This is a genomic window from Candidatus Alistipes pullistercoris, assembly GCF_027665465.1.
In the GTDB taxonomy this organism is placed as follows: Bacteria; Bacteroidota; Bacteroidia; order Bacteroidales; family Rikenellaceae; genus Alistipes_A; species Alistipes_A hominis.
Genome location: NZ_JAQDED010000003.1, coordinates 230,685 through 288,355 on the forward strand (window position 1 = coordinate 230,685; position 57,671 = coordinate 288,355).

At 55.0% G+C, this 57,671-nt stretch carries 51 protein-coding genes and 1 tRNA gene (2 of these 52 cut by a window edge); 26 read left to right on the forward strand and 26 right to left on the reverse strand.

The window, feature by feature from the left end; genetic code table 11:
• A protein-coding gene (locus tag PGR91_RS06595) for a hypothetical protein (protein WP_118656608.1) crosses the window boundary here: on the forward strand, positions 1–259 show its end. The gene continues 1,307 nt to the left of window position 1, outside the view; 259 of the gene's 1,566 nt are visible here — the last part of the coding sequence; its start codon lies beyond the left edge, outside the window; its stop codon occupies positions 257–259.
• A gap of 126 nt (positions 260–385) precedes the next feature.
• Here PGR91_RS06595 and PGR91_RS06600 read toward each other — a convergent pair whose 3' ends face one another.
• Together PGR91_RS06600 and PGR91_RS06605 are read right to left on the reverse strand one after the other, a co-directional pair.
• Positions 386–799 (reverse strand): acyl-CoA thioesterase, encoded by a 414-nt coding sequence (locus PGR91_RS06600; protein WP_118656610.1) that lies wholly within the window; start codon positions 797–799, stop codon positions 386–388.
• A gap of 5 nt (positions 800–804) precedes the next feature.
• Positions 805–1,371: an L-threonylcarbamoyladenylate synthase gene (locus tag PGR91_RS06605; RefSeq protein WP_118656612.1), complete on the reverse strand. Its 567-nt coding sequence runs from the start codon at positions 1,369–1,371 to the stop codon at positions 805–807.
• A gap of 105 nt (positions 1,372–1,476) precedes the next feature.
• Here PGR91_RS06605 and PGR91_RS06610 point away from each other — a divergent pair, with 105 nt between their 5' ends.
• Both PGR91_RS06610 and PGR91_RS06615 read left to right on the forward strand, forming a co-directional pair.
• The gene (locus PGR91_RS06610; protein ID WP_055204200.1) at positions 1,477–2,211 is read left to right on the forward strand and encodes a YebC/PmpR family DNA-binding transcriptional regulator; all 735 of its coding nucleotides are present in this window, start codon (positions 1,477–1,479) and stop codon (positions 2,209–2,211) included.
• A 174-nt stretch (positions 2,212–2,385) separates the two neighbouring features.
• Positions 2,386–4,407: an FAD-dependent oxidoreductase gene (locus tag PGR91_RS06615; RefSeq protein WP_118656614.1), complete on the forward strand. Its 2,022-nt coding sequence runs from the start codon at positions 2,386–2,388 to the stop codon at positions 4,405–4,407.
• A gap of 71 nt (positions 4,408–4,478) precedes the next feature.
• Here the strand turns inward: PGR91_RS06615 and PGR91_RS06620 are convergent, their stop codons facing one another.
• The 3 genes from PGR91_RS06620 to PGR91_RS06630 all read right to left on the reverse strand — a co-directional run bounded on the left by PGR91_RS06620 (position 4,479) and on the right by PGR91_RS06630 (position 8,011).
• Positions 4,479–5,780, reverse strand: coding sequence for an NAD(P)/FAD-dependent oxidoreductase (locus tag PGR91_RS06620; RefSeq protein ID WP_118656616.1), 1,302 nt, complete (start codon positions 5,778–5,780; stop codon positions 4,479–4,481).
• A 111-nt stretch (positions 5,781–5,891) separates the two neighbouring features.
• A complete protein-coding gene (locus tag PGR91_RS06625; protein ID WP_055204207.1) occupies positions 5,892–7,295 on the reverse strand; it encodes a CCA tRNA nucleotidyltransferase in 1,404 nt (467 codons plus the stop codon).
• A 2-nt stretch (positions 7,296–7,297) separates the two neighbouring features.
• Positions 7,298–8,011 carry a pyridoxine 5'-phosphate synthase gene (locus PGR91_RS06630; protein ID WP_118656618.1) on the reverse strand — a complete coding sequence of 238 codons (714 nt, stop codon included), beginning with the start codon at positions 8,009–8,011 and terminating at the stop codon, positions 7,298–7,300.
• Between the two features lie 60 nt (positions 8,012–8,071).
• On the opposite strand from PGR91_RS06630, the gene PGR91_RS06635 reads away from it, so the two are divergent.
• The 5 genes from PGR91_RS06635 to PGR91_RS06655 all read left to right on the forward strand — a co-directional run bounded on the left by PGR91_RS06635 (position 8,072) and on the right by PGR91_RS06655 (position 13,470).
• The gene (locus PGR91_RS06635) at positions 8,072–8,959 is read left to right on the forward strand and encodes an NAD(+)/NADH kinase (protein ID WP_055204211.1); all 888 of its coding nucleotides are present in this window, start codon (positions 8,072–8,074) and stop codon (positions 8,957–8,959) included.
• A gap of 87 nt (positions 8,960–9,046) precedes the next feature.
• Entirely contained in the window at positions 9,047–9,772 is a 726-nt protein-coding gene (locus PGR91_RS06640; protein ID WP_055204213.1) for an isoprenyl transferase, read from the forward strand.
• A gap of 134 nt (positions 9,773–9,906) precedes the next feature.
• Entirely contained in the window at positions 9,907–12,345 is a 2,439-nt protein-coding gene (locus tag PGR91_RS06645; RefSeq protein WP_101570596.1) for a BamA/OMP85 family outer membrane protein, read from the forward strand.
• Between the two features lie 16 nt (positions 12,346–12,361).
• The gene (locus tag PGR91_RS06650) at positions 12,362–12,874 is read left to right on the forward strand and encodes an OmpH family outer membrane protein (protein ID WP_101570594.1); all 513 of its coding nucleotides are present in this window, start codon (positions 12,362–12,364) and stop codon (positions 12,872–12,874) included.
• A gap of 17 nt (positions 12,875–12,891) precedes the next feature.
• Positions 12,892–13,470 carry an OmpH family outer membrane protein gene (locus PGR91_RS06655; RefSeq protein WP_070103301.1) on the forward strand — a complete coding sequence of 193 codons (579 nt, stop codon included), beginning with the start codon at positions 12,892–12,894 and terminating at the stop codon, positions 13,468–13,470.
• A gap of 70 nt (positions 13,471–13,540) precedes the next feature.
• Here PGR91_RS06655 and PGR91_RS06660 read toward each other — a convergent pair whose 3' ends face one another.
• The 4 genes from PGR91_RS06660 to PGR91_RS06675 form a co-directional block, all read right to left on the reverse strand.
• The gene (locus PGR91_RS06660) at positions 13,541–14,704 is read right to left on the reverse strand and encodes a Gfo/Idh/MocA family protein (protein WP_118457427.1); all 1,164 of its coding nucleotides are present in this window, start codon (positions 14,702–14,704) and stop codon (positions 13,541–13,543) included.
• 165 nt (positions 14,705–14,869) lie between these two features.
• A complete protein-coding gene (gene yidC, locus PGR91_RS06665; protein WP_101570588.1) occupies positions 14,870–16,762 on the reverse strand; it encodes a membrane protein insertase YidC in 1,893 nt (630 codons plus the stop codon).
• Between the two features lie 18 nt (positions 16,763–16,780).
• The gene (locus tag PGR91_RS06670) at positions 16,781–18,418 is read right to left on the reverse strand and encodes a CTP synthase (RefSeq protein ID WP_055204223.1); all 1,638 of its coding nucleotides are present in this window, start codon (positions 18,416–18,418) and stop codon (positions 16,781–16,783) included.
• Between the two features lie 4 nt (positions 18,419–18,422).
• Entirely contained in the window at positions 18,423–20,429 is a 2,007-nt protein-coding gene (locus PGR91_RS06675) for a DUF349 domain-containing protein (RefSeq protein ID WP_055204224.1), read from the reverse strand.
• 212 nt (positions 20,430–20,641) lie between these two features.
• Between PGR91_RS06675 and PGR91_RS06680 the strand changes: the two genes are divergently transcribed.
• From PGR91_RS06680 to buk, 5 genes are all read left to right on the forward strand, one after another.
• Positions 20,642–21,289, forward strand: coding sequence for a DedA family protein (locus PGR91_RS06680; RefSeq protein WP_101570586.1), 648 nt, complete (start codon positions 20,642–20,644; stop codon positions 21,287–21,289).
• Positions 21,290–21,472: 183 nt separating this feature from the next.
• On the forward strand, positions 21,473–22,477 hold the full coding sequence (pta, locus tag PGR91_RS06685) for a phosphate acetyltransferase (protein ID WP_055204228.1): 1,005 nt from the start codon (positions 21,473–21,475) through the stop codon (positions 22,475–22,477).
• A gap of 31 nt (positions 22,478–22,508) precedes the next feature.
• Entirely contained in the window at positions 22,509–23,726 is a 1,218-nt protein-coding gene (locus PGR91_RS06690; protein WP_055204229.1) for an acetate/propionate family kinase, read from the forward strand.
• Positions 23,727–23,829: 103 nt separating this feature from the next.
• Complete coding sequence (locus tag PGR91_RS06695; RefSeq protein WP_101571571.1) at positions 23,830–24,735, forward strand: phosphate acyltransferase; 906 nt, start codon at positions 23,830–23,832, stop codon at positions 24,733–24,735.
• 6 nt (positions 24,736–24,741) lie between these two features.
• Positions 24,742–25,818, forward strand: coding sequence for a butyrate kinase (buk, locus tag PGR91_RS06700; RefSeq protein WP_101570582.1), 1,077 nt, complete (start codon positions 24,742–24,744; stop codon positions 25,816–25,818).
• Between the two features lie 58 nt (positions 25,819–25,876).
• Here the strand turns inward: buk and PGR91_RS06705 are convergent, their stop codons facing one another.
• Together PGR91_RS06705 and ccsA are read right to left on the reverse strand one after the other, a co-directional pair.
• On the reverse strand, positions 25,877–27,211 hold the full coding sequence (locus PGR91_RS06705) for a serine hydrolase domain-containing protein (RefSeq protein WP_228385775.1): 1,335 nt from the start codon (positions 27,209–27,211) through the stop codon (positions 25,877–25,879).
• Positions 27,212–27,216: 5 nt separating this feature from the next.
• Positions 27,217–29,559, reverse strand: coding sequence for a cytochrome c biogenesis protein CcsA (ccsA, locus tag PGR91_RS06710; protein WP_101570578.1), 2,343 nt, complete (start codon positions 29,557–29,559; stop codon positions 27,217–27,219).
• Between the two features lie 438 nt (positions 29,560–29,997).
• Here ccsA and PGR91_RS06715 point away from each other — a divergent pair, with 438 nt between their 5' ends.
• Together PGR91_RS06715 and PGR91_RS06720 are read left to right on the forward strand one after the other, a co-directional pair.
• Positions 29,998–31,131 carry an aldose epimerase family protein gene (locus tag PGR91_RS06715; RefSeq protein ID WP_118656620.1) on the forward strand — a complete coding sequence of 378 codons (1,134 nt, stop codon included), beginning with the start codon at positions 29,998–30,000 and terminating at the stop codon, positions 31,129–31,131.
• A gap of 239 nt (positions 31,132–31,370) precedes the next feature.
• A complete protein-coding gene (locus PGR91_RS06720; protein WP_101570574.1) occupies positions 31,371–32,819 on the forward strand; it encodes a tryptophanase in 1,449 nt (482 codons plus the stop codon).
• Positions 32,820–32,980: 161 nt separating this feature from the next.
• On the opposite strand, the gene pyk is transcribed toward PGR91_RS06720, so the two are convergent.
• Both pyk and aroQ read right to left on the reverse strand, forming a co-directional pair.
• Positions 32,981–34,438 (reverse strand): pyruvate kinase, encoded by a 1,458-nt coding sequence (gene pyk, locus PGR91_RS06725; RefSeq protein WP_101570572.1) that lies wholly within the window; start codon positions 34,436–34,438, stop codon positions 32,981–32,983.
• 55 nt (positions 34,439–34,493) lie between these two features.
• The gene (gene aroQ / locus PGR91_RS06730) at positions 34,494–34,910 is read right to left on the reverse strand and encodes a type II 3-dehydroquinate dehydratase (protein ID WP_118656622.1); all 417 of its coding nucleotides are present in this window, start codon (positions 34,908–34,910) and stop codon (positions 34,494–34,496) included.
• Between the two features lie 126 nt (positions 34,911–35,036).
• Between aroQ and thiL the strand changes: the two genes are divergently transcribed.
• The 3 genes from thiL (at position 35,037) to PGR91_RS06745 (ending at position 37,281) form a co-directional block, all read left to right on the forward strand.
• Positions 35,037–35,987 carry a thiamine-phosphate kinase gene (thiL, locus tag PGR91_RS06735; protein WP_182424241.1) on the forward strand — a complete coding sequence of 317 codons (951 nt, stop codon included), beginning with the start codon at positions 35,037–35,039 and terminating at the stop codon, positions 35,985–35,987.
• 165 nt (positions 35,988–36,152) lie between these two features.
• Entirely contained in the window at positions 36,153–36,956 is an 804-nt protein-coding gene (thiD, locus tag PGR91_RS06740) for a bifunctional hydroxymethylpyrimidine kinase/phosphomethylpyrimidine kinase (protein ID WP_118656624.1), read from the forward strand.
• Between the two features lie 40 nt (positions 36,957–36,996).
• Positions 36,997–37,281 (forward strand): FtsB family cell division protein, encoded by a 285-nt coding sequence (locus PGR91_RS06745; RefSeq protein ID WP_055204248.1) that lies wholly within the window; start codon positions 36,997–36,999, stop codon positions 37,279–37,281.
• A gap of 102 nt (positions 37,282–37,383) precedes the next feature.
• Here PGR91_RS06745 and PGR91_RS06750 read toward each other — a convergent pair whose 3' ends face one another.
• Both PGR91_RS06750 and hpt read right to left on the reverse strand, forming a co-directional pair.
• Positions 37,384–38,013 carry a 7-carboxy-7-deazaguanine synthase QueE gene (locus PGR91_RS06750; RefSeq protein WP_055204250.1) on the reverse strand — a complete coding sequence of 210 codons (630 nt, stop codon included), beginning with the start codon at positions 38,011–38,013 and terminating at the stop codon, positions 37,384–37,386.
• The gene (gene hpt / locus PGR91_RS06755; protein ID WP_118656626.1) at positions 38,006–38,554 is read right to left on the reverse strand and encodes a hypoxanthine phosphoribosyltransferase; all 549 of its coding nucleotides are present in this window, start codon (positions 38,552–38,554) and stop codon (positions 38,006–38,008) included. Before hpt ends, PGR91_RS06750 begins: the two co-directional genes overlap by 8 nt.
• A gap of 121 nt (positions 38,555–38,675) precedes the next feature.
• On the opposite strand from hpt, the gene purE reads away from it, so the two are divergent.
• Positions 38,676–39,188: a 5-(carboxyamino)imidazole ribonucleotide mutase gene (gene purE / locus PGR91_RS06760; protein ID WP_055204254.1), complete on the forward strand. Its 513-nt coding sequence runs from the start codon at positions 38,676–38,678 to the stop codon at positions 39,186–39,188.
• Between the two features lie 113 nt (positions 39,189–39,301).
• Here the strand turns inward: purE and PGR91_RS06765 are convergent, their stop codons facing one another.
• The 9 genes from PGR91_RS06765 to PGR91_RS06805 form a co-directional block, all read right to left on the reverse strand.
• Positions 39,302–41,095 carry a hypothetical protein gene (locus PGR91_RS06765; protein WP_118457413.1) on the reverse strand — a complete coding sequence of 598 codons (1,794 nt, stop codon included), beginning with the start codon at positions 41,093–41,095 and terminating at the stop codon, positions 39,302–39,304.
• Between the two features lie 106 nt (positions 41,096–41,201).
• Positions 41,202–41,777 (reverse strand): electron transport complex subunit RsxA, encoded by a 576-nt coding sequence (gene rsxA / locus PGR91_RS06770; RefSeq protein WP_055204258.1) that lies wholly within the window; start codon positions 41,775–41,777, stop codon positions 41,202–41,204.
• Between the two features lie 2 nt (positions 41,778–41,779).
• Positions 41,780–42,367 carry an RnfABCDGE type electron transport complex subunit E gene (locus PGR91_RS06775; RefSeq protein WP_118457412.1) on the reverse strand — a complete coding sequence of 196 codons (588 nt, stop codon included), beginning with the start codon at positions 42,365–42,367 and terminating at the stop codon, positions 41,780–41,782.
• On the reverse strand, positions 42,360–42,941 hold the full coding sequence (locus tag PGR91_RS06780; protein WP_055204262.1) for an RnfABCDGE type electron transport complex subunit G: 582 nt from the start codon (positions 42,939–42,941) through the stop codon (positions 42,360–42,362). Before PGR91_RS06780 ends, PGR91_RS06775 begins: the two co-directional genes overlap by 8 nt.
• Before the next feature lie 6 nt (positions 42,942–42,947).
• Positions 42,948–43,991, reverse strand: coding sequence for an RnfABCDGE type electron transport complex subunit D (locus PGR91_RS06785; protein WP_055204264.1), 1,044 nt, complete (start codon positions 43,989–43,991; stop codon positions 42,948–42,950).
• 17 nt (positions 43,992–44,008) lie between these two features.
• Entirely contained in the window at positions 44,009–45,352 is a 1,344-nt protein-coding gene (gene rsxC / locus PGR91_RS06790) for an electron transport complex subunit RsxC (protein WP_101570560.1), read from the reverse strand.
• A 14-nt stretch (positions 45,353–45,366) separates the two neighbouring features.
• Positions 45,367–46,227 (reverse strand): Fe-S cluster domain-containing protein, encoded by an 861-nt coding sequence (locus tag PGR91_RS06795; RefSeq protein ID WP_101570558.1) that lies wholly within the window; start codon positions 46,225–46,227, stop codon positions 45,367–45,369.
• Positions 46,228–46,309: 82 nt separating this feature from the next.
• Positions 46,310–46,732 (reverse strand): SoxR reducing system RseC family protein, encoded by a 423-nt coding sequence (locus PGR91_RS06800; protein WP_182424242.1) that lies wholly within the window; start codon positions 46,730–46,732, stop codon positions 46,310–46,312.
• Between the two features lie 21 nt (positions 46,733–46,753).
• A complete protein-coding gene (locus PGR91_RS06805) occupies positions 46,754–48,325 on the reverse strand; it encodes an NAD+ synthase (RefSeq protein WP_118656630.1) in 1,572 nt (523 codons plus the stop codon).
• 127 nt (positions 48,326–48,452) lie between these two features.
• Here PGR91_RS06805 and PGR91_RS06810 point away from each other — a divergent pair.
• Positions 48,453–48,525 (forward strand) — tRNA-Phe (locus PGR91_RS06810).
• A 344-nt stretch (positions 48,526–48,869) separates the two neighbouring features.
• Here the strand turns inward: PGR91_RS06810 and PGR91_RS06815 are convergent.
• Both PGR91_RS06815 and PGR91_RS06820 read right to left on the reverse strand, forming a co-directional pair.
• Positions 48,870–50,378, reverse strand: a complete 1,509-nt coding sequence (locus tag PGR91_RS06815; protein ID WP_182424243.1) for an ArnT family glycosyltransferase — start codon at positions 50,376–50,378, stop codon at positions 48,870–48,872.
• A gap of 197 nt (positions 50,379–50,575) precedes the next feature.
• Positions 50,576–51,157 (reverse strand): DKNYY domain-containing protein, encoded by a 582-nt coding sequence (locus PGR91_RS06820; RefSeq protein ID WP_118656634.1) that lies wholly within the window; start codon positions 51,155–51,157, stop codon positions 50,576–50,578.
• Between the two features lie 811 nt (positions 51,158–51,968).
• Here PGR91_RS06820 and PGR91_RS06825 point away from each other — a divergent pair.
• The 6 genes in view from PGR91_RS06825 to PGR91_RS06850 are tightly spaced (at most 35 nt apart) and all read left to right on the forward strand, a layout consistent with a single transcriptional unit that may run on beyond the window.
• A complete protein-coding gene (locus PGR91_RS06825; RefSeq protein WP_118656636.1) occupies positions 51,969–52,526 on the forward strand; it encodes a 4Fe-4S dicluster domain-containing protein in 558 nt (185 codons plus the stop codon).
• Between the two features lie 13 nt (positions 52,527–52,539).
• Positions 52,540–53,382 carry a CoB--CoM heterodisulfide reductase iron-sulfur subunit B family protein gene (locus PGR91_RS06830; RefSeq protein ID WP_101571567.1) on the forward strand — a complete coding sequence of 281 codons (843 nt, stop codon included), beginning with the start codon at positions 52,540–52,542 and terminating at the stop codon, positions 53,380–53,382.
• An 18-nt stretch (positions 53,383–53,400) separates the two neighbouring features.
• Entirely contained in the window at positions 53,401–55,410 is a 2,010-nt protein-coding gene (locus PGR91_RS06835) for a CoB--CoM heterodisulfide reductase iron-sulfur subunit A family protein (RefSeq protein ID WP_118656638.1), read from the forward strand.
• A gap of 35 nt (positions 55,411–55,445) precedes the next feature.
• A complete protein-coding gene (locus PGR91_RS06840) occupies positions 55,446–55,907 on the forward strand; it encodes a hydrogenase iron-sulfur subunit (protein WP_101570542.1) in 462 nt (153 codons plus the stop codon).
• The gene (locus PGR91_RS06845) at positions 55,900–56,700 is read left to right on the forward strand and encodes a 4Fe-4S dicluster domain-containing protein (RefSeq protein WP_118656640.1); all 801 of its coding nucleotides are present in this window, start codon (positions 55,900–55,902) and stop codon (positions 56,698–56,700) included. The genes PGR91_RS06840 and PGR91_RS06845 overlap by 8 nt, the downstream gene beginning before the upstream one ends.
• Positions 56,701–56,709: 9 nt before the next feature.
• Positions 56,710–57,671, forward strand: partial view of a 4Fe-4S dicluster domain-containing protein gene (locus tag PGR91_RS06850; protein ID WP_118656642.1) — the 5' portion only. 40 nt of this gene lie beyond the right edge of the window; 962 of the gene's 1,002 nt are visible here — the first part of the coding sequence; the start codon lies at positions 56,710–56,712; its stop codon lies beyond the right edge, outside the window.

Below are 57,671 nucleotides of genomic sequence, written 5' to 3' on the forward strand. Positions count from 1 at the left end.
GACGCAGGTCGAATTGCGCCAGCGGGTTTACCGTCGCCACGGGGTGGCCGCGTGGATCGGTGCGGGTAACGTTTGGGGCGTCGATTCTTTTGCCTGGAATCATACGCTTTGCAGTTTCGGCGTCGGTTACCGTTTCGAATTTAAAAAGCGGATGAACATCCGGTTGGATTACGGTTGGGGCGCGCACGGCAATCCGAATTTCCACTGGGACAAAAAAAGGTGTACGGCTTTCCTGTTTACCGCATCGGAAGCATTCTGATCCGGCGGAATATGCGCGGGCGAGATTCGTAAATACGATCCCCGGGAAACGGAATCCTGTTTCCCGGGGATCGTCGGTATTGCGGCGCGCCCGGCGGGACGACCGGTTTCCGTCTACGGAACGGAGTTATCGGTCCGCGTCTTTTTCCATTTCGGCAGTCAGCTTGGCTTTCCATTCGTCCGGCATTTCGAAAGAGTGCTGCTCGTCGAAATTGTAAGCCACCATGACGGCCGTGCATTCGGTCTTGATCTGTTCAGTCTCGGAGTTGATGAGCTGGTGGTGCAGCGTGAAGCTTTTGTTACCCACCCGGATGATTCGGGTGCGTACGGCGATCGGCTCGTCGCGGCGGGTCTGGACGAGGTAGTTCGTCTGGCTTGCAACGATGATCAGTCCGGCCGTTTTCCAGTACGGAGTCAGGCCGAGCACCTGCTTGTAAAAGTCGCACTTCCCGAGGTCGAAATAGTGCTGTTGATTGACGTTGTTGACGTGCCCCAGTACGTCGATGTCGGCGAAGCGCATTTGTATTTGTGTCTCTATCATAGGCTTTATGGTCTGATGATTTCAATTTCTCCGTTCGCGCCGACCTTGACGATCGACGATGCTTTTCCGGTGGGACGACCTTCCCACGCGCGGTCGATCACCAGATCGACGCCGTCGACGATCTCCTTTGCGATTTCGCTGAACGACATTGGGGACGGTTTGCCCGAAATATTGGCCGAAGTGGAAACGAGCGGTCGATTCAGTTTATGAATCAGTTTGTTGCAAAATTCGTGATCCGGAATACGGATTCCCAGCGTCCCTTCGTCCGGAATCAGATTCGGGGCGACGGCGCAGGCTCCGGGCAGGATCAGCGTCAGCGGTTTGTCGGCTACTTCGTACAACTGCCACGCCACTTCGGGCACTTTTTGGATGTATAGCGATACTTTGTCGATCTGGTCGAGCAGTACGAGCATACTCTTTTTGTTGACGCTCTGTTTGAGGTCGTAGATGCGCGCGACTGCCTGTTCGTTGGTCGCGTCGCATCCGATCCCCCAGACCGTATCGGTCGGATAGAGGATGACCCCCCCCCTTCGGAGGACTTCCAGCGCCTGATAAATCGAATCTTCAGCCATGTTTTACATAATTTGGAATCGCACAAAAGTACGCTTTTTTTTGTCTATTTTTAAAAAAGAGTATAGCTTTGTACCTCTAAAAAATGAAAACGAACAAAACATATTATGGGAAGAGCATTTGAGTATCGAAAAGCACGCAAACTGAAAAGATGGGGCAACATGGCCCGTACTTTTACCAAACTGGGAAAGGAAATCGCGATTGCCGTGAAGGCCGGAGGGCCTGATCCGGCGGGTAATACCCACCTCAGAGTGCTGATTCAGAATGCAAAAGCCGCCAATATGCCGAAAGAGAACGTCGAACGCGCGATCAAACGGGCCACGTCGAAAGAGATGGGCGACTACAAAGAGATGGTGTACGAAGGATACGCTCCGTTCGGGATCGCGATGATTGTCGAGACGGCGACCGACAATACGACGCGTACCGTAGCTAACGTTCGCAGCTATTTCAACAAGCTCGGCGGTTCGCTCGGGACTTCGGGATCGGTGTCGTTTATGTTCGATCACAAGTGCGTTTTCAAAACTCCGGTGAAAGAAGGGATGGATATCGAAGAGCTGGAACTCGAACTGATCGATTGCGGCGTGGACGAGGTGTTCGTCGATGGTGAGGAAGTGGTGATCTACGGGGCGTTCGAATCGTACGGAGCCATTCAGAAGTACCTGGAGGATAACGGTTACGAGATTATCAGCGGGGAGTTCGAGCGAATCCCGACCGACACGAAGGAGGTGACCGAGGAGCAGCGCGCTACGGTCGAGAAACTGATCGAGAAACTGGAAGAGGACGAAGATGTGGCAAACGTTTACCACAATATGAAAGAGGCCGAAGGCGGCGAGGAGGAGTAGCTTTCCGGTTTTGGCGAAAGAGACGACGAAAAACGGTTGCGGATTTCGATCCGCGACCGTTTTTTGTTGTGATTTTCAGTTTTTATGACCAACTTGCGGCAACCGGAGGATTTTCGCTTTTACGGATTTTTTGGAAGAAGCGGTACTTCGGTATTAACGGATCATACGATGAGGATGTCGAAAATAATTTCTTGTCTGGCGATGCTTTCGGTGACGGCATGCGCTTGCAGCCCTTTACAGGGAGAGAATGTGAAAAAGGTGGATATTTGCGTTTACGGCGGAACCTCGGCCGGCGTCATAGCCGCCTATACGGCCCGGCAGGCCGGGAAGAGCGTTCTGCTGATCGAGCCGGGGCGCCATCTGGGCGGAATGAGTTCCGGAGGGCTGGGATATACCGATATCGGGAACAAATACGTCATCCGGGGCCTGGCGCTCGATTTCTACCGTCGGCTGGGCCGGCATTACGGCAAGCTCGAACAATGGATTTTCGAACCGAAAGAAGCGGAAGCCGTTTTCAACGAGTACATCCGCCGGGCGGAGGTGGAGGTGTGGTACGACAGCCGGATCGTCCGGGCGGCCAACCGGGGCGGAGTGATCCGGAATATCACGCTCGAAAACTCCGTTTCGCCGCGGTCGTCGCCCCGTAGAACGGTACGCGCAAAGGTATTTATCGATTGCAGTTACGAAGGGGATCTGATGGCGCGCGCCGGGGTTTCCTACACCGTCGGTCGGGAAGGTAATGAACGGTACGGCGAAACCTACAACGGGGCGCAGCGGATGAACGGACATCAGTTTCCCGACGGGATCGACCCGTATATCGTCAGAGGGGATAGCGCCAGCGGATTGCTGTACGGCATCAATCCCGATCCGATCCTGCCCGACGGGACGGGGAACAAAAAAGTGCAGGCCTATAATTTCCGCATCGCGCTTACCGATCGTCCGGAGAACCGGGTTGAAATCACCCGCCCGGACAACTACGATCCGCAGCGGTACGAGTTGCTGGTACGGTTGAAGGAGAAGCTTCCGTGGAAAACGCCTTACGATGTTTTTATCTGGAGCAGAATGCCGAACGGCAAGACGGATATCAATAATTCCGGCGGTTTTTCGACCGACGTGATCGGTGAAAACTGGAACTATCCGGAAGCGGATTACCCGGAGCGCGAACGGATTCGAAAATTCCACGAGGACTACACGAAAGGGCTTCTCTATTTTATCGGACACGATCCGCGCGTCCCCGACTCCATCCGCCGGGAGATGCTGCGGTGGGGATACCCGAAGGACGAATATACGGATAACGGGCACTGGACGCACCAGATGTACGTACGCGAAGCGCGGCGTATGATCGGCCCCGTCGTGATGACCCAGCACCATTGCCTGGGCGAGGAGACGGTGACCGACGGCATCGGCTGGGCCGCCTATACGATGGATTCGCACAATTGCGACCGCCACGTCGTGAACGGCATGGTCAAGAACGAGGGTAATGTCGAGATCGGAGGGTTCGGCCCCTACCCCGTTTCGTACCGGGCCGTTACGCCGCGGGCCGAAGAAGCCCGGAACCTACTGGTTCCGGTATGCCTGTCCGCATCGCACATCGCTTACGGTTCGATCCGCATGGAGCCGGTATTCATGGTGTTGGCGCAGTCGTCGGCCATAGCGGCCTGTCAGGCGATCGACCGGTGCGGAGGCTGCGTGCAGCGTGTCGACGTTGCGGCCGTGATGGATGAATTTGCGGGCAATCCGCTGGCGGATGGTAGCCAGCCCGAACTGTTCGTCGATAACAGCGATGCCGAAAACGTCGTCGTCAGCGGCGATTGGAAAACGGAGAAAAACGCCTGGTCGGCCTACGGGCCGGATTTCCTGTCGGACGATTCGAAGGGGACATTTCCCAAATCGTTGCGATACGTGCCGCGGCTTCCGGCCGGAAACGAATACGACATTTATGTCTACTTCCCGAAAGTGGGCGGAGCGACTACGCATACTTTGATCCGGGTTTTCGACGGGGCGCGGCGGTACGACCGGAGGATCCGGTCGTCGGACGTGGTCGTCGAAGGACAGACCGGCGGCGAATGGGTGCGTATCGGCCGCTATCGGCTGCCCGAAGGCCGGAAAGGGTATGTGGAGATTTCGAACGAAGAGGCGGACGGCATAGTCGTCGCGGATGCCGTATTGTTCATTCCGGCCCGGTCGGAGAACTGATCCCTTGCTTCCAAATAAAAACCGCGGCGCATCTGAAAATAGATGCGCCGCGGTTTTGTTCGCCGGTAAGTTTACGCCAGGCCGTCCTCTTTTTTCTGGCGTTCGTAGGAGCCGATGATCAGCCGGATCGGCTGGTCGTGTCCGAAATAATTCCATACCCAGCCCCAGAATACTTTCAGCTTGCCCTGGATGCCGAGCAGGAACATGATGTGGATCGTCGACCAGACGACCCATGCGGCAAAACCGCCGAAACGGATCTTTTTCCATTCGACGAAAGCCCTGTTGCGGCCGACGGTTGCCATGACGCCGTAATTGCAGTAGCGGAACGGTTTCATCGGGCGTCCTTTGAGTCCGGCCAGCAGGTTTTTCCCCAGACGTTTTCCCTGGGAAATTCCGACGCGGGCCAGTTGCGGGTGTCCGTTCGGATACTCCGCGTCGTCGTGCATCGCGGCGATGTCGCCGATGGCGAAAACGTCGTCGTACTCTTTGACCCGGTTGAAAGCGTCCACGCCGATCCGTCCGCCGCGTTCTTTGGTTTGCTGTTCGAGGCCCGGAACGGCGCTGCACCGGATGCCGCTCGTCCAGATCAAGTTCTGGGTCGGGATGCTCTCCCCGTCGTCGAAGATCGCGCAGCCGTCGACATAATCGGTCACTTTCCGGTTCAGCATCACTTTGACGCCTTTGCTGTCCAGGGTTTTCAGCGCTTCAGCAGAGGTCTGTTCCGACATGGAAGAGAGCAGGCGTCCCAGTCCTTCGATCAGGTAGATGCTCATGTGCGACATGTCCAGCCGCGGGTAATCCCTCGGCATCACGTAACGTCTCATTTCGGATAGCGCTCCGGCGATTTCGACCCCCGAAGCGCCTCCGCCCACGATCACCACGTTCAGCCGCGAGATGCGTTCGGCGTCGGAAGAGGCCGTTACGGCGATCTCGAAATTGCGGAGTACCCGGTTGCGGATATTCAGCGCGTCGGTGATGTTGGACATCGCCAGTGCGGTGCGCTTGATATTTTCGATCCCGAAAAAGTTCGGAACGCAGCCCGTGGAGATGACCAGGTAGTCGTAGCGGATGTCTCCGACCGTGGTGTACAATCGCTTTGCAGTCGCGTCGACGCGTTCGATATAGGCCATCCGGAAGTAGAAGTCGTTCCATCCGTGGAACATTTTCCGGAACGGGAATGCGATATCGCCGACATTCAGCGCCGAACTGGCCACCTGGTACAGCAGCGGCTTGAACATGTGGTAATTGTGTTTATCGACCAGCACGACCTGCATACCGCTGCGGCGCAGGGTACGGATCAATGCGAGGCCGGCGAATCCGCCGCCCACGATGACGATGCGTTTTTTGTCGGTATCGGGAATGTTCGATGACATAGTTTTGGTGTTTAGCGTTTGACAATGGCGGTAACGACCTATCCGGCAAATAGAATACCGAAAATGCAAAATGAGCCGGTTTTATGAATAATTTACCGGGAAGGGACGGCCCTACCCGATTTTTTTCAGTCCGAGTTCGGCGGCCTGCCGTTCCATGTAGGCGTAAGCCTGGTCGTAGTCGTTGGCGATTACGCCGTCCAGAATGGCGTCTTTGATGGCGCTCTTCAACTCGCCGACCGCCCGGCAGGGTTTCAGTCCGTAAATCTGCATGATTAGCTCGCCCGAGATCGGCGGCTGGAAATTACGGATCCGGTCTTTCTCCTCGATTTCGCGCAGTTTGACTCGTACCAGCTCGAAATTTTGTAAGTAACGTTTGACCTTGGCGTCGTTGGCCGAAGTGATGTCGGCTTCGCAGAGGGTCATCAGGTCGTCGATGTCGTCGCCCGCTTCGAACAGCAGCCGCCGTACGGCCGAGTCGGTTACGACGTCTTCGGCGAGGATGATCGGCCGCAGGTGCAAAAAAACCAGTTTCTGGACATACTTCATCTTCTCGTTCATCGGCAGTTTCAACTCCCGGAAGATCGCCGCGACCATTTTCGATCCGACGACTTCGTGCCCGTGGAACGTCCATCCCGTTTTCGGGTCGTAGGCTTTGGTTCTCGGTTTGCCGATGTCGTGCAGCAGCGCCGCCCAACGCAGCCAGAGTTTGTCGGTATGACGGGCTATGTTGTCGAGCACTTTGAGCGTATGCACGAAGTTGTCTTTGTGGGCGTGTTTCCCGACCCGTTCGACGCCTTTGAGCCGCGACAATTCCGGAAAGATCAGCGGCAGTAACCCGCAGCGGTCGAACAGGTCGAATCCGATCGACGGAACCGGCGACAGCAGGATCTTGTTCAGTTCGGTTACGATGCGTTCTTTCGAGACGATCGAAATCCGCTCGCGGTTGCGTTCGATCGCGTCGAAAGTTTCCGGTTCGATGTCGAAACCCAGTTGGGCGGCGAAACGTACGGCCCGGATCATCCGCAACGGATCGTCCGAGAACGTCGTGTCCGGATCGCACGGGGTTCTGATCAGCAGTCGCTCCAAGTCGCCCGTTCCGTCGAACGGGTCGATCAACTGCCCGAACGTATCGCCGTTCAGCGAGAAAGCCATCGCATTGATCGTAAAGTCGCGCCGTAGCTGGTCGTCTTCGATCGTCCCGTTTTCGACGATCGGTTTGCGCGAGTCGGCACGGTAGGACTCCTTGCGGGCCCCGACGAACTCCACTTCCCACTTCCCGCAGCGCAGCATCGCAGTTCCGAAGTTCTTAAAGACCGATACCCGGCTGCCGATCTGTCGGCCCAGCGTTTCGGCCACGTCGATTCCGCTGCCGGTTACCACGACGTCGATATCGGTGCAGGGACGCCGCAAGAAGTAGTCGCGGACATAGCCGCCGATCACGAAGGCCTGTAAGCCTTTGGCGTCGGCGATCGCTCCGATTTGTTTGAAAAGGGGATGTCGCAGCGCGTCGTTCATCGTTACCGAAGTTGTTTCAGGTAGAGCTGGATCGTATTTTCGAACCCGAGGTAGATGGCGTCGGCGACCAGCGCATGGCCGATCGACACTTCGAGCAGGTTCGGAATGTTTTCAGCGAAATATTTCAGGTTTTCGAGGTTCAGGTCATGACCTCCGTTGACGCCGAGACCGCAGCGTGCCGCTTCGCGAGCCGTTTCGACGAACGGGGCGATCGCCGCTTCGCGGTCGGCGGCGTAGTTCTTCGCGTAGGGTTCGGTGTAAAGTTCCACGCGGTCGGCTCCGGCTTCGGCTGCGGCCGGGATCATTTCGGGCCGTGCGTCGACGAATATCGAGGTGCGAATGCCGGAGGCTTTGAACCGGGCGATCACTTCTTTCAGAAAGGCTTTGTGCGTGACGGTATCCCAGCCGGCGTTCGACGTGATCGCGTTGTGCGCGTCGGGCACCAGCGTTACTTGGGTCGGGCGGACATCGAGTACCAGATCGACGAAACGGTCGATCGGGTTTCCTTCGATGTTGAATTCGGTCGTAAGCACCGGTTTCAGGTCGTAGACGTCCCGGTAGCGGATGTGTCGTTCATCCGGCCGAGGGTGCACGGTGATCCCTTGGGCGCCGAACCGTTCGGCGTTCAGCGCCGCTTCGACGACGTTCGGAATGTCCCCCCCGCGGGAATTGCGCAGGGTGGCGATCTTATTTATGTTAACGCTTAGCTTTGTCATATTTTTCGCTATTTTTGTGGGCATAAAGTTACAACACTTTTTTGAGTAATTGGAAATCGGATGAATATAGTTTTGTACAGCCGTGCTCAGCCGTCTTTTTCGGCAGAGGATTTGGACTTGCTGATCAATGCGTTGGACGAAACCGGGATGTCCTACCGGATGAACAAAGACTTTGCCGGACTGATCGGGGCGAAGACCGGCCGGACGTTCGGTGCGGAGCAGATTTACCGGGACAGCGCCGGTATCGGGGACGACGCGCGCGTGATGGTCAGCTACGGCGGCGACGGGACTTTTCTGGATGCCGTGCGGTTGCTCGATAACCGTCCGGTTCCGATCGTCGGGATCAATTCGGGACGTCTGGGTTTTCTGGCGAATATAACGAAAGAAAACATGAAGCAGGCGTTCGCCGATATAAAGGCGGGCGACTACACGGTGGCTCCGCGTTCGCTGATCCATGCCGAGGGCGAGTTTACGCAGCAGCCCGGGTTTCCGTATGCGTTCAACGAGTTTACGATCCAGCGGCATGGGCCGAATATGATCTCGACCGAGGTGTATGTCAACGACGAGATGATCGCTACTTACTGGGGCGACGGCGTGTTGGTTTCCACGCCTTCCGGTTCGACGGCCTATTCGCTGAGCGTCGGCGGGCCGGTGGTGGCGCCCGATTGCCGGTGTTTTTTGATTTCGCCGATCGCGCCGCACAACCTGACGATGCGCTCGGTGGTGATTCCGGACAGCAGCGTGATTACGCTGAGGGTGTCGAGCCGTGAAACCGATTTTGCCGTTTCGCTTGACAATCAGAACTACACGGCGCCCAATGGAGTGACCTTCCGGGTGTCGAAGGCCGAAAAGTCGATTTTTTTGGTGCATTTCCAAAATATATCTTTTTACGATACGTTAAGAAATAAAATGATGTGGGGGATCGACAGCCGGGATCTGGTCAAATAGCGTCGACGCTTTCGGAATCCCGTTGTTATTTTGACGGAAATCCCGGTAATAGTGTTATATTTGCACTCTACATTTTAAAACGAACAGATGGATAATCTCGATCCGGAAAATATACCCCGACACGTGGCCATTATCATGGACGGCAACGGCCGGTGGGCGGAAGAACGCGGGCAGGGGCGGGTATATGGCCATATCAACGGCGTGGAGAGTATGCGCAAAGCGATTCGCGCGGCTGTCCGTCGTGGAGTGAAGTTCCTGACCGTTTACGCCTTCTCCACCGAGAATTGGGGGCGTCCGAAAGAGGAGGTGCAGGCGCTGATGGAGTTGTTGTGCAAGTCCCTGTCGAACGAAACCGCCGAACTGAAGAGCCAGGGCGTGCGGATGCGGTTCATCGGGGATGTGGAAGCGCTGGCCGAAGATGTGCGTGCGGCGATTGCGCGCAGCGAGAAAGAGACGCACCGGAACGAGAAACTGACCCTGGTCGTTGCGGTCAATTACAGTTCGCGGTGGGAGATTACCCGGATGGCGCAGAAAATAGCCGTGCAGGTACGCGACGAAGGATTGCAGATTCACGAAATTACGGATCGTACCGTGGCCGACAACCTGGTTACGGCGGGGATTCCCGATCCCGACCTGCTGATCCGTACCAGCGGAGAGCAACGCCTGAGTAATTTTTTGTTGTGGCAGTTGTCTTACAGCGAGTTGTATTTTACGGAAACCTATTGGCCCGATTTTGACGAGTCTGAATTCGATAAGGCGATCGCGGAGTATCAGAAGCGGGAGCGCAGATACGGAATATTGATGAAAAAATAACCCTTGTTACACCAGTACAGGAAAAAATGAGAAATAAATTAAGGAACCTGGCAATAGCTTTACTGTTTATATTGACAAATGTTTCCGTTTTTGCTCAACCCGACGACTCGACGAAGCAGACTCAAACTCCGCCGATGATTGATTTCAAATCTACTCCCAAAGCATATATTATCAATAATATAACCGTAAGCGGAGCCACCTACCGCGATCCGCAGTTCATTTCGGCCATGACCGGTCTGGTCAAGGGCGATACGATCATGTTGCCCAGCGAGTACATTTCCAATTCCATTAAGAAAATGTGGGGACAAGGAGTCTTCTCGGATATCCAGATGCTGGTGTCTCCCGTCGGCGATAGCGTGAATGTCGAAGTGGTGCTGAAAGACCGCCCCCGGGTGTATAATTGGAATGTGGAAGGTATCCGCAAGGGGCAGAAATCCGATTTGTTCGAAACCTTGAATCTGAAAAAGGGCCGTGAATTGTCCGATTTTATCCTGAACAGTTCGAAAGAGGCGATTCGAAAATATTTCCGGGAAAAAGGGTTTTATAATACGGAGGTGAGCTACCGCGTGGAAAACGACTCGACGCTGGAGAATGTGGTGAACGTGACGTTTGTGATCAACCGCAACCGACGGGTGAAGATCGGCGATATCGTCTTCGATGGGAACGAAGCGATTTCGGACAGGCAGTTGCGCGGCGCGATGAAAAAGACGCACCGCAAGAGCATCAACTTCCTGCGGGGAGCGAAGCTGAAGGAGAAAGAGTATGAAACGGACAAGGAAAATGTAATCGACTATTACAATTCGAAGGGGTATCGCAACGCCACGATCATCAGCGATTCGATCTATCCGATCAGCGACAACCGGATCGGGATCGCGATCAAGGTGGAAGAGGGAAACAAATTCTACTACCGGAACGTAACCTGGACGGGTAACGACGTCTACGATACCAAACAGTTGAACGACATGCTGGGAATCCGCCGGGGAGAAACCTATGACAAAAAGTCGCTGTATAAACGGTTGGGAATCGGTAAGGAGGATAACCCGGAGGATATGTCTTCGGTGAACTCGCTGTATCAGAACAACGGTTATCTGTTCTCCAAGATCGATCCGGGCGAAGAGGTCGTCGGCGAGGATTCGATCGATATCAATGTCAAGATATACGAAGGTAAACAGGCCAAAATCAACGAAGTGGACGTGTCCGGAAACCGGAAGGTGAACGACAACGTGATTCGCCGCGAACTGTACGTGCGTCCCGGCGAATTGTACAACCGTTCGTTGCTGATGGCGACGATCCGGCAGTTGAACCAGATGGGACATTTCGACCCCGAAAAGATGTTGCCGGACGTTCAACCGGTAGAAAATTCCACCGAACTGGTCGATATCGCGTTCCCGCTCGAAGAGGTGGCCAACGACAAATTCGAGATATCCGGCGGTTGGGGAAGCGGCATGTTCGTCGGCTCGATCGGCGTTCAGCTGAACAACATTGCGATCAAGAATTTCTTTAAGAAAGGTGCCTGGCGACCTTTCCCGCAGGGGCAGGGGCAGTCGCTGGCCGTCCGGGCGCAGAGTAACGGTTCGTATTACAAGGCCTTCTCGGTGAACTTTACCGAGCCGTGGTTGGGCGGAAAGAAGCCGAATTCGTTTACGCTCGGACTCTTCTATTCCAACGAGACGAATGCTTACTACGCATGGCAGTCCGGCACCAAGCACTTCCGTACGATGGGTGTTTCGGTCGGCTGGGGACGGAGGCTCAAGTGGCCCGACAGGAACTTCTCGCTGTACCACGAGCTCAGCTACCAGGCCTATAACCTGAAAGACTGGACGTCGTTCATCGTGGAAAACGGCACTTCCAATATTATCGCGTTGAAAACCGTTTTCAGCCGCAATACGGTCGATTCGCCGATCTATCCGCGTACCGGTTCGGAGTTCTCCGTTTCGCTGGCTCTGACTCCCCCCTACTCGCTGTTCCAGAAAAATATCGATTATTCCGATCCCAATTTGCCGGATCGTAAACGGTATAAATGGATCGAATACCATAAATGGCAGCTCAAAGCGCAGTGGTTTTACCCGTTGACCAACAATAACAAGCTGGTGTTTATGGCTAAAGCCGAAATGGGTTACCTGGGATCGTACAACAAGAACAAACCTTCTCCGTTCGAAGGGTTCGATGTCGGCGGCGACGGTATGTCGGGGTATAATGTGTACGGTGTGGATATTATCGGACTGCGCGGATACGAGGATGGCGCCCTGACCCCCTATTCGTATACGACGGACGGACGAACCGATTATGCGCGGGCATACAATAAATATACGATGGAGATACGTTATCCCATTATATTGAAGCCGAATTCGAATATCTATGGTCTGGTATTTGCGGAAGGTGGAAACGCTTTCAGGTCGTGGCAGGAGTTCGATCCTTTTCTGATCAAACGTTCTGTCGGCGTGGGACTTAGAATCTTTATGCCGGTCGTCGGACTGCTGGGTATCGACTGGGGATACGGTTTCGACAGGGCCGTGGGAGCGAGCCACCGCAGCGGAAGCCAGGTGCATTTTATGATCGGTCAACAGTTCTAATTTAAATTATCAGGCTATGAAAAAGTTCGTGGTATTGTTTGCACTCGTATTCTGCGCGGCAAGCGGCGCATGGGCGCAAAGTTATGTATTCGTGAATTCCGAGACGATTTTCAAGTCGCAGGCCGACTACAATAGTGCGATCAAGCAACTGGACGATCTGTCCGCGGAATATCAGAAAAATATCGACGATGCGTATGCGGAGTTGGACGAGACGTTCAACAACTATGCTGCGCAGCGGGGATATCTGTCCGAGACGAGCCGCCAGAACCGGGAGGAACAAATCGTCAACCGGGAAAAAGAGATTAAAAAATATCAGCAGGACGTTTTCGGTCCCGAAGGCGAGCTGATGAAAAAACGTATCGAGTTGATCAAACCGATCCAGGAGCGGGTTTTCGCCGCGATCAACAAGTACGCCGAAACCAACAATCTGGGAATGGTAGTCGACCGGGCGAATAATCAGACCCTGCTCTACTATCAGCCGGCGTTGGACAAAACCGATGAAATTATCAAAATGTTAAACAACAATTAAAACTTAATGTGAATTTTATGAAAACGATTCTCAAATTAACCTTGGTTGCGACGCTGTTGGTAGCGGGGAGCAGTGCTTACGCTCAGAAGTTCGGCTATATCAAGATGGACGACCTGATCTCTCTGATGCCGGAGAACGATTCGGCAATGGTCAAACTACAGGCTTTACAGAAAGAACTGTCGGAGCAATTGGAAGCCGTCCAGGTCGAATTCAATACGAAGGCGCTCGATTATCAGAAAAATGCCGCTACGCTTTCCGATGCGGTGAAAGAGATGAGGCAGAAGGAACTGGACGGCGTTCAGCAGCGTTACCAGGAACTGAGCCAGCTCGCTACGCAGCAATTTCAGAAAGCGCAGATGGATCTGTTCGATCCGGTGCTGAAGAAGGCGCAGGCTGCGATCGACAAAGTAAGCAAGGAAAACAGTTTCACGCTGGTGTTCAATACGGCCAACGAACCGCTGGCTTATTACAACGCGGCAACGGTAACCGACATCCTTCCTCTGTTGAAAAAGGAATTGAACCTGAAAGACAAGCCGACTACTCCGGTGACCGACGCGGCGGCGCCTACGGCTCCCGCGACCCCGGCAGCGAAATAACCGGATTTATAAAATACAAAAAGGCTCCTCGAAGAGGAGCCTTTTTTATGCCGGTATGCCGCGCGGCGGGTTATCTTACCCATTCGGTCCATTTACGGTCGTCGTCCGATCCGGATTTTACGATGGTTTCGATGAACTGCATACCGCGGATTCCGTCGTTCACATCCGGAAAATCCGTCCATTCCGGCCGGGGCGCTTCCCCGCTCCGCCGGGCCCGCACGGTACGTGCGAAATTCCGGTAAATGTTCGCAAAGGCTTCGATGTAACCTTCGGGATGTCCGCCGGGCGTGCGGGTGTTGGCTTTTGCAGCGGCTCCCATGTAAGCATTCCCGGTACGTACGACCTCCATCGGTCGGTCGTTCCATTTGACGTACAGCGTATTCGGTTCCATCTGTGCCCATTCGATGCCGCCTTTTTCGCCATAGATCCGGATCGTCAGCGGATTTTCTTCACCGGCGGCTACCTGGGTTGCGACCAGCACGCCGGTGGCGCCTCCGTCGAAACGGAGCAGTGCCGCGCCGTCGTCGTCGAGCAGGCGTCCTTCCACGACTGTACGCAGGTCGGCGCAGAGCGATGTGCATCGCTGCCCGGAGATGTATTCGGCCAGTTGCAGGGCATGAGTGCCGATATCTCCCATCGTTCCCGCTTTTCCGGAGCGGGACGGATCGGTGCGCCATCCGGCGTTTGAGGCGGGATCGAGTTCGACGCGCGTGGAGAGCCATCCTTGCGTATATTCGACGAATATTTTCCGGATTTTCCCGAAATCGCCGCGGGCGAAACGTTCGCGCGCTTCTTTGACGCCCGGATAACCGGAATAAGTATGGGTCAGCGCAAGGGTACGGCCGGTTTGTTCGACCTTGTCCCTGAGCCGGTAAGCTTCTTCGAGCGAAAAGGTGATCGGTTTGTCGAGTACGACGTCGAAGCCATGTTCCATAGCCATCGCGGCCGGCCCGAAATGCAGTTGGTTCGGAGTGACGATCGATACGAAATCCATGCGCCGTTCTTCCGGCAGCGCGGCTTCGCGCTCGATCATCTGTTGGTAAGAAGTGTATATCCGGTCGTCCGGTAAGAAATATTCCCGGCCGGAAGCCAGTGAAACTTCCGGTTTGCTGCTGAAGCATCCGCAAACCAGTTCGATCTGGTTGTCCATCAGCGCGGCGGCCCGGTGGATCGCACCGATAAAAGCGCCTTTCCCGCCGCCGATCATGCCCATTCTCAGTTTTCGGTTTATCATGATTGTGCTTTTAAGTTGGTTTGTAACAAAAATAGTAAAATATCCGGTTTATGCGGAATCCGTTCCCGAACGTGCCGCGTAAAAGTTACATTACAGTAATTTGCGGCTATAAAAAACGCCGGCTGAACAGCCGGCGTTTTTCGGGTATCGCTTGTTTTGCAGTCGTTATCTCTTTCTGGCCATTTGTTCCCGTTGTTTCATCATCTCTTCGTACCGTTGCTGGAACTTGCTCAACTTGCGCGGTTTTTTGGCATTTTCTTTCATCCGGTGGTGCAGTTTGTCCTCGTTTACGATGTAACGGAACGCATAGGTTTGCCCGATCGTAATGATGTTGCTGACCAGATAGTAGTAACTCAGGCCGCTGGAGTAATTATTGAACCAGAACAGCAGCATCAGCGGCATCAGGTACAGCATCATGAATTTCATGCCGGCCATCTGCGGGCCTGCTCCGGCCGTCTGCGCGTAGTTGATCTTCGACGAAATGAATACCGATACGGCCATCAGCAACGCGAACAGGCTGACATGGTCGCCGTAGAACGGAATGTTGAACGGCAGATGCAGGATGCTGTCGTACGACGAAAGGTCGTCGGCCCACAGGAACGATTTTCCGCGCAGTTCGATCGACGCCGGGAAAAAGCGGAACATGGCGATCAGGATCGGGAACTGGATCAGCATCGGAATACAGCCCCCCATCGGGTTGACTCCGGCGCTTTTGTACAGCGCCATCATCGCCTGCTGTTTCTTCATCGCGTCTTCCTGTTTCGGGTACTTCTCGTTGAGCTTGTCCATTTCCGGTTTCAGCAGGCGCATTTTGGCGGTCGAAAGGTAGGACTTGTAGGTCAACGGCGAGATGATGATTTTGATGAAGATCGTCAGCAGCAAGATGATCAATCCGTAATTCGAAATGTATTTACCCAGGAAATCGAACGTCGGGATTACCAGCCAGCGGTTCACCCAGCCGATGATCCAGCCTCCGAGCGGAACCAACTTTTGCAGGTGCAGGTCGTCGTATTTTTTCAGCGTCGAGTATTTGTTCGGGCCGAAATAGAAACTGAAATCGTAATGGTCGGTCTGCGGCGTATAGGGGACGGCCAGTTGCGTATGGAACGTTTTGATCTCGCGGGCGGTAGGCGCAAAGGTCGTGAATTTGACCGAGCCGTTCTGGAAATCGTCTCCGGCGATCAGGATCGACGAGAAGAACTGCTGCTTGAATGCCACCCATTTGATCTTGGAATTGATCGTCTCCTCTTTCGTTTCGTTGGAGATGCCGAGTTCCTCGATGCCGTCGTCGCCCGGGTAATTATAGGCGATCGTCGTGTAACGGTTCTCGTTTTCGAACCCTTTTTCGTTCTGGGGGCCGACATTCTGCCACGTGATTTCCATGTCGCCCTGGTTCGGCGACAAGATTTGCTGCATACCGACGAAACGCACGTCGAAGTCGATCATGTAGTTGTCCTTGCGGATCGTGTAAACGTAATCCACATAGGCGGCCGAATCCACCGGCAACCGCAGGACGAATTCCTTTTGCTCCTGCCCTGCCCCGAAAGTCAGGTCGGTCGCCTCGGCGGGGGTGAAGTAGTAATCCCCTGTTCGTATCTGGGCGTCGTTGTATCCCTGTTTGATGAAGAACGACAGATCGAATACCGAAGTCGTGTCGGCGAACAGCACCAGAGGCTGTCCCCCGTAGGTTTTGTAATCTTTCAGCTCGACCGAAGCGACGCGTCCGCCTTTGTTCGAAAAGCGGATTTTCATCAGGTCGTTTTCGACCGTATAGAAAGTTTCGGTTCCTTTGGTCGCTTGAAAAAGAGAGCTCCCGAGGTGGCGTTCGAGGGCTTGTTCGGCTTGCGCCGTCCGGAGGCTGTCGCCCGCTGGCGAGTTCGTCACGGTGATCTTTTCCACTTTCTGCGTTTGCTGAACGGCTGCCGCATTGGCGGCGTTCAGCGAATCGACGAGCGTTTTGGCTTCGTCGAACTGCGACTGCTGTTTACTGTTGTACCACGAAAAACTGAAGAGTATGACACCGATGATCAGTAGGCCCAGTAGCGTTTTCTTATCCATGTTTTGACGTCTTCTGTTTTATTTACAACTGTTGCTTTCGCAATATTTTTCGGCAGCCTTTACGAACGATACGAACAGCGGATGCGGGTGCAGTGCCGTACTTTTATATTCGGGGTGGTACTGCACGCCGATAAACCACGGATGGTTTTCCAGTTCGACGATCTCGACCAGGTTCGTATCCGGATTTACGCCGACCGGTTTGAGGCCTGCTTGGACGAACTCGTCCAGGTAGTCGTTATTGAATTCGTAACGGTGGCGATGGCGTTCGACGATCTCGGCTTTCCCGTATGCCGCATAGACTTTCGTGCCTTTTTGCAGGGCGCAAGGGTATCCTCCCAGCCGCATCGTGCCGCCTTTTTCGGTCACGCCCTTCTGTTCTTCCATCAGGTCGATCACCGGATGCGTCGTGCTGTCCATCTCGGTCGAATTCGCATCGGCGTATCCGAGCACGTTGCGGGCGAATTCGATTACGCTGCACTGCATTCCAAGGCAGATCCCGAAGAACGGGATTTTCTGTTCGCGGGCGTAACGCACCGCTTCGATTTTTCCTTCGATGCCGCGGTGCCCGAAACCGGGCGCTACCAGAATGCCGCACATGCCTTTCAGTTGCGCGGCGATGTTCTCTTTGGTGATCTTTTCAGAATTTACGTATTGCAGTTTCACCTTCGTATGGTTTGCGGCCCCGGCGTGTATGAACGATTCGACGATCGATTTGTAGGCGTCAGGCAGTTCGGTGTATTTGCCGACCAACGCGATGTTGACCTTTTTCTGCGGATGCTTGACCTTTTCGACGAATTCGATCCAGGCTTTCAGGTCGGGCTCTCCGTTGTCCGGCAGCCGTAGTTTATCGAGCACCACCAGATCGAGTTTCTGGTTCAGCATCATCAGCGGCACTTCGTAAATCGTCGGTACGTCGATCGATTCGACGACCGCATTGACGTCCACGTTGCAAAACAGCGCCACTTTGCGCCGGATGTCGTTGGTCAGGTGCTTTTCGGTGCGCAGTACCAGCGCGTCGGGCTGCAGGCCGTTTTCGAGCAACTGCTTGACCGAATGCTGGGTCGGCTTGGTCTTGAGTTCGCCGGACGCGGCCATGTACGGAATCAGGGTCAGGTGCACGACCAGCGAGTTGTTCGCTCCCAGTTCGTAGCGGAGCTGCCGGACGGCTTCGATGTACGGCAACGATTCGATGTCGCCGACCGTGCCGCCGATCTCGGTGATGATAACGTCGTATATTTTCTTGGCGCTCAGTAACTTGATTCGCCGTTTGATTTCGTCGGTGATGTGCGGGATGACCTGCACGGTCTTGCCGAGGAATTCGCCGCGCCGTTCTTTGTTGATAACGCTCTGGTAGATGCGTCCGGTGGTGACGTTGTTGGCCTGTGAAGTCGGGATGTTCGTGAAACGTTCGTAGTGCCCGAGGTCGAGGTCGGTCTCGGCGCCGTCTTCGGTGACGTAGCATTCTCCGTGTTCATAGGGATTCAGCGTTCCCGGATCGACGTTGATGTACGGATCCAGCTTCTGGATCGCTACTTTATAGCCCCGGGCTTGCAACAGCCGCGCGAGGGATGCGGAGATAATCCCCTTTCCCAGCGAAGAGGCGACGCCTCCGGTGACAAAGATAAATTTCGTTTTGTTCGTGTTACTCACAGCCATGTTTTTACTCTCCCTGCTTATCTATCATGTTAATCTTTTCAATCGTGGTTGCCATTTCCTCTTTCGCCTTGGCGATCTTCTCGTTGACGTCACGGATCATGGCCTCGGCGTTCTTGCTTTTCGAGAAGAAGCCGATGTTGTTTTCCAGCAGCGCGATGTCCGCTTCGAGTTGTTTCATCTTGTTGTACAGTCGTTCGCGTTCGTGGCGCAGGCGGCGGTCGTTGGCGTTGTCTGCCGCCAGGTTTTGGATTTTGCCTTTGAAGCGTTCCAGATGACGCTCTTTTTCATTGCCGCGCAACTTGGCGAAAGCGGCATCGACCAACTGACGCCATTCGTTTTGGATAGCCTCTTTTTGCCGGATCGGCACGAATCCGGTTTCGGCCCAACGGCGTTGCAGTTCTTTCAGTTTGTCGAAAGCCTTTTCCTGTCCGTCCGCGACGAAGTTTTTCATCTCTTCGATCAGCGCGCGTTTTTTCGTCAGGTTCTCTTCGTATTGGGTGTCGATCGTTGCGAAGTGGGCCGCCTTGCGCTCGAAAAAACGGTCGCAGGCCGTGCGGAACCGTTTCCACACCGCATCCGAATGGCGGCGTGCGACCGGCCCGATCTCTTTCCACCTTTTCTGTAGCGCGATCAGTTCGTCGGTGGCTTTTTTCCACTCCTCGCTGTCCTGAACGGCTTCGGCCGCAGCGCATATTTCGTTTTTCAGTTGCAGGTTGCTTTCCATCTCCATTTTCGTCTGGAGATAGAAATTCCGTTTGTTTTCGAAAAATTTATCGCATGCGTTGCGGAAGCGTTCGTAAATTTTGGTGTTGTCTTTTTTCGGGGCGAAACCGATCGTTTTCCATACTTTCTGGATTTCGATCAGTTGTTCCGAGGCTTTGTTCCACTCCTTGCGGGAGATCGGCGCAGCGGTGACCAGTTCCTCGGTCTTGACGCAAAGCTCGGTTTTCAGGTCGAGGTTTTTCTTTTGTTCCTCTTTCAGTTGGTCGAAATGTTCCTGATGCCGTTTGTTGATTTTCGAACTGGCTTCGCGGAAACGGTCCCACAACTGTTCCTTGTATTCGTTGGTCACAGGGCCTATTTCGCGCCACTGTTCGTGCAGCTTCTGTAATTTGTGGAACGCGGTAATGACCGAGTTCTCCAGCACCAGCGCTTCCGCCTCTTCGCACAGGGCGATTTTGGCTTCGTAATTCTTTTTCAGGTCGAGGTCGCGCAGTTCCTTGTTGATCTTGATGAAATTGTAGAAATTCTCGACGTGCAGGTTGTAAGTTTCCCACAGGTCTTTCATGACCGACTGCTGTACGAGCCCTGTCTCTTTCCAGCGCTGTTGCAGTTCGCGGAACGTGTTGAATGTCTGATTGAGCGTTTCGTTACTGTTGACCAGTTCTTTCAGTTCTTCGATGATCTGGAGTTTGGTCTGGTAGTTGGCTTCTTTTTCGGCGTCCAGCCGGGCGATGAACTCATTGCGTTTCTCGCGGTATTCGGCGAATAGCGTCTTGAACTGCTGCTCCGCTTCGTTTGCGGGCGGAACGAAATCTTCGCTATTGCCGCCCGATTCGACGAACAGCTTGCGCAACTGATCCACCTCGTTGCGGTAATTCTTATAGAAGGCTATTTTGATGGCTTCCACGTCTGCGCGGATCGTCTGTACGGGCTTCGTCCGCAGCAGCGTTTCGAAAATCGCGAGCAATTGTTCTTTGTTCTTCCCGGAATAGTCGACCGTCTCCGAAACGCGATCCCCGCCGGCGTTTTCTTCCGCAGGTTCTTCGTCTCCCAGATCGAATTCCGGAGCGTCGGCCGCCAGGGCCGCCTCTTCGTCCGAGAAGTCTACGACCGGATCGGCGGCGTTTTCCGGGGCCGGAGCCTGCGGGTCGGCCGGTGCGTCTTGCCGGTTCTTGCTTTCTTTTTCGACCGCCGGTTCGGCAGTCGGAGCGGTATCCGTCGTATCCTCAATGCCGGAAGCATTGACTTGTTCCTCGGGAACAGGCAGTTCGTTGTTTTCGGTAACCATCATCAAACGTTTTTAGATTCAGAAAAGTCCCGCTGCCAGCGGGCAGCTTTAAATTACAAAAGTATATGATTTTTCCTAAAAAACACAGTTCCCGTTCAAAAAGTTACCGGTATTCACGCCCTTTGCGGGAATATATAGCGAGCTTCTTAACTGTTTTTTAACAATAATTGCCTAAAATTGCATTTCCAAATTTTGCGATAACTCGAACTTTTATGGAATATGTTCATTTTCTGATCGATTTTTTGCTGCACATCGACGTGCATCTGGCGCAGATGGTCGCCCAGTACGGCGTATGGGTATACGCGATCCTGTTCGCGATCATTTTCTGCGAGACCGGCCTGGTCGTAACGCCTTTTCTGCCCGGAGATTCGCTGCTGTTCGTAGGCGGCGCGCTGGCCGCTTTGCCGACCAACGAGTTGAATGTCCATTTGCTGGTGCTGGCGGTGGCTGTCGCCGCCGTGTCGGGAGATGCGGCCAATTACACGATCGGCCGTTTGTTCGGCGAAAAATTGTTCAGGAATCCGGATTCCCGGATTTTCAAACAGAGTTACCTGGAGAAAACGCACGCTTTTTATGAAAAATACGGCGGAAAAACAATTATTCTGGCGCGATTCGTTCCGATCGTGAGGACGTTCGCTCCGTTCGTGGCCGGCATGGGGCACATGAGCTATCGGCATTTCGCCCTTTTCAATGTGGTCGGCGGGTGTGCCTGGGTGGCCGTTTTCTGTTACGCCGGATTTTTGTTCGGCGGACTGGACGTGGTGCAGGAAAATCTGAAGCTGTTGATCGTCGTGATCATCGTCGTTTCCATTTTGCCGGCTGTGATCGAGATATGGCGCAATAAACGTAAAAAAAAGTAAAATACATTTTCATTTCGTCGGTAAATGGCTACCTTTGTGTGATTTTGTTGCGGCCCCGGGCTGTCCTCTTTTTATCTCGACGGATGAGAAGAGCGTTTTTTTGCAGGGTATCCGGTCGCTCTCACCTCTTTACGGCCGGTTGTCGTTTCGGATGAAAACACAATTTAAATAATAATTGGTATTATGGAATTTGTCGATAAAATCAAACAGAAGGCGAAAAGCAACATCAAAACGATCGTCCTGCCGGAAGCCTACGAGGAACGCAACCTGAAGGCTGCCGACCGGATTATCAGCGAAGGGTTTGCCGATCTGATCCTGATCGGGAATCCGGATCAGATCCATCATCTGGCTTCGGAACTCTATCTGGAAAATATCGGGAAGGCGAAGATCGTCGATCCGCAAAACAATCCCGATAAGGAAAAGTACGTGGAACTGATGCTGAAGCTTCGGGCAGCCAAAGGATTGACCCGCGAACAGGCTGAAAAGCAGATCGCCGATCCGCTGTATTTGGGCGCCGTGATGGTGAAGGCCGGCGATGCGGACGGAGAGGTAGCCGGCGCGAACAATGCGACCGGCGACGTGTTGCGTCCCGCTTTTCAGTATGTTAAGACCATACCGGGGATCAGCGTCGTGTCCGGAGCGTTCATTATGATGCTGAAAGACCCGATGTTCGGGGAGAACGGGATGATGGTGTTCGCGGATTGTGCGGTGCATCCGAATCCTACGGCCGAAGAGTTGGCGCAGATCGCTGTGATGACCGGGCGGACGACCCGCGTGATCGCCGGTTTCGAACCGCGTATCGCGATGCTGAGTTTTTCGTCGAAAGGTTCGGCCAAACATGAAATGGTCGACAAGGTGGTGCGCGCGACCGAATTGGCCAAGGAGTTGGATCCGACGTTGATGATCGACGGGGAGTTGCAGGCCGACGCCGCGATCATTCCGGGTATCGGCGCGCAAAAAGCTCCCGGCAGCAAGATCGCCGGCAAAGCGAACGTACTGGTATTCCCGACGCTCGAAGTCGGCAACATCGCCTACAAGTTGGTGCAGCGCATGGCGCATGCCGAGGCGATCGGTCCGATCCTGCAGGGAATGGCCGCTCCGATCAACGACCTTTCGAGAGGGTGCTCGGTGGACGATATCGTCGGACTCGTCGCGATTACGGCATGCCAGGCGGGAGGAATGAAGTAATCTGAAGGTTAATATAAAGTGATATAAACTTATGAAAATCCTTGTTTTAAACTGTGGTAGTTCGTCGATCAAGTATCAGGTGATCGACATGAAGAGCGCCACGGAATATTCGCTGTTGGTGAAGGGCATTATCGAACGGATCGGTCTGTCCGACGCGATCCTGACGCATAAGCCGGTCGGAAAACCGGTTTACGAAGTGGTGCGGAGCATTCCGGATCATACGAGCGGGATCAGCCTGATCCTGGACGCGCTGGTCGATCCGGAGTACGGCGTACTGGAAAGCATCTCGGAGATCGCGGCGGTCGGTCACCGCGTGGCTCACGGCGGAGAGTATTTTAAGGACAGCGCTTTGGTGGACAAGTCCGTCAAGCAGAAGATCGAAGCTTGCTTCGACTTGGCTCCGTTGCATAATCCGGCCAATCTGAAGGGGATTCTCGCGATGGAAAACATCCTGCCGAACACGCCGCAGGTGGCCGTATTCGATACTTCGTTCCACCAGACGATGCCGGCCAAGAATTTTATGTACGCCCTCCCCTATAAATATTACGAGGATTACCGGGTGCGCCGTTACGGTTTCCACGGAACGAGTCACAAATATGTGGCCCAGACGGCTTGCAAGTTGACGGGGATCGATATGAATCGGTCGAAAATCGTGACTTGTCATATCGGTAGCGGAGCGTCGGTGGCGGCGATCCTGAACGGGGAGTCTTACGATACGTCGATGGGATTCACGCCGGTCGACGGCCTGATTATGGGAACCCGTTGCGGCAGCACCGATCCCGGCGCGCTGATTTATATCGCCGAGAAAGAAGGGATCAATCTGGATCGCCTGAGCGTGATGATCAATAAGGAGTCCGGAATGCTCGGCATTACCGGCGTTTCGTCCGATATGCGCGATATCCGCGCTGCGGCCGAGAGTGGGAATCCGCGGGCCGAACTGGCGATCGAAATGTTTGCGGCGCGGATCAAGAAGTTCGTCGGCGCGTATGCCGCGCTGATGGAGGGGATCGATATGATCGTCTTTACCGGGGGAATCGGCGAAAACGATCCGGGAACCCGGGAGCGCGTCAGCAAAGGGCTCGAATTCATGGGCGTGAAATTCGATCCCGAGGTGAACCGGGGCGTGCGCGGAAAAGACGTCGTGCTCTCTGCGCCGGATTCGCGCGTCAAGGTCGTTACGATCGCTACGAACGAAGAGTTGGTCATCGCTTCGGATACGTTCCGGTTGACCAAAAAACGCTCCGAATAATACGGTTGTTGCGGCGAATGCAAACGAATGTTCGAAAAGTTTTCCGGAATGAAAAAAACGGAAAACTTTTTGATGTTTCAAAGGATTGTTAAATTATGAAACGATGATAACGAAACTGGAAGAAATCATTCAGACCGTCCAGGGGCAGCCGCGTAAAAAACTGGCGGTAGCCTATGCGCAGGATTCGCACACGCTGGAGGCCGTTGGCGCGGCGGTGGATATGGGAATCGTCGAAGCGATCCTCGTCGGCGACCGCGACGAGATCGAGCGGGTTTGCATGGCGGACGAGATCGACCCGGAAAAGTTTTCGGTGATCGACCAGAAGAGCGATGTCGCCTGCGTGGCGACGGCCGTGAAAATGATCCATGACGGAATGGCCGATATTCTGATGAAAGGGCTGGTTTCTACCGACAAATACATGCGCGGGATTCTCGACAAGGAATTCGGGTTGCTTCCGCCCAAAGGGGTGTTGAGCCATGTGGCGGTGCTGGAGCTGCCGATGTATCACAAGTTGCTGCTGGTGTCGGACGTGGCGGTGATCCCCTACCCCGACCTGGATCAGAAGGTGCGGATCACCCGCTATCTGATCGAGGCGGCCCGGGCGCTGGGCGTTCAGAAACCCAAGGTCGCGGTGGTCGCTCCGAGCGAGCAGATGCTACCGAAAATCCAGTCGGCGGTCGATGCGGCGATCCTGTCCAAAATGGGCGACCGGGGACAGTTCGGAAATGCGTTGATCGACGGTCCGTTAGCGGTGGATGTGGCGCTGGTGAAGGAGGTAGCCCAGACCAAAGGGCTGTCGAGTCCGGTTGCAGGCGACGCCGACTGCCTGTTGTTCCCGACGCTGGATGCGGCGAATGCTTTCTTTAAGGCGGCAAACCAACTATGCCGCGCACCGCTGGCCGGGATGGTGGTCGGCACCAAATGTCCGTGCGTACTGACGTCCCGCGGCGATTCTCCGGCGTCGAAGCTCTATTCGATCGCAATGGCTGCGTTGTCCGTTAAAAAGTAAGAAGTGATGAAACAATACGGAATATTGGCGATCAACCCCGGTTCGACTTCTACGAAAATTGCGGTGTATCTCGATGAAACGGAGGCGATGAGCCGGACGATCCGTCACTCGGCGGAGGAGCTGCGGCCGTTCGCCCGCGTGACCGACCAGTTCGGTTTTCGCCGGGATCTGATTCTGAAAGTTCTGGAGGAGGAAGGTATTGCGCTGGACTCGCTGTCTGCGGTTATCGGGCGCGGGGGATTGGTCAAACCGATCGCTTCGGGCGTGTACGAGGTGAACGACGCGCTACGTCGGGATTTGATCCACGCTCCGCAGGGCGAGCACGCCTCGAACCTGGGCGGACTGCTGGCTGTCGAAATCGCGTCGCGGGTTCCGGATGCGAAGGCTTATATCGCCGATCCGGTCGTCGTGGACGAATTGGACGACGTAGCCCGCGTCTGCGGGCACGCGCTGTTTCGCCGGGTCTCTATTTTCCACGCTTTGAATCAAAAAGCCGTATCGCGGATTTATGCCGCGCGGGTCGGGAGAAAGTACGATGAACTGAACCTGATTGTCGCCCACCTGGGGGGCGGTATTTCGGTCGGCGCTCACCGGGGCGGACGGGTGATCGACGTGAATAACGCGTTGGACGGCGACGGCGCTTTTTCGCCCGAACGGTCGGGAACCCTACCGGCCGGACAGTTGGTGAAGCTCTGTTTCAGCGGACAATATACCGAGGCCCAGATCCGGCGAATGCTCTGCGGCAGCGGTGGTCTGGTTTCGTTGGCGGGCTCCAACAGCGTGCAGGAACTGCTCGAACGAGCGAAACAGGGCGACCGGGCCTGCGAACGGATCATCTACGCGATGGCTTACAACGTGGCCAAGGAGATCGGAGCTATGGCTGCCGTACTCGGCGGTCGGGTCGATGCGATTCTGATTACCGGCGGCATCGCGTACAGCGGCACGGTTTGCGACGCGATCCGCGAACGCGTTTCCTTTATCGCTCCGGTCGAGGTGATTCCCGGTGAAGACGAGATGGGAGCGCTGGCCGAAAATGCGCTGCGGGTATTGCGGGGCGAAGAGATGCCGAAGAAGTACGAATAAAACGTGCCGAAGAGATGTTTCCGGGACGTTTCGAAAGACCGGCAGCCGGCGCTGCCGGTTATTTTTTTGCCGGCGACAGTCGGGACGACCGGACGGAATCGGCCGGCTGTTCGACCGAAAACAGATCGCGGTCGGGCCATTTTTTTATTTTGCCCATCGCTTGTTTCATCATTGCGGCGATTTTCCGGGGAAAGCGGGAACCCGACCAGGAACTCGTGTTGGTGATGAATACCCAGGTGTAACCGTCGTGCTGCCGTTTGAGCATTGCGCTCGATCCGGACAGCGACCCGGTGCGCGACCAGTCGTCGCTTTCGGTGGTTCTCATCCAGCCGATCGGGTATTTCGATTTGTCTTTTTCGGTCATGTAGGCGATGGTTTCCGGTTTCAGGATGTCCGGCCGCGAATCGCCGGGGTCGATCGCCGTAATGAACTTCATCAGTTCCGCCGGAGAGGCTACCCAGCCTCCTGCCCCGCTCAGCACCTGCATGTCGCAGCCGCCGTAGCTGCGCGGAACCAACCGGCCGCTGCCGTCGAACGCTTCGGTCGGCTCGGCGTCGGAAGGCTCGTAATAGCGGACTTCGTTCGGGAATTTCTGTTCGTAGGACGAGCGGCCGATGTGCATGTCGTGGCATCCGGCGGGCGACAGAATGCTGTCCCGGATGAAACTCTCGTAAGGCAGTCCACTCGCTTTTTCGATTACTTTGGTCAGTACCACGTAGCCGAGGTTCGAATAGAGGTTGCTGCTTCCCGGTTCGTAGCGCAGGCGGGTTTCGGCCGCATAACGCACCATGTCGTCGAATCCCACCGGCGGAGCGATGCCCAATTGTTTTGCGACGCTCACCGAGCAGAACAGCGGATCGCCGCTGCGGATCGAGTAGCCTCCCTGGTGGCGCAGCAGATGCTCGACGGTTATTTTTTCGATCCGTTTGTCCCGTATATTCCGAAACAGCGAATCATTCAGGATGCCGTCGGCGCCGAAAACCCGGTCGCCGAGCGAAAGCCGTCCCTGTTCGCAGAGTTTCATGATGCCGGTCGCCGTGATCAGCTTGGAGAGGGATGCGATCCGGAAGATATGCCGGACGTCGGTACGGATGCCCTGTTCTTTGTCTGCCCAGCCGAATCCCTTGCTGTATAGTAGTTTGCCGTCTTTCATAATGGCGATCGACGCGCCGGTGATCTCCCATTGTTGCATGAAGCGTTCGACGATCCTCTCGAACTGCCGGGTCTCTTCGAGCTCCGAGTTGGAGTTGTCGAGCAGGTGGTTGATCCCTTCGGGTAGAATGATTTCCGGGATCGGGTTGTAAACGTTCCGCACGCTTTCGTGACAGCTCCGGTTTAGCGTGAAGACGGTCAATATCAAACACAGCAGTGCGTAAAAGTATCTGAATTTCACGGAGATCAGCTTGTTTTTTTGTTTTTATGATAACGGACGGCAGCAACGGCGACCAGCACGAGCACCCCTGCTCCCGCAGCCAGTACGATTTCCGGCGAAAAGCCTTCGCTCTTTCCGTAGGAGTGCAATCCCGACAGGTAATAATTTACACCGAAGAAAGTCATCAGCACCGTCGAAAAACCGACCACCGACATAACGTCGAAGACCAGCGGGTTCGTATTCAGCCGCGGAATAAAATGCAGGTGCGTCGTGACCGCGTAAACGATCATCGTGATCAGCGCCCAGGTCTCCTTCGGGTCCCAGCCCCAGTAACGGCCCCAGGACTCGTTGGCCCAGACGGCGCCGAAAAAGATGCCGGTGGTCAGCAGCACCAGCCCGACGAGCATCGCCATTTCGTTGATGATCCTCAGTTCCGCGAGGTTCTTTCCTGCGATCGTGGCGATCAGCGAAGCGATGCCGCAGGCCGCGCAGATACCGAAAAAACCGTAGCTGGCGGTAATGACCGACACGTGGATCATCAACCAGTAGGATTTCAGCACCGGTACCAGCGGGGTGATCTGCGGGTCGAGCCAGTTCAGGTTCGATACGAACAGGACGACCCCGCCGAGCAGCGCGGCCAGCGCGAGGGCCAGTTTCGACCGGCGGGCGAAAACGATTCCCGACAGTACGGTTGCCCAAGCGACGTAGACCATCGATTCGTAAGCGTTCGTCCAGGGGGCGTGGCCGCTGATGTAGCTGCGCAGTCCCAGTCCGAACGTATGCAGTGCGAAAACGATGAATATGGCGATCGAAACGACCCGGGCGGCGAGCGTCGCTCGGCGTTTGTTCTTTCCGAACATCCCCCGTAGGGCCGTTACGAGCAGGATTCCCCCGAGGATCAGGTAGGCCCGGAACGAAATCCGGAAAATATCCGCCCGGTTGTACAGGATTTCGGCTTCGATCCGCAGCGGTTGCAGCGACGGCGTCCGTGCTTGCTGGTATTGCCGGATGGCGTCGAGCGCCCGTCCGGCGGCCTGCGGGTCGGTTTGGGTCAGCGCGTTGCGGAATGCCGCGAACAGCCTCGGTGTCAGAACCGTGTCGGCTTCCGTCCGGTCGTCGCCCGGCGATATCCACCGCTGCGATCCGGCGACCGGGAAGATCGGGAACATCTGCCCGTTCAGCAGGGCGTACAGGATATTGACCTTTTCGTCCAGTTTCAGCAGCGTTTGTTCCGGCTTCGTGCGGTGCGCGGGCGGTTTGGCGTAAATGGTTTCCACCTGTTTCTTCAGCCGGTAATCGCCCCGATCGTCGAACATCGCATCGAACGATACGTATTTGTCCGGAAAACACGCTTCTTCCGGAAGAGGATTCTGTCCGATGTAAAGGATCGGTTCGCGGCCCCATGTCTGCCGGTCGGTCAGGATGCCGGCCAGCACCTGGTTGGCATTCAGATTTCCGTAGCTGTCGCGGTGATACAGCTTGCGGAGAATCTCCGAAGCGTAACTGTCCACCGGTTCGATGCGTCCGTCGGAAGATTGCAATAGCAATCGTCCGAACCGTTCGGCGGTTTCGGGCGCGATGCCGCCGGGAGTGGCGGGGCGGGCTGCGGCGACGGCTACGACGGACGAGCCGGCGAACAGAACGACCAGCGTCGCTTTTCCCAATTTCGCGTAAAGCGTTCTGAAACGGGAGCCTTTCTGGCACAAGGCGACTATCAGTCCGGCGATCAGCAGAAAATAGCCGGCGTAAGAAACGGCCGTGCCGACCGGATCGTGGTTCACCGACAGAATCGTGCCCTGTTCGTCCGGGTCGTAGGACGATTGGTAAAGGCGGTATCCCCCTACCCGCGCGATGTTGTTCATGTAGATTTTCCGGTGCGAGACATCGTCCCGGTAGCGGATCGTCACGTCGCTTTCATACGAAGACGGGCTTTGCGAACCGTGGTAGCGATGAAGTGTGAACCGGTTCAGCGTAACCGAAAACGGCAACGTCTGCACTTTGCGGTCGGGAGTCATCATCCGCCGGGCGGTTTCTCCCTCGCGGATGTGCATGTAGCCTTCTTCGCCCCACATGTGCGTGATAAAAGCTCCGGCGAGGATGACGACGAATCCGTAATGCAGCAATAACGCTCCCCTCCGCCGCCGGCTCCAGAGGTTCAGCCTCCGGCCGATCAGCATAAAATTCACGCAGAGCAGTAATAGCAGCAGGTCGAACCACCAGGCGTTGTAAATGATGCCGCGGGCCGCCTGCAGGTTCATTCCGGCCTCGATCAGCGTGGCTCCGGCCATCGCGACGGCCAAGACCCCGAGTAGTACGAAAGCGGTGCTCCACCGTGTCAGCAGGATGCGGATGTCGTTCAACAGGTTCATAAGTCCGGGAAACAGATACTGTACAAAGATACATTCCCGGAAACAAAAAACGGCCGGTCGCTCGCATTAATTTGTTAAAATAGATGTAACTTTCAGATATTAAGGATCGGATGCGGCGTCGATCCGGGCCGGGATCAATTTTACCGCGCCGTTGAGTCCCTGCGGGACCGTTCGTCCCGGGACGCGTTCGGTTGCCGGTTTCCGGCCAGCCGGCCGTTTGTGCAAGGGCCGGCAGTGAAAGGATGCAGGCGAAAATAAGGATTGTCAGTTTGTTCATCGGAGCGGTCGGAAGTCGGCTAAACAAAACTCGGCAAAAAATCCGATATAAACAAGCTTCGGAGCGGCCGGCGTTATCGGTAACGTTGCAGGTTCTGCGAATTATTATTACTTTAGCAACCGAATCACGCTCCGATCATTAACTTTTAAAATTATTACGGAATGAAGAAGATTTTTCCTTTGTGCATGGCGCTGCTGGGCGCTGTGTCCTGTTGTAAAAAGACGCAGCCGGGAGAGCCGGCGCTCTACTCGGCGGCCGATTTCGACTCGACGATCGACGGTAAGGCGGTGTCGCTCTATACGCTGAAGAATGCCAACGGAATGGCAGCGCAGATCACCAATTACGGCGGGATTATCGTGGACGTATGGGTTCCGGCCAAAGACGGCGCTTTCAAGGACGTCGTGCTGGGGTACCCGAAGCTGGCCGATTATTTCGTGCCGGAAAATACGTTTGCCGGAGCCATCACCGGGCGTTATGCGAACCGGATCGCCAACGGGAAATTCACGCTCGACGGCAAAGAGTATTCGTTGGCTATCAACAACGGCCCGAATACGTTGCACGGGGGGATCGTCGGTTTCAGTAAAAAAGTGTGGGACGCCCGCACCTTTACCAACGATGCCGGCGAACAGGCGCTCGAACTGATCTATGTTTCTCCGGACGGAGAAGAGAATTTTCCGGGTACGCTGACTACGAAAGTGGTTTATACCGTGACCGTGGATAATCAGCTCCGGATCGACTATACGGCTACGACCGACGCTCCGACGGTGCTGAACCTGACCAACCACGCCTATTTCAACCTGCATGGCGGCGATCATAAGACCAGCGTGAACTCCCATCGGGTAACGATCAACGCTGACCGGTACACGCCGACCGATTCGACGCTGATTCCGACCGGCGAGATCGCTTCGCTGGACGGTTCGGCCCTCGATTTCCGTACCCCGACGACGATCGGCGAACGGGTGCTGGGCCCTGACAGCGCGTTTAATTACCGCGACGGTTACGACCACAATTACGTGATCCGCCGTTCGTCGCCCGACGTGGTCGAGGCAGCCGAGGTCTACGAGCCTTCGACCGGTATCGTAATGACTGTGCTGACCGACACTCCCGGCATTCAGTTCTTTACCGGGAAATCGCGCGTGCAGCAGGACGAGACGGCTCCGTTCTATCGTTCCGCATTCGCTTTGGAAGCCCAGAATTATCCGGACGCGCCGAATCATCCGGATTTTCCGTCGGCCGTGCTTCGCCCGGGCGAAACTTATCGCCAAACGACCGTTTACGGTTTTTCGGCGAGGTAGTTGTTCGATGATCATCCTGCGGAGGGAACCGGCAAAACGCCGGTTCCCTCCGCGTTTTTACGGATTCCGGTCGCCGTGCTTGTCGGAGACAGCTTTCGGACGGAATGAATCGCTGTTCGGTGAAAACGGATGGTCGGAATATTGATCGTTTTATAACAGAATATGAAAATGGATTTTTATTTCCCGGCAAAAACGTTAATTTTGTATCCCGTAAAAATCTAACCAAAATTATATAAACGATGAGCCAAGTAAAATTTTATTTGGGGGAAGACATTCCCTTGGAATTGCACAAAGTGCGCGTGGTACAGAAACTCCACCTGGTTCCGATCGAACGCCGCCTGGACGCGATCAAAGAGGCCGGTTTCAATACGTTCCGTCTGAGTACGCTGGATGTATATCTGGACATGCTGACCGACAGCGGAACCAATGCGATGAGCGACAATCAGGTGGCCTCTATGTTGCAGGCCGACGATGCGTATGCCGGTTCGCAGAGTTTTATCAAACTTCAAAAGGCGGTCGAAGACGTATTGGGTAAAAAATACCTGCTGCCGGTTCACCAGGGCCGTGCGGCCGAGAACGTCATTTGCCGGGCTTTTATTAAGAAGGGCGACATTATCCCGACCAACTACCATTTTACGACCGTGCTGGCGCATGTGCTCGAAAACGGAGGAAAGATCGAGGAATTGCTGCACGATCATGCGCTGGTGCTTCATTCCGACCATCCGTTCAAAGGGAACATGGATATCGAAAAACTCGAAGCCTGCATCCAAAAGCACGGCGTCGATAAAATTCCGTTCATCCGGATGGAAGCTTCCACGAACCTGATCGGCGGTCAGCCGTTCTCGATGAGCAACCTGATGGACGTTCGCCGCGTTGCGGACAAATACGGCATCATGCTGGTGCTGGATGCCAGTCTGCTCGGTGAAAACGCTTACCTGATCCAGCAGCGCGAGGAGCAGTGGAAGGAAAATTCGATGGCCGATATCATCAAGATGATGACCGGTTTGGCCGACCTGGTTTACTTCTCGGCCCGCAAGCTCAGTTCGTCGCGCGGCGGCGGCATCTGTACTAATCGCAAGGATTTGTACGGTAAGATGGAGGCGCTGATTCCGTTGTTCGAAGGATTCCTGACTTACGGCGGTATTTCGGTGCGCGAGATCGAGGCGATGGCCGTCGGTTTGCGCGAGACGCTCGACGAGACGATGATCAGCCAGAGTCCGTCGTTTATCAAATACCTAGTCGAATCGCTCGACAAGCTCGGTATTCCGGTAGTGACCCCTCCGGGCGTGTTGGGAGCCCACGTGGATGCGATGGCTTTCTGTCCGCACATTCCGCAGACCGAATACCCCGCCGGCGCGCTGGCAGCCGCGTTTTACCTGATTTCGGGTATCCGCGGAATGGAACGGGGGACCATATCGAGCGTCCGGGACGAGAACGGCGACGAGATCCTGGCCGACGTGGAACTGTTGCGTCTGGCCGTGCCGCGCCGCGTGTTCACGCTGTCGCAGGTCAAGTACGTGATCGACCGCCTGGCCTGGTTGTATGAAAACCGCGACATGATCGGCGGCCTGAAGTTCGTTTACGAACCGCCCGTACTGCGTTTCTTCATGGGAGGACTCGAACCGACCAGCGACTGGCCCGAAAAACTGATGATTAAATTCCGCAAGGATTTCGGCGAAAGCCTTTAGCGATAAGAAGTCATTCGCTTTTGGCCGGTGTCGGGGATTCCGGCGAAAAGTTTATAAACGAAAACGGAAGGGAAACGTTCCCTTCCGTTTTCGTTTTTGATTGTTAGTTGAGTTTTATCCAGGTGAGTTTGTGCCAGATTCCCTCGAAAGATTTGTTTGCTTTAAAGATTCTGTGCATTCAGCGCTTTGTGCTCCAAGTTTAGAACGTTTCCTATTTCGAGGAACGACGCGCCTTTGGCGGCCCCGAAACTTCCGCCGATCACGACGATCATATCCTCCTTACAAAGCCATTTCCGGTCTTCCAGGTAGTACAGCACGCCGAGTAGGAAACTTTCGTGGTTGATGGTCGGTTCGCGGTACATGGCGTGGATGCCGTAGGAGATTCCGAGCTGCCGCATCACGCTCTTGCGGTAGCAGACGGCGTACACCGGTTTCTCGCCGCGGAAGGCGGCCAGGTAACGTCCCGTGCGTCCCGAAAGCGTGTCGATGATGATGGCCCGGATCGGTAAGTTGATGCAGGCGCGCACGGCCGAACGCGAAAGCTGCGCGGTGATTTCGTTGTTGATGCGCACCAGGTTCATGTCGTAGTTCGGACTGTTCTGCGCCGTATCCTTTTCGATCTCGCGGGCCACGCGGGCCATCGTCTTCACCGCTTCGACCGGGTACTGACCGTTGGCTGTTTCACCGCTCAGCATCACGGCGTCCACGCGCTGGTAAATGGCATTGGCCACGTCGCTGATCTCGGCGCGCGTTGGACGCGGGTGTGTGATCATCGTATGCAGCATCTGGGTCGCAATGATGACCGGTTTTTTACTTTCGATGCACTTGCTGACCAGCAGGCGTTGGGCGACGGGAATCTGTTCGGCCGGAATTTCGACGCCCAGGTCGCCGCGGGCGACCATGATTCCGTAGGTCTCGTCCAGGATTTCGTCGATGTTGTCGACCCCTTCTTTGTTTTCGATTTTGGAGATGATCTTGATCGAACTGTTGCGTCTTTTGATCAACTCCTTGACGGCCAGCACGTCCTCTTTTTTGCGGACGAACGAGTGGGCGATGAAATCTACGTCCATGTCGATGGCCCAGTTGATGAACCGCGCGTCGCGTTCGGTGACCGATGGCAAGTCGATGGCCACGCCGGGGATGTTTACGCTTTTACGACCGTAGATGACTCCCCCGTTGCGCACTTCGCAGACCAGTTCGTCGCCGCGCTTTTCTCGGACGTACAGTTCCAGTTCCCCGTCGTCGACCAGGATTACCGAGCCGGCCGGCACGTCCCGGGAGATGTGCCCGTCGTTCAGATAGATCAGTTCGTTGTTCGACGGCAGGTCTTCCGACGTGCCCCTGAGCCGGACGATGTCGCCGGTCGAAACGGGAATACCCGCTTCGAATCCCGGAGCCATGCCCGTGATCCGGATCTCGGGCCCTTTCGTATCGATGATGATAGCGATCTGTTCCGACACTTTCCGCACGTTCTCGACAATCGTCGTGGCCCCTTCGGGCGTCAGGTGGGCCGAGTTGATCCGCGCGGCGTTCATGCCGGCTTCGTACAGGGCTCTGATAAATTCCGGTTCGCAATGTTTGTCCGAGATGGTGGCTATGATCTTTGTCTTTTTGTCCATGAGTAGGTGTCTTAAATAATCTGGTTTTATATTGAAAACGAATCGTCGGGGACCGTTAATTCAGGAAGCCGAGTATCCCCAGCCGGTAAGAGTCGAGTCCGAAACCCATCACCGATCCTTTGCATTTGGGGGCGATCAGCGAAACGTGGCGGAACTCTTCGCGGGCGAGGATGCAGGAAATGTGCACCTCGACGACCGGGATGCGGATTCCTCCGATGGCGTCGGCGATGGCGATCGACGTGTGGGTGTAGGCTCCGGCGTTCATTACGACCCCGTCGTAGGCGTCCTGCGCTGTGTGCAACTTGTCGACCAGTTCTCCTTCGATGTTGGATTGGTAATAGTCGAGCGTGATGTCCGGAAACCGTTTTTTCAGTTCGTCCAGGTAAGATTCGAAGGTTTGTTCTCCGTAGATACCCTTTTCGCGTTGTCCCAGCAGGTTCAGGTTCGGGCCGTTAATAATCAGTAACTTCATCGGGATAAAAATTTTACGGATAGGATCAAAAACATTTTCTCAAATTCGGTACAAAAATACAACGGTAATTTGAATATTTAGCATATTTTTGTAATAATTTAACGAATTGATAACAAGCGCAGACGGATGGAATTGCGAGAATTGGGCGAGTTCGGTTGGATTGCGGGTATCCGCGAAAAGTTTCGGGGCGTCCCTTCCGGGGAAAGTCTCGGAATCGGGGACGACTGCGCCGTAATCCCGTGTGGAGACGGAGAAGCGTTGGTCGTTACGACCGATATGTTGATCGAAGACGTTCATTTTTTGCGTGCGGTGATTCCTCCTTACCTGCTGGGACGCAAATCGCTTGCCGTAAATCTCAGCGACGTCGCTTCGATGGGCGCCGTTCCGATCGCATCGTTTTTATCGATCGCTCTTCCGGGGGATGTCTCCGCCGGTTGGGCCGACCGTTTTACCGACGGTTACCGTAGCCTGTCGGAAGAGTTCGGGGTTCCGCTGCTGGGCGGGGATACCACCTCTTCGCAGGATCGAATTGCGATCAACGTGACGGCCATCGGGCGTATCGCCCGTGCGAAAGTCAAATATCGGAGCGGAGCCAGAGAAAACGATATAGTCTATGTGACAGGGTATTTAGGAGATTCGGCTCAAGGATTGCTCGATATTCGGTCGGGCGTATACGACTCGCCGTTCATCGCCGTGCACCACGATCCGCATCCGTGCGTCAACGAAGGGATCTGGCTGGGGAACCAACCGGAAGTGCATGCGATGATGGATATTTCGGACGGACTCGCTTCCGACCTGTCTCATATTCTGGAAGAGTCGGAGACCGGCGCCGAGATTTCCATCGAGCGGATACCGACCCGTACGACCGTCGAGCTGGCCGTTACGGGCGGCGAAGATTACCAGTTGCTGCTGACCGTCGGAGCCGAAGCCGCCGACCGGATTGCGGCGGAGTACGTCCGGCATTTCGGGAAGCCGTTGTACGGGATCGGTCGGATACGATCCGGAGCTCCGGATATAATCTGGTCGGACAACGGGGAGGTCGTCCGACCGCAGTGGAAGGGATTTCGTCATTTTTGACCGATCGCCGGTACCGCGCGACGTCCTGGGTGTCGGCGGTCGGTTGTATCTGATCCGCGACGGACGGACTTTCCGGGTGCGGGAATGGGAAGACCTTGAGAAATTCGGTTACATTTCGGGACGGTGACGGAGGCGAATCCGCGGGGTTTTTCATAAATTTGCAGAATGAAAAAATACAAAAAAGTACTTTCGATAGCCGGCTCCGACAGCGGAGGGGGGGCCGGTATTCAGGCCGATATCAAGGCCATATCGGCCTGCGGCTGCTATGCGATGACGGCGATCACGGCCGTAACCGTTCAGAATACCGTAGGCGTACGGGGTTTTCATGTCGTTCCGGCGGAAGTGGTCGCCGGACAGATCGCGGCGGTGTTGGAGGATATCGGCGCCGACGCCGTAAAACTCGGCATGTTGCCGACTGACGAAATGATCGTTCCGATCGCGGAATCGCTGAAAAAATACCGGGTGCGCAGCGTGGTGATGGATCCGGTGATGGTGGCTACCTCGGGCGACCGTCTGATCAGCGAAGCCGCTGCGCAGGCGATCCGTCGGCATATTTTTCCGTTGGCGACGCTGGTGACGCCGAATGTTCCGGAAGCCGAATACATTACGGGGATGCCGATCCGTTCCGAGGCCGATTTTCCCGCCGCCGCCGCCGCGCTTCGCGATATGGGAGCCGGGGCCGTGCTGCTGAAAGCCGGACATCTGGACGGGGCGGAACTGACCGAATACCTTTTCGACGGCAACGGTTGCCATACCTTCCGTTACCCGCGAACCGACACGCCGAATACGCACGGCACCGGATGCACGCTGTCGTCGGCCGTCGCCGCTTTCCTGGCGCAGGACTATCCGCTCGAAGAGGCGGTGCTGTGTGCGGAAAACTATATCCACGAGGCGATTGTCCGCGGCCGGGAGTATCGGCTCGGAAACGGACACGGGCCCGTACACCATTTTTATCGTTTTTGGGAGTAGATTTCCGGAGGAATAACTATTTTTACAAAAAATTGCGCGCGTGGAATTTGTCGGTAAATTTTTTAAAGACAGGCGTCTGTGGCTGATCAGCATCGTGGTGTTCGGCCTGCTGATCGTCGTGTTCGACAAAAACAACCTGATCGAAGCGTGGCGGCTGAAACAGAAAATCAATGCGCTGGAAGTGCAGGAAACCTATTACCGGCAGAAGATCGCTGAGGACAGTACGGTGCTCGAGAACCTGAAAAACGACCGTTACCTGGAGCAGTACGCCCGCGAGCATTATCTGATGAAACGTAAAGAGGAGACGATCTATCTGGTACGGTGATTCTTAGGTTCCTGTCGCATGGGCCTAAAACAATATGCCGACAAGGGGGCTGCGAGATCCGAATTTTGCAGCCCCTTTGCTGTTTTTCCATCCGGAGTCGGGTCAGGGTATCCGCATGTATTTGTGGGTCTGCACGGAGATGTTCCAGCGCGGATGCGCTTTGGCGTATTCGACGATCTCGGCGATCATCCGGTCGTAACGGCTCCATTCGGGTTGCAGGTAGAGCATACACTCCGGCGTTACTTTCGCGGCGTTCTGTTCGGCCCACCGGAAATCGTCGGGCGTTTCGATGATGATTTTCAGTTCGCTGGCGCAGGCGAATACGCTGTCGACCGGAGGTTGCTGTTTCTTGGGCGACAGGCAGATCCAGTCGAACCGGCCGCTCAGCGGATGCGCTCCGGAGGTTTCGAGAAATATTTTGAGTCCGCGGGCCGCGAGTTGTTCGGTCAAGTAATCCAGCGGATACAGCGACGGTTCGCCGCCGGTAATGACGATCGCCTGCGCCGGGAAAGAGCAGGCGCGTTCGACGATCGAATCGACTTCCACGGGCGGGAAAAGCCGGGGATTCCACGTCATTTTCGCGTCGCACCACCGGCATCCGACGTCGCATCCGCCCAGTCGGATAAAATAGGCCGGTTTTCCGGTATGGAAACCTTCTCCCTGAACGGTGTAAAAATCTTCGACGAGCGGCAGTTTTCGTCCGCCGCAGAACAGGTCGTCGTGGTTATTCATGGTCGTCGGCGATTTCATAAATGTCTTTGTAGTTGCGTCCCAGTTGGTCGTAGTCGAGCCCGAAACCAACGATGAACTTGTCCGGAATAGACAGCGCGTAGTACTTCGGCGGCATTTGTTTCCGGTAGCATTCCGGTTTGAAAAGCAGCGTCGCGACGGCGATGTCGGCCGGTCCCTGCTTTTTCAGCACGCCGGTCATGTATTCGATGCTGGCTCCGGTGTCGACGATGTCTTCGACGAGGATGACGTGCCTGCTCCGAATATCCTGCGAGAGGCCGATGAGCTCCCTGACGCGGCCGGTGGTTGCGGTTCCGCTGTACGAGGCTATTTTGACGAACGAGACTTCGCAGTCGAACGAGATGTGACGCAGCAGTTCGCCCATGAACATGAACGATCCGTTGAGCACGCCGACGAACAGCGGCGTTCGTTTTTCCCGGTAGTCGCTGTTGATGCGTGCGGCCACCTCCGCGATGGCCTTTTGCAGTTGTTCGCAGGAGATCGAACGCCGGAATGTCTTGTCGTGAAGCCGTATCGTGTCCATCTGTTTCGTTTTGATCGGTAACGGAAAAAAATAACGTCCGGTTGCTGTGATCCGGAGGTTTGTTGTTTATCTTTGCAAAGATAATGAAGCGAATCAAAAATAATTTAAAAAGCGTGATAAAATGACACCGAAAGTCAGCATCATCATGGGCAGCACGTCGGATCTGAAGATCATGGAGGCCGCTGCCGAGTTTCTCGACCAGATGGAAGTTCCTTATGAAATCAATGCGCTGTCGGCCCACCGCGTTCCCGAAATGGTGGCCGAATTTGCGAAGAACGCCCATACCCGCGGCGTGAAAGTAATTATCGCCGGCGCCGGCGGAGCGGCCCATCTTCCGGGCGTGATCGCCGCCACTACCCCGCTGCCGGTGATCGGGATTCCGATCAAGTCGTCCAATTCGATCGACGGCTGGGACAGCATCCTTTCCATTTTGCAGATGCCTGCCGGGATACCGGTCGCTACGATGGCGCTGGACGGGGCCCGCAACGGCGCGATCCTGGCCGTTCAGATCCTGGCTGCGGGCGACGAGGAGCTGATGCGGAAATTCGTCGCTTTCAAAAGCGAGTTGGCCCAGAAGATCGGCAAGGCGAATCGGGAGCTCGCTCAGATCAAGCGTCCGTTCAAGACGAATTAGGAGTCGCCGCCGGAAGGCGTTTGTTTCGTTCAAAATACGTTACCGGGCGAAAGTCCGGTAACGTATTTTTATCGGGATGCCTGCCGTCTTTTTCGCGTACCGGTCGTCCCGGATTAATCCCAGCCGTACCAGGTATTGTCCTCGTAATCGGTGACGGTCGCTTTTTGCGGCCGGTACCGGATCGGTTGCCGCTTGTCCTCGGTATTGATATGGAAGTAATTGGCGTTCAGCAGGCCGGTTCGTCCTACGGCGAAACCGAGCCGGATGTTGATCGTTCGGAAAATCAGGTGTTCGTTTTTGATGCGTACGCCGATGCCGATGGTCGAGTAGAATCCGTTTTTAAACAGATTGCCGTTGTAGCCGAGAATGCCGAGGTCGGCGAATCCGTACAACGCGAAACGAAACTGGTACAGGTGCCATGGGGTAAATACGACGGTTTCGGAATTGACCACGAGCCGGTTGTTGCCGTAAATTTCCTCTCCGAGTCCGCGCAGTTCGGCATTGTCTTCGAATCCGAACGATTCGCGGTATCCGTCCATTCGGTTCCATCCGCGGGTCAGGTTCACGTCGATGAACTGGCGGACGCGGTATCTTCCTTTGCCCATCAGGTTCGAAAACCAGTTCAGATTCGATACCAGGGCGGTGCGGTAAAACCGCCCGTCGCGGTTGTTCAGGTAGCTGCCGAGGGCGAAACTCCACCGCAGGTAGCCGAACGACGTGAAGTTACCGGCGCTGAACTTGCCGCCCAGGTACCACCGGTTGCCGAACTCGCCCCACGAAGGGCCACCCGTCAGCGAGAACTGGTAGCCGTAAGGGATATCCTCGTTGACTCCGTACCCGTAGATCAGGCTGGAGGTACGGAACTGCTCTTTGTAGAAACCGGTGTTGAACAGCACGAGGTTCTCGTTGTGGAAATAGGGATTCAGCGACTGCGATACTTCCGGCCGTTCCCGGTGAAGCACCGTATTGTAATGCGCCGTGATAAAGAAACTGCTTTTCAGGTTTTTTATGTAAAAGGATTTACCGCCCCATACGCCCCATTTGGCCAGGGAGGTGTTGATCGTCGAATCCAACGGGTCGATGTCGATCGGTTCCCGGCGGTAGTAGCCGTATCCTCCGAGCGTGTAGTCCGACGGTCGGATGAACTCTTTTTTGAATTCAGCTCCGTAGTCGGAGTAGTTGAATCCTTTGCCGGCGATGATGCGCCCTTCGACGAAGCTGCCCAGGATATTCGGGTTCTCGTATTCGAACAGGTTGCCGCCGTAGCTCCAGTTTTTCCAATTGAAATAGGTCTTGACGCTCAGCTTGTTCCCCCACCCCAGAATGTTGTCGTCGTAGAGTTCGAAATAGGTGTTCCCGTCGCTTTGCGAATTCAGGTCGATGCCGATCGTCCAGCGATCGCGGGTCGTGACGATCAGGTCTACGACCGACGAGTCCGGCGTCGCGGGGATTACGCGGATGTTTGCGTCGGCGATGTAGCTGCGAGAGCGGATCAGTTGGCGGTTGTTGGTGACCAGTAGCGGATCGAAGCGGTCGCCCGGTTTGATAAACAGGTCGCGGCGAATCTTGCTCTCCTGCGTGATCCGGTGCATGGCGTTCGTCTTGCGTTCGCCCCATACTTTCGAATGGGGATTGAAGACGTTCTCGCGGACGATCCGGATATCGCCGATCTTCTTCCCGGCGAATTGTTCGAAATATTCCTGATCGGCTTTGGCGGCGCGCATTTCGGCTTCCTTGTCGCGCGGGGTTACGGAGATTGTCTGGTAAAGCAGGCGGGAGAAACGTCCTGTTTTTTTCTCCCGAGCCGGCAGCGTATCCTTGGAAGGCCGGCCAACGTCCGGGCGGCCCTGCGCTCGGAGCGACAGAACCAGCACGGTAACGCATATGACGGCAATCCTAACGTTCATTACATCGACGGTCTTAACCCTTAAAGTTAACGTAAATTCGATGAAAAAAATACGGGGACGGAAAGATTTTCTTTCCCCGCCCCCGTATTTTATCCGGATCGGTCGGTTACCGCACCAGTCCCGAGAATCCCATGAAAGCCATTGCCAGAATGCTCGCCGTGAGCAGCGCGATCGGCATTCCCTTCATGCCGGCCGGGACGTCTTCCAGTTCGAGCCGTTCGCGGAGTCCGGCAAAAAGCACCAGCGCCAGCGAAAAGCCGATGGCCGTCGCGGTCGCGAAAACGACGGATTCGCCGAGATTGTATTCCTTTTGTACCAGCAGGATGGCGATCCCCAGGACGGCGCAGTTCGTCGTGATCAGCGGCAGGAAGATGCCGAGCGCCTGGTAGAGCGCCGGGCTTACTTTTTTCAGGATGATCTCGACCATCTGTACCAGCGCGGCGATTACCAGAATAAAAACGATGGTCTGCATATACTGGATGCCGAGCGGGACGAGCACGTAGTACTGGATCAGGTAGGCGACGATCGACGAAATGGCCATCACGAACGTAACGGCGGCGCCCATGCCCAACGACGTGCCGACCCGGTTGGATACGCCCAGGAACGGGCAGATCCCGAGAAACTGCGACAGTACGACGTTGTTGACGAAGATCGAACTGATGATAATGATGAAGTATTCCATGACTATTTCGTTTTAGCCGTTAGCTTTTTGAAAATGGCCATCAGGTAGGCCAGTACCATGAAGGCTCCCGGGGCGAGGATGAACAGCAGTATTCCGTCTCCCTGGATGAATTTCAGGCCGAACACCGAGCCGTTGCCGAGCGCTTCGCGGACGGCTCCCAGCAGAGTTAGCGACAGCGTGAAGCCGAGTCCGATGCCGATTCCGTCCAGCGCCGAGTCCGCGACGTTGTTTTTCGAAGCGAACGCTTCGGCGCGTCCCAGGATGATGCAGTTGACGACGATCAGCGGGATGAATACGCCGAGTGTCGCGTAAAGATCGGGTACGTAGGCTTCCATGCAGAGTTGCACGACGGTGACGAACGAAGCGATTACGACGATAAACGCCGGAATGCGCACCTTGTCAGGGATCAGGTTCTTGATCAACGAAATGGCGACGTTCGAGCAGGTCAGTACGAACAGGGTCGCCACGCCCATGCCCAGCCCGTTGATCGCCGAGGTGGTGGTGCCGAGGGTCGGACACATTCCCAGCAACAGCACAAACGTCGGGTTTTCCTTTATCAGACCTTTGGTCAGGATTTGCAGTTTATTCATGGTTTCCGCTGTTTTGGATCGATTTGTAAACTTCGTAAGCCCGACTCACGGCGTCGCTGAAGGCGCGCGAAGAGATCGTCGAAGCGGTGATGGCGTCGACATCCCCGCCGTCCTTGCGCACCGCCAGTTTGAAGTCTGCCGGATTTTTGCCTTCGAACTGCACGGCAAAGTCGGATTTGCTGCGTTCGATTTTGTTGCCCAGACCGGGCGTTTCGTTGTGCGAAAGCGTTTCAACGCGGTTGATCGTGCCGTCCTTCAGGAAGCCGACCATTAGTTTGATTTCTCCGCCGAAACCTGTGTTCGTGAAGGTTTCGACGGCATATCCTACCGTATCCTGCCCCTGCGTGGCGGTGTAGACGACGACTTCTTTCCCGTCTATCGTTTGCACCGTTTTGGCCGCTCCGGGATCGTTGTCGAAAGTCGGCAACACCAGCGCGATCGCTGCCGTGATTTTGGCAGCCTTGGCGCGAGCGATCGGCTCGGCGGTGATTTTATAGACAAACCCTACGGCTGAGGCCGACACCAGCGTGATGACCAGCAGCGTGACGACCATATTTTTCAATGAACTTTCCATACGGCTTTAACGGGTTTTGGCGGAAACGACTCCGAAGCGTTTCGGTTTTACGTATTTGTTGATCAGCGGCACGACCGCGTTCATAATCAGGATCGCGAACGACATGCCTTCCGGATAGGAACCCCAGGTGCGGATCAGCATCGTGATGATTCCGATGCCGGCTCCGTACAGCAACATCCCTTTGTGCGTCATCGGAGAGGTGACGTAATCGGTGGCCATAAAAACAGCTCCGAGCATCGCTCCTCCGGTCAGGATGTGGAACAACGGATTCATGTAGTGCGACGGGTCGGCCGCCCACAGGATTCCGCCGAACAGCGCCATCGATCCGAGCACGGCTACCGGCGTATGCCAGGTGATTACTTTCCGGCACAGCAGGTAGAAGAAGCCGAGCAGCAGCGCCAGCGCCGCGATTTCGCCGACCGATCCGGATTTGAAGCCGAGCAGCATGTCGTTGTACGACAGTTTTTCGGCGATGTCGGCAGTGGTCGAGCCTCCGGCCAGCGCCTCTTTTACATATCCCAGCAGCGTAGGTCCGGAAACGGCGTCGGTGGCGGTTTCGGCATTGATTTCCACTTGCGTCGTCGTGGCTCCGGACAGCGAATCTACGTGTGCCGGCGTGACGAAGCCTGTCATTTGCACCGGGAACGAGATCAACAGGAACACCCGTCCGACCAATGCCGGGTTGAACGGGTTGCAGCCCAGGCCGCCGAACGACATTTTGCCGACGCCGATCGCTACCAGCGCGCCAATGACGATCATCCAGACGGGTAGCGTACTGGGTAGGTTGAAGCCGAGCAGCACGCCGGTGACGACGGCCGAATAGTTGCCGATCGTACAATCGCCTTTTAGCAGGTATTTCTGAATCAGATATTCGAATGCGACGCAGGCGGCGACGGATACTCCGGTTACGACCAGCGCGTCGACACCGTAGACGATGACCGATACGATGAAGGCGGGGATCAGCGCGATCAGCACGTCCCCCATCAGGCGTTTGGTCGAAAATGCCCCGTGGATATGCGGAGAAGGGGATACGACTAATTTTTTATCCATTTATTTTCAGTTCGGTTTTATTTTTTCTCCTGTGTTTTGCGTGCCCGGACGCGTTTGGCGACTTCCGTCTTGCCCAGGCGAATATAATCCAGCAGCGGCAGCATAGCCGGGCAGGTGTACGAGCACGAGCCGCACTCGATGCAGTCGGTTACGTGCGCGGCCTCCAGTTCGTCGAACCGTCCCATTTTTGCCAACTTGCTCATCAGGTACGGTTCGAGCCCCATTGTGCAGATGCTGACGCATTTGGCGCATTTGATACACCGTTGCGGCATTTTGCGTACGGCTCCTTTTTCGCGGATCAGCAGGATGCCCGAGGTACCTTTGGTGACCGGAGCGTCCAGATTAGCGATGGCGCGGCCCATCATCGGCCCTCCGCCGACCACTTTGCCTGCGTCTTCCGGAAAACCGCCGCAATATTCGATCAGCGAGGCGATCGGGGTGCCGATCCTGACCCGCAGGTTCGACGGCCGAGCCAGGCAGCGGCCGGTCACGGTGACGATCCGTTCGATCAGCGGCTTGTTTTTCTGTACCGCTTCGTAAACGGCGAATGCGGTGCCCACGTTCTGTACGACGGCTCCGACGTCGATCGGAAGCCCGCCGGACGGTACCTCGCGGCCGGTGATCGCTTCGATCAGCTGTTTTTCGCCTCCCTGCGGATAGCGCACCCGCAGCGGTACGATTTCGATGTGCGGATATTCGACGGCCAGTTGCGTTAGACGTTCGATCGCGTCCGGCTTGTTGTTTTCGATTCCGATATAGGCTTTTTGCGTGCCGAGCGCTTTTGCGAGAATATCGACTCCCACCAGTATTTCGGCTCCTTTTTCGAGCATCAGCCGGTGGTCGGCCGTCAGGAACGGTTCGCATTCGACGCCGTTGACGATCAGCATTTCTGCCGTTTTGCCGGCCGGAACGGCCAGCTTGACATGGGTCGGGAACGTAGCTCCCCCCATGCCGACCAGACCGGCTTCGGTGATTTTTTTGAAGATCTCTTCTTTAGAAAGATCGCACGTTTTTACCAGGCGGTCGCTGCGGTCGATCGTGTCGATCCAAACATCGCCTTCGGCGCGGATCGAGATCGAGGGACGGCGAATGCCGCCCGTATCCGGAGTTGCATCGACGGCCACTACCGTACCCGATACCGGAGCGTGAATGTTCGACGAGACGAATCCTGCGGCCGTGCCGATCACCTGGCCGACCCGCACCGCGTCTCCTTTTTTGACGCAGGCCGCCGCCGGGGCGCCGATATGTTGCGACAACGGCACGACGGCGATTTCCGGCAGCGGGAAATCGGCGATTGCCTCGGCTTTGCTGATTTTATATTCCGGCGTGTGAATACCGCCTTTGCTGAATCCTTTTAACATGTCAGACTCCTTTTTTAAGCTTGTGTTGTCGGATTGTCGGCCGCTGTTTTCCGGGGCGGGAAATTGATTTCTCTAATTCCTCCGGTCGGGCATTCTGCGACGCATTTGCGGCACAGTCGGCACTTTTCGGCATCGATGTAGGCAAGATTGTTTTCCAGGGTAATGGCTTCGAACGGGCAGGTCCTGACGCACTTGCCGCAGCCGATACACGACACGGCGCATACTTTCCGTGAGACGGCCCCTTTGTCGCGGTTCACGCAACCGACGTAAATGCGGCGTCCTTTGACTCCTTTTTTACGCAGTTCGATGATGTTCCTCGGACAGGCTTTTACGCAGGCGCCGCAGGCCGTACACTTGGTTTCGTCCACTTCGGGCAGGCCCGTTTCCGGGTTGACGACGATGGCCCCGAACTGACAGGCCGCCACACAGTCCCCGTTGCCCAGGCATCCGTACGCGCATCCCGTTTCTCCGCCGTACAGCGCCGCTTCGACGGCGCACGACGGCGCTCCGTTGTAAACGTTCGTATGCGGGCGTTTGTCGCACGAGCCGCTGCAACGCACCACGGCGACCATCGGTTCCTGTTCGGCAACGGCTTTGCCCAGATACTCTGCGATTTTTTGCATCGTGTCGGCTCCGCCGGCCGTGCAATAGAGCGACGAAATATCGTCGTTTTTGACCAGCGCGTCGGCCAGGCCCCGACAACCCGGATAGCCGCATCCGCCGCAATTGGCTCCCGGCAGCATACCTTCGACGGCATCGATTCTCGGGTCTTCGTGAACTTTGAATTTTTGCGCCACAAAATAAAGAACTACGGCGGCTATTACTCCGATGACGCATAATGTCAGGATCGTAGATCCCAGAACTCCGCTTATCATAAACAATCAATTATATCTACACAACCGACAGCGTCCGCCCCGAGGCGAACGGGAGTCGCCTTCGGACGGCGGCCTTCGTCGGTTAAGTGTTCAGCTTTTTTATTTTAAAAACAATCTCTTTCGACAGTTTCGACCTGAACAGGTACAAAACCAGGTAATATATTCCGAGTATGCAAAGCGAAACCGTTCCTGCCACGACTTCGCGGGAACCGGTTTGCAAAAGGATCAACAGAGCGGTCAATACCAGCAGGAAAGGAAGCATGTAAGCGAAAAAGACGGCTTTCAAGCCCATTACCTGATCGGTGTGTACTTCGACAGCTTCCCACTCTTCGAAAAAAGGGGCTTCGGGGGTTTCGACGACCAGTAACTTTTCGCGGCTCTCCCCCATTCCGCATTTGTTCCTGACCCGACAGGACGCACATGCGCTTTCGGCCAGAATCTTCACTTCGACCGTTGCGCCCGTGACCTTCGTAACTTTTGCCGGATGTGTGATAATCCCGTTCACGTCGTTTTCTCCCCGGATCGATTAATAACCGTATTTGTTGGTTAGCGGAAGCCGACGGTTGATGCGTAACGTACAGGTCGACAACCGCAGCGTCGGACACGACTGGTAGCGTTTGAATTCGCTTTTCAGAACCAGGTTGTATACCTTGTAGACGTCTTTCTCGTTGAATCCGGCGTTGATGATCTCTTCGCGGCTCTGTCCCTCTTCGATCATGCGGTACAGGATCGCGTCCAGAATATCGTAAGGCGGCAGCGAATCGGAATCTTTCTGTTCGAGCCGGAGCTCCGCCGAAGGAGCCTTGACGATCGTGCTGACCGGGATGATCTGCCGGTCGCGGTTGATGTAACGCGCCAGGTCGTAAACTTCGCTTTTGTACAGGTCGCCGATGATGCTCAGGGCTCCTACCGTATCGCCGTACAAGGTTCCGTAACCGACTGCGATCTCGCTTTTATTGGAGGTCGCCAGCAGGATATTCCCGAATTTATTGGATATCGCCATCATCATCATGCCCCGGATGCGCGATTGCATGTTTTCCTCGGTCACATCGAACGGAAGTTCCCCGAAAACGGGGCCGAGCGTCGTAGTAAGCGCCGCGAACGTTTCGTTGATCGGGACGACCTGGTATTCGATACCGAGGTTTTCGGCCAGCGCCCGCGCGTCCTCGACCGAATGATCCGATGAAAACTGGGAGGGCATCAGCAGTACCCGCACGTTCTCGGGGCCGAGCGCCTCGGCGGCCAGCGATACGACGACCGCCGAATCAATACCTCCCGAAAGCCCCAAACATGCGGTTTTAAATCCGTTTTTGGCGAAATAATCCTGCAATCCCAGTTTGATCGCATGGTATACGTTGACGGTTTTATTCTGCTCGGGCAACCGCACCGGTTCGTGGTCGGCGTCCAGTTCGATGATTCGAAAATCCTCCGAAAAACTTTTCAACAGCGTAACGGCTTCTCCTCGGCTGTTGATGATCCCCGACGAACCGTCGTAAACGATGTCGGTTTGCGCGCCGACGTTGTTGACGAAAACGATGCTTTTGCCGGTCATAAAAGCCAACTGCCGGTAAAAATCGTATCTTTTCTCGATAATTCCGCGCGAGTACGGGCTGTTGCACAGGTTGATGATCAAGTCGGCATATTCGCCGTATTCTTGTTCCGTATGGATGTCCTCCCCCACGACGACGGCGACTTTTTTGCCGGCGATTTTTATGTATTCGCAACCTTTGGAAGGAGACAGGTAGCTCGATTCGTCCCGCGAACGAATCGTTTTTTTACCGATGTAACGTTTGATTTTTTTGTTCTCGATCAGAGCCGCTACGCTGATGGTCTTGTTCGAACACTGTACCGGCAGACCGATCAGCACCGATATGTTTTCGCAGTGGGATGCGATGTCGCGGAGCGTTTCTTCGCAGAGATCCAGAAACGAAACTTTGTTTAACAGGTCATATGCGGGTGCGCCGCTGATGGCCTGTTCCGCAAAAACGATCAGTTGCGCGGATTGGGATTTCGCCGAATCGATACACTCTACGATTTTTTTTCGGTTTGAATCGAAATCGCCGATTGTATAGTTTAACTGGGCGAGAGCTATTTTCATTACGTTTGTGGCCTTTAGTTTTAGTAGATGACGCAAAGATAAAACTTTTAGTCCAGAAGTAAAATTTAACTTGCCTATTGTTTTATTAAATTTTATCTCTATCTTTGCACCCGTCAAACGATAAACCGGTGCCATAGCTCAGTTGGTAGAGCAAAGGACTGAAAATCCTTGTGTCCCTCGTTCGATTCGTGGTGGCACCACTTTAAAATCAGGCAGTTGCAATGAAAATTTGTGACTGTCTTTTTTTTGTAAATTCCTAATCTCTAACGAATCAATCAAACTTAACATACAAATATACTAATTATTTGTTTTTCAAACAAATATATTTTTCAAGTCGGTCTTTCGACCTGTGCAGAATGATGTTATTGGAATACACCCAAAATACGGTACGGTTGGGCGTATCGAAGTCCAAACGTATCGGATAATTATCCAATGCGGTTCGGTACTTTTCAAAAATGATTTGCGGATTATCACTGCGTAATACACGATCGGTTCATACATCGTCAGGTTCGCCTCATATTCGATACTTCGTAGAATTCGGCTGTTAATTTTCAATAAACCGCTTAAATTCGACTGAGTTATATTTCAATCCTTTACATAAAAAGATGCGATAATTATATTCGCTTTCTTTACTTGCATACTTGTTTTCGACAATACCGATTTCTTTAACATATTTAAAATATTCGCCCCAGTGTTGTTCGAGCCAGTTTGACTCGCCGATTGCAATGATGACCGCTCCTTTGTCAAATTCAGGCATCCACTCAAATGAACTGTGAAGTGAAAAAGCCTGGGGCAACCCGTATTTTTTCCCGAGTAAGTTCATCGCTCCCGCCATTGAATAATGTCGCCCCAAAATAAAACATTTCTCTTGTTCTTCGGAAGGCAATTCTATATACGTTTTGTTCACGACATTTAATATCCGGGTCCATATTTCGGTTGAATAATAATTATCAAAAGCAAGGGGTATTTTACCGTCTTTGTTTGGTTTTTTATGGTATAGTTCGATAAATCTCTGGAGCTTGATAATAGGGATTCCTTGAGGCAAGAGGTAAACGCCTGTTAATCCGAGTACGGTGAGGTATGCGTAGATTATCCATTTTCTTTTCTGCAATAATCGCTCGAAAAAGACCGTGCCTAACGGAATCGCTCCGATTACGACAGGGAAAAAATAATACCATTTTCCTTTTGCGCAAAACAAGAAAACAAACGAACAGCATAACGCAAAGGAAATTAATTTGTATCGTTTGAATTTGGAAATAAACGGAATCGCGAACAGTCCGGGAAGCCAGAATATCATTGTGAAGGGATTTGAAAAAAGAAAAAGCTTCTTTAATTCCCCGCCCATTGAAAGTCGGTTTAGCTGACTGTCGTATAATTGGGAAAAATGAGTGATCGCCGGAAACTGATTTTTTATTTGCCAGCAGAGGTTCGGTGTGATTAACACAAGGAATATTAGCAATCCGATCCATAAACTCTTTTTCAGAAAAATATCTCTCCGAAAGATTAACGACGAAGTAAGCATCCCTGCGAACAGAAAAACAATGCTGTATTTTGTCAAAAATCCCAATGCTCCGAATATGCAAAACCAAATTAGGTATCTGGCATTTTGACTTTGGCAATAACTCGCTGAACAGTAAATGCAAATAATCCAAAATAACTGATCGAATGCGGTGGGCAAAAAAAGAAACCGGGTTCCTGCTATTCCGGGAGATAACAGGATGCATAACAAGGTGGCCAATACGGCTAACCATTTGCCTCCCAGTTTGATTGTCGTCAAACCGCAGAACAGAACCGCCATTGCGGAAGCCGCAAGGTTGAATAGATGATTGATAAATACGGAATCGGTGTTAAACAGATTTTGTATCCAGGCAAACGCGGCGATCATCGGGGGAAAATCCGAATAGCCCCAGGCGGGGTGTCTTCCCGCTTCGATGTGTAGAAATTCGTCGCTGAAAAATCCGGAATTGGACAAAGCTGTCAATTGAAGAACGAGCCCGATCGCTATGAAAACGGCTATTACGGTATATTCAGGTGGATACTTTCTAAAAAACATAATCGTACTCCTCATTTTTATTTTTTGTCTTTTGCCGTGTCGAAATCATATTCCGCTTTGCGAGAAAACTTGCCTGCCGGTAAGGAGTATCCTGCGTTGATAATGAGAATCGGTTATGCCAAAACCGTTACCCTACTCTCCCCGCAGAAGGATCGAATCATTGCTGATCTGATATTTCTTTACGATCGTACCGATTATTATCTTTGGTGCGGAGTCCGAAAGGAAGACGGGGAGGCCCCTTTGACGGCTTTCCCGTTGTAAAAAACTTTCCAGGCGTCTTTGCCATATCCCCTGCCCAGATTTTCGAACGACGATGCGGAGGCGTTGGGTATGGGTTTTCCTCTGTAAAAAACCGTCCAACTGTCTTTCCCATAACCGCCGCCGAGGTTTTCGAATGAAGACGAGGAGGCATTTTCTATTTTTCTGCCCCGGTAAAATACTTGCCAGTCGTCTTTGGCATAGCCGTCGCCGAAACTTCGGAATGAAGAGGGGGAAGCGCCTTCGATTCCAAGGCCCTGATAAAATACTTTCCACGCATCTTTTCCGTATCCGCTCCCGAGGTCTTCGAACGATGACGGGGAAGCTCCCTCTACTTCATACCCGCGATAAAAAACCGTCCAACTGTCTTTCGTATAGGTTCCGTTACCTCGACCCCGTTCCTGAAACGGGGCGTTTTCCGTCGCGGCGAACGACGGCTCCTGCAATCGGTATTCGATAACCGACGGTTTACCGCTCTGTGCGATAACTAATAATGCGAAGGACAAAACGATTCTTTTCATGGACGATCCGGCTCTTTCGGCAAATATAAGTAAGATCGGTCGATATGTCGCGATTCTCCGGTCGAAAAAGGCGGAAGTTTGTTGTCGAAGCTAAAAATTATCCGGGAGGGATTTAAGATCGTTGAAATTTATTTTGGGTGCGTCGGCTTGATTATTTGGCCTTGTTGACCTTTTGGTACCCTGGACGGCCGACAGCGGATTGCCGTAAACGCGTGCTACGGTTACATCGCTTTTCTACGGCGTTATGCAATTTTTTCAAATCGGGGCGGAAATGTCGTTTCGAATGATTATATTTGTCAACACGTTTACGGTAGAAAGTGTTCTCGGGTGTAAGCGTTGTCGTGAACCATGTATCAAAAGGCTTTATTCGTCCTGACATATTTGTTTTTTTCGTTCGTAGTCGGAAACGTTACCGAAAAAGGGGGAGGTTCTTCGGAATTCTCCGCCGTTTTTGCGTATGCGGAGACGGCGTGCTTCGATTCGTGCGATGTTTCGGTCTGTCCGCCCGCGACGGATGCGCAGGCGGTTTCGACGGATAAGTGTCTTTTTGCGGGCGCGGAATATTCCGGGGCGGAGATTTCGAAATATCCGGTACGGACGCTTGCCTGCCCTACTCCGCAATTGTCCGTTCCTGCGGAACGGCGGAAACGTGTCGCCGCGGAATACCTGTCTTTTATCCGGAACGCCTTTCCGGATTATATCCATACATTGGGCTGTATGCGGGTTTAATGCCCGTTTTCATCGGAATGACCGTGCCGGTTCGGTGCGGTATAGCTATGCCTATTCATCTAAGCTACTAAATAATACCTAAATGGAAAACGAAAATTACATGGCCGACGAAGTGCGGGGAAATACCGGCGTAAATGTCGCCCGTTGCTATCAGTGCGGCAAATGCTCGGCCGGATGCGCGACGGCCCCGGAGATGGACTATCCGCCGAGCCTCGTGTTGCGGATGTTGCAGACGCGCAGCGAAGAGAACGACCGGAAGGTGCTCGGCTCGAACACGATATGGCTCTGCCTGAACTGCGAGAATTGCATTGCGCGTTGTCCGCAGCAGATCGACATTCCGCGTATGATGGACTACCTGCGCGAAGAGTCGTTGCGGGCGGGATGCGTCGGCGAAAAGGCGAAACCGGTCGTGGCCTTCCACCGGGCGTTCCTCGACTCGGTGAAATACACCGGACGGCTGTACGAGGTGGGACTGATCGCGGGATTCAAGGCCCGGACGATGCGGCTCGCACAAGACCTGCCCCTGGTGCCGGACATGCTGGCGAAAGGCAAGCTGAGCCTGCTGCCCGAGCAGGTGAAAAACAAAAAGGCGATCCGGCATATTTTCGACGAGGCCGGTAAAGCCGGTAAAAAACTTTAAACCGGGAATGCAGATGAAAATAGGTTTCTATCCGGGATGTTCGCTCAAAGGCACTTCCCGCGAATACAACGAATCGGTCGCGGCCCTTGCCAAAGCGTTTTCGCTCGAACTGGAAGAGGTGCAGGACTGGAATTGCTGCGGGGCCACTGCGGCCCACTCGATGAACCGGACGCTCGCGCTGTTGCTGCCGGCCCGCATCCTTGCGCTGGCCGAACAACAGGGACTCGATGAGGTGGTCGTGCCGTGCGCTTCATGTTATAATCGGCTCAGTACGGTACAGTACGAACTGGCCGAAGACGAGGCGTTGCGCAACGAAATCGCCGATACGATCCGGATGCCCTATACGGGCAGCGTCCGGATATTGAATGTCGTGCAGATGATCGAAAAGTATATTCAGGGAGAACTCGCGGCGCGGATCGTGCAGCCGTTCGACCGCCAGGTGGCGTGCTACTACGGTTGCCTGCTGGTACGTCCGCACGGGGTGTTGCAATTCGATCGTCTGGAAGACCCGCAGAGCCTCGACGCGCTGATGAAACTGGTCGGGGCCCAGCCGGTCGACTGGGGATTCAAGACCGAATGCTGCGGCGCCGGGTTTTCGGTGTCGCGTACCGATATCGTGGGACGGCTTTCCGGGGAGATCGTCCGCGACGCCGCCGACCGGGGTGCTCAGGCGATCATCGTGGCCTGTCCGATGTGCCATTCGAACCTCGATATGCGCCGGCAGGCGATCGACAGCTACCTCAGGCGCCGGATCGATGTTCCGGTGCTGTACGTTACGCAGGCCATCGGTCTGGCCGTCGGGCTCAGTCCCAGGGAGCTGGGCATCGAACGCCATTTCGTTCCCGTCACCTTCTAACTAACTGAAAATCCGAAAATGTCTAAAATAGGAGTTTTTATTTGCCATTGCGGCGAAAATATCGGGGCTACGATCGACTGTGAAAAGGTGGCGGCCGAAGCCGCGAAGTTCGACGGAGTCGCATTTGCCACCGATTATAAGTATATGTGTTCCGATCCGGGACAGTCGCTGATCCGCAAGGCCATCGAGGAGCAAAAACTCGACGGCGTGGTGGTGGCCGCCTGTTCGCCCCGGATGCACGAGCCGACGTTCCGGCGGGCCTGTTCCGAAGCGGGGCTGAACCCTTACCTGTGCGAGATGGCCAACCTGCGCGAGCATTGCTCGTGGGTGCACGAAAAAGGAGAACCCACGACTGCGAAAGCGATCGACATCGTTCGCGGGCTGGTCGAGAAAGTGAAACGCAACAAGCCGTTGAAGCCGATCGAAGTGCCGATTACCAAGAAGGCGCTGGTGATCGGCGGCGGCATCGCCGGAATACAGGCCGCGCTGGATATCGCCAACTGCGGTCATCAAGTGATCTTGGTCGAGAAAGAGCCGTCGATCGGCGGCCACATGTCGCAGTTGTCGGAGACGTTCCCGACGCTCGACTGTTCGCAGTGTATCCTGACGCCGCGGATGGTGGAGGTCGCGCAACACCCGAACATCAAGCTGTACACTTATGCCGAACTCGAACATCTGGACGGGTTTATCGGCAATTTCAAGGCGACGATCCGGTTGAAAGCCAAAAGCGTCGACGAAAAGATCTGTACCGGCTGCGGCCTGTGTACGACCAAATGCCCGCAAAAGCGGATCTCGAGCGAATTCAATGCCGGACTCGGCCTTCGCACGGCGATCTACGTCCCGTTCCCGCAGGCCGTGCCGAACAAACCGGTGATCGACAAAAAGCACTGCAACTATTACAAACGCGGCAAGTGCAAGATATGCGAGAAGACCTGCCCTACCGGGGCGATCTGTTTCGACAAGGAAGATGAGTTCGTTACCGAGGATATCGGCGCAGTGGTGGTCGCTACCGGGTTCAACGTGCTGGGTACGGAATTTTTTCCGGAATACGGTTACGGACGGTACAAAGACGTCATTACCGGACTGCAGTTCGAGCGGCTGGCTTCGGCTTCCGGGCCTACGTCGGGCGAGATACGCCGTCCGTCGGACGGAACGATGCCGAAAAAGATCGTGTTCATCGCCTGCGCCGGATCGCGCGATCCGGCCAAAGGGATTCACTATTGCTCGAAAATCTGCTGCATGTATACGGCCAAGCACGCGATGCTGTACCAGCACAAAGTGCACGGCGGGGAGTCCTATGTCTTTTACATGGATATCCGGGCCGCCGGCAAGAACTACGAGGAGTTCGTGCGCCGCGCGATCGAGGACGACGGCGTGAACTACGTGCGCGGACGCGTGGCCCGTATTTATGAAAAAGACGGCAAGCTGATCGTTAAGGGCGTCGATACGCTGATGGGGGCCCAACCCGTCGAGATCGAGGCCGATATGGTCGTGCTCGCTACCGCCGGGGTGTCCAACGAGGGCGCGGAAGAACTGGCGCAGCGGCTGCACGTATCCTACGATCCGTACAAATTTTTTGCGGAAGCGCATCCGAAACTGAAACCGGTCGAAACCAATACGGCCGGAATTTACGTAGCCGGAGCCTGCCAGGCGCCGCGCGACATTCCCGAAACGGTCAGCATGGCCTCGGGGGCGGCGGCGAAAGTGGCCGCGCTGTTCTCGTCGGACAAGTTGGTACGCGAGCCGCTGATCGCGGTGGTGAACCGGATGGCGCCGCCGGTGTACAGTACCTGCGTAGGTTGTTTCATGTGCCAGACGGCTTGTCCGTACCAGGCTATCGAGCGGGAGGAGATCAAGGACCGCGGCGGCAACGTCGTCAAGACCGTGGCCCGCGTCAATCCGGGCCTGTGTCAGGGATGCGGAACCTGCGTCGCGTTCTGCCGCTCGAAATCAATCGATATTCAGGGATACTCGAACGACCAGATGTACGCCGAGGTGATGGCGCTGCTGCACACGCAGGGGGCCTGAACGGACGGATCGTCACAATGCAAATACGATAAACAATGAACGAAAATAAAACAGAATTCGAACCCAATATCGTGGCCTTCGTCTGCAACTGGTGTACCTACGCCGGGGCCGACCTGACCGGAACCAGCCGGCTGAAGTACGCCACGAACGTCAAGATCGTGCGTTTCCCGTGTACCGGGCGCATCGACTTCATGCTGCTGCTGAAGGCTTTTGCCGGCGGCGCGGACGGCATCATCGTTTCGGGCTGCCATCCGAACGACTGCCACTATACGTCCGGGAACTTCCACGCCCGCCGGCGCTGGATCGTTTTCCGGGGATTGCTCGACTTTATGGGCATCGACGTGCGCCGCATCCGCTATTCGTGGGTGTCGGCAGCCGAAGGGGGCAAGTGGGCCGACCTGGTCAACGACACGGTGCGCGAAATCCGCGAACTGGGGCCGTATACGAGGTATCGGGAAGTAGCCGATTATATCGAAAAGGAGGAAAACCATGGATAAACTGACCGAAAAAGCCGCAGCCCTGCTGCGGGAGGGCGCAGCGACGCTCGTAATAGGCTACGGGGAGGACAAGGGCAACAAGACCCGTCCGCTGTTCTGCCGCATACCCGAAGAGGCGGCGCGCCTCGTTTACGACGGCCGCTGCATCCATAACCTGGCCGTCTACCTGACCAAACCCGAACTGCTCGGCGCGGGACGCACGGCGGTAGTCGCCACGATCCCGGTGCTGCGGTCGATCCTGCAACTGGCTGCCGAAAACCAGTTGTCCGAGGATAAGCTGCTGGTACTTACCGTAGCCGACGGCGAGGTGATGCAATTCGATACGTTCGCCGCGGTAGAAAGTTACCTGACCGGTTTCGATTTCAAACTCGGAGAGAAGGAACGGGAACTGATCGACCGGCTCGAAGGAATGTCCCGGGAAGAACGCTGGGAATTTTGGAAAGAGCAGCTCGAACCGTGTTTCAAGTGTTACGCCTGTCGTGCGGCCTGCCCGCTGTGTTACTGTACGCGTTGCGTGGTGGAGATCAACTGCCCGCAGTGGGTGCAACCCTGGGCCGGAACGCTGCCGAATATCGAATGGCACATCAACCGCGCGATGCACATGGCCGGACGCTGTACCGGGTGCGGGGCCTGCGGCGAAGCCTGCCCGCTGGGGATTCCGATCCACCTGCTGACGCAAAAGTTGCTCGAAGACGTGGACGCCGAATTCGGTGCGAAGTCCGGAACCCTCGGTCAGAAAGGCAATGCGCTGTCGACGTTCGATCCGTCGGACAAGGAAAATTTCATTCGTTAAACGAGAATCATGGAGAAATTACATATCACACCCGAAAATATCGCCCGCTGGCTCGAACAACTGATCGGCAGCGGACGGTCGGTATACGCTCCGGTAAGAACCGGGGAGCGGGTCGATTTTAAAAAGATCGCCCGGCCGGAGGAAGTGGCCTCGGATTACGTACAAACGACGCAGTCGGTCAAAAAGGTTGTTTTCCCGAGGACGGAGGAGTTGTTCTCCTATCGGAAGGAGGGAAAACAGGTTTCCGTGCGGCAACCCGATTTGCAGGCGATTCCCGAAACGGTCGTCTGGAAAATCCGTCCGTGCGATGCGGCCGGATTCGCCTCGTTGTCGGGCATATTCAACTGGGATTACAAGGACGGTTCCTATAATGCGCGCGCCGAGCGGCTGACGCTCATCAGTTTCAGCTGTGCGACGAGCGACGAATATTGTTTCTGCACGTCGGTCGGGGGAGGGCCGGGAAGTACGACGGGAAGCGACATTCAGCTTACGTTGCTGCCCGACGGCGGCGCGCTGGTCGAAGTGTTGACCCCGAAAGGAGAACGGCTCGCAGCCGAAGCGTCGTCGCTGTTTGCGTCGGCCGACGGCATGTCGAAGGAAGAGTATCTGGCCCGCGTCGAAAAGCGTTTCGATGCGCAACAGCTCCGCGAGAAACTGGATCAGGCGTTCGACAGCCCGGTTTGGAAACGGCAGTCCGAGCGTTGTCTCGGCTGCGGGGCCTGCGCGTTCGTCTGTCCGACCTGCGCCTGTTTCGACATTCAGGAGGATGCGCGTGGGGCGACCGGCCGGCGGGTGCGCTGCTGGGATTCGTGCGGCTTCTCGCTTTTCACGCTGCATACGTCGGGACATAACCCGCGTCCGGTGCAAAGCGCCCGCTGGCGCCAGCGAGTACTGCATAAATTCTCGTACATGCCCGAACGGATCGGACAGACCGGCTGTACCGGTTGCGGACGCTGCTCGCGGGCCTGCCC

Coding starts and splice junctions, on each gene's coding strand:
- PGR91_RS06610 (WP_055204200.1), top strand. CDS start 1,477: ATGGGAAGAGCATTTGAGTATCGAAAAGCACGCAAACTGAAAAGATGG.
- PGR91_RS06815 (WP_182424243.1), bottom strand. CDS start 50,378: ATGTTTTTTAGAAAGTATCCACCTGAATATACCGTAATAGCCGTTTTC.
- PGR91_RS06830 (WP_101571567.1), top strand. CDS start 52,540: ATGAAAATAGGTTTCTATCCGGGATGTTCGCTCAAAGGCACTTCCCGC.
- PGR91_RS06805 (WP_118656630.1), bottom strand. CDS start 48,325: ATGAAAATAGCTCTCGCCCAGTTAAACTATACAATCGGCGATTTCGAT.
- PGR91_RS06620 (WP_118656616.1), bottom strand. CDS start 5,780: ATGTCATCGAACATTCCCGATACCGACAAAAAACGCATCGTCATCGTG.
- PGR91_RS06605 (WP_118656612.1), bottom strand. CDS start 1,371: ATGGCTGAAGATTCGATTTATCAGGCGCTGGAAGTCCTCCGAAGGGGG.
- PGR91_RS06780 (WP_055204262.1), bottom strand. CDS start 42,941: ATGGAAAGTTCATTGAAAAATATGGTCGTCACGCTGCTGGTCATCACG.
- PGR91_RS06645 (WP_101570596.1), top strand. CDS start 9,907: ATGATTGATTTCAAATCTACTCCCAAAGCATATATTATCAATAATATA.
- PGR91_RS06625 (WP_055204207.1), bottom strand. CDS start 7,295: ATGAACGACGCGCTGCGACATCCCCTTTTCAAACAAATCGGAGCGATC.
- PGR91_RS06840 (WP_101570542.1), top strand. CDS start 55,446: ATGAACGAAAATAAAACAGAATTCGAACCCAATATCGTGGCCTTCGTC.
- PGR91_RS06825 (WP_118656636.1), top strand. CDS start 51,969: ATGGAAAACGAAAATTACATGGCCGACGAAGTGCGGGGAAATACCGGC.
- purE (WP_055204254.1), top strand. CDS start 38,676: ATGACACCGAAAGTCAGCATCATCATGGGCAGCACGTCGGATCTGAAG.
- PGR91_RS06635 (WP_055204211.1), top strand. CDS start 8,072: ATGAATATAGTTTTGTACAGCCGTGCTCAGCCGTCTTTTTCGGCAGAG.
- PGR91_RS06750 (WP_055204250.1), bottom strand. CDS start 38,013: ATGAATAACCACGACGACCTGTTCTGCGGCGGACGAAAACTGCCGCTC.
- PGR91_RS06845 (WP_118656640.1), top strand. CDS start 55,900: ATGGATAAACTGACCGAAAAAGCCGCAGCCCTGCTGCGGGAGGGCGCA.
- rsxC (WP_101570560.1), bottom strand. CDS start 45,352: ATGTTAAAAGGATTCAGCAAAGGCGGTATTCACACGCCGGAATATAAA.
- buk (WP_101570582.1), top strand. CDS start 24,742: ATGAAACAATACGGAATATTGGCGATCAACCCCGGTTCGACTTCTACG.
- PGR91_RS06650 (WP_101570594.1), top strand. CDS start 12,362: ATGAAAAAGTTCGTGGTATTGTTTGCACTCGTATTCTGCGCGGCAAGC.
- PGR91_RS06835 (WP_118656638.1), top strand. CDS start 53,401: ATGTCTAAAATAGGAGTTTTTATTTGCCATTGCGGCGAAAATATCGGG.
- aroQ (WP_118656622.1), bottom strand. CDS start 34,910: ATGAAGTTACTGATTATTAACGGCCCGAACCTGAACCTGCTGGGACAA.
- thiL (WP_182424241.1), top strand. CDS start 35,037: ATGGAATTGCGAGAATTGGGCGAGTTCGGTTGGATTGCGGGTATCCGC.
- pyk (WP_101570572.1), bottom strand. CDS start 34,438: ATGGACAAAAAGACAAAGATCATAGCCACCATCTCGGACAAACATTGC.
- PGR91_RS06600 (WP_118656610.1), bottom strand. CDS start 799: ATGATAGAGACACAAATACAAATGCGCTTCGCCGACATCGACGTACTG.
- thiD (WP_118656624.1), top strand. CDS start 36,153: ATGAAAAAATACAAAAAAGTACTTTCGATAGCCGGCTCCGACAGCGGA.
- PGR91_RS06675 (WP_055204224.1), bottom strand. CDS start 20,429: ATGGTTACCGAAAACAACGAACTGCCTGTTCCCGAGGAACAAGTCAAT.
- PGR91_RS06660 (WP_118457427.1), bottom strand. CDS start 14,704: ATGATAAACCGAAAACTGAGAATGGGCATGATCGGCGGCGGGAAAGGC.
- PGR91_RS06720 (WP_101570574.1), top strand. CDS start 31,371: ATGAGCCAAGTAAAATTTTATTTGGGGGAAGACATTCCCTTGGAATTG.
- yidC (WP_101570588.1), bottom strand. CDS start 16,762: ATGGATAAGAAAACGCTACTGGGCCTACTGATCATCGGTGTCATACTC.
- PGR91_RS06715 (WP_118656620.1), top strand. CDS start 29,998: ATGAAGAAGATTTTTCCTTTGTGCATGGCGCTGCTGGGCGCTGTGTCC.
- PGR91_RS06765 (WP_118457413.1), bottom strand. CDS start 41,095: ATGAACGTTAGGATTGCCGTCATATGCGTTACCGTGCTGGTTCTGTCG.
- PGR91_RS06775 (WP_118457412.1), bottom strand. CDS start 42,367: ATGAATAAACTGCAAATCCTGACCAAAGGTCTGATAAAGGAAAACCCG.
- PGR91_RS06670 (WP_055204223.1), bottom strand. CDS start 18,418: ATGGCTGTGAGTAACACGAACAAAACGAAATTTATCTTTGTCACCGGA.
- PGR91_RS06785 (WP_055204264.1), bottom strand. CDS start 43,991: ATGGATAAAAAATTAGTCGTATCCCCTTCTCCGCATATCCACGGGGCA.
- ccsA (WP_101570578.1), bottom strand. CDS start 29,559: ATGAACCTGTTGAACGACATCCGCATCCTGCTGACACGGTGGAGCACC.
- rsxA (WP_055204258.1), bottom strand. CDS start 41,777: ATGGAATACTTCATCATTATCATCAGTTCGATCTTCGTCAACAACGTC.
- hpt (WP_118656626.1), bottom strand. CDS start 38,554: ATGGACACGATACGGCTTCACGACAAGACATTCCGGCGTTCGATCTCC.
- PGR91_RS06795 (WP_101570558.1), bottom strand. CDS start 46,227: ATGATAAGCGGAGTTCTGGGATCTACGATCCTGACATTATGCGTCATC.
- PGR91_RS06630 (WP_118656618.1), bottom strand. CDS start 8,011: ATGACAAAGCTAAGCGTTAACATAAATAAGATCGCCACCCTGCGCAAT.
- pta (WP_055204228.1), top strand. CDS start 21,473: ATGGAATTTGTCGATAAAATCAAACAGAAGGCGAAAAGCAACATCAAA.
- PGR91_RS06690 (WP_055204229.1), top strand. CDS start 22,509: ATGAAAATCCTTGTTTTAAACTGTGGTAGTTCGTCGATCAAGTATCAG.
- PGR91_RS06680 (WP_101570586.1), top strand. CDS start 20,642: ATGGAATATGTTCATTTTCTGATCGATTTTTTGCTGCACATCGACGTG.
- PGR91_RS06695 (WP_101571571.1), top strand. CDS start 23,830: ATGATAACGAAACTGGAAGAAATCATTCAGACCGTCCAGGGGCAGCCG.
- PGR91_RS06655 (WP_070103301.1), top strand. CDS start 12,892: ATGAAAACGATTCTCAAATTAACCTTGGTTGCGACGCTGTTGGTAGCG.
- PGR91_RS06640 (WP_055204213.1), top strand. CDS start 9,047: ATGGATAATCTCGATCCGGAAAATATACCCCGACACGTGGCCATTATC.
- PGR91_RS06615 (WP_118656614.1), top strand. CDS start 2,386: ATGTCGAAAATAATTTCTTGTCTGGCGATGCTTTCGGTGACGGCATGC.
- PGR91_RS06820 (WP_118656634.1), bottom strand. CDS start 51,157: ATGAAAAGAATCGTTTTGTCCTTCGCATTATTAGTTATCGCACAGAGC.